At 71.3% G+C, this 55718-nt stretch carries 54 protein-coding genes, 1 tRNA gene and 1 pseudogene (1 of these 56 cut by a window edge); 19 read left to right on the forward strand and 37 right to left on the reverse strand.

Translation table 11 applies throughout. The annotated features are described in order from the left end of the window. The 6 genes and pseudogenes from ACZ60X_RS13810 to ACZ60X_RS13835 form a co-directional block, all read left to right on the forward strand. Positions 1 to 1350, forward strand: a pseudogene (locus ACZ60X_RS13810) (hypothetical protein); the annotation flags it as partial. 182 nt (positions 1351 to 1532) lie between these two features. Continuing rightward, positions 1533 to 2468: a cellulose-binding protein gene (locus ACZ60X_RS13815; protein WP_469597565.1), complete on the forward strand. Its 936-nt coding sequence runs from the start codon at positions 1533 to 1535 to the stop codon at positions 2466 to 2468. 72 nt (positions 2469 to 2540) lie between these two features. Then, a complete protein-coding gene (locus tag ACZ60X_RS13820; protein ID WP_469597567.1) occupies positions 2541 to 3494 on the forward strand; it encodes an ATP-binding cassette domain-containing protein in 954 nt (317 codons plus the stop codon). A 3-nt stretch (positions 3495 to 3497) separates the two neighbouring features. Further along, complete coding sequence (locus tag ACZ60X_RS13825) at positions 3498 to 4271, forward strand: ABC-2 transporter permease (protein ID WP_469597570.1); 774 nt, start codon at positions 3498 to 3500, stop codon at positions 4269 to 4271. Between the two features lie 131 nt (positions 4272 to 4402). After that, positions 4403 to 5752, forward strand: coding sequence for an ABC transporter ATP-binding protein (locus ACZ60X_RS13830; protein ID WP_469597572.1), 1350 nt, complete (start codon positions 4403 to 4405; stop codon positions 5750 to 5752). Next, positions 5749 to 6630, forward strand: a complete 882-nt coding sequence (locus ACZ60X_RS13835) for an ABC transporter permease (protein ID WP_469597575.1) — start codon at positions 5749 to 5751, stop codon at positions 6628 to 6630. The genes ACZ60X_RS13830 and ACZ60X_RS13835 overlap by 4 nt, the downstream gene beginning before the upstream one ends. A 28-nt stretch (positions 6631 to 6658) precedes the next feature. On the opposite strand, the gene ACZ60X_RS13840 is transcribed toward ACZ60X_RS13835, so the two are convergent. Next, positions 6659 to 6991, reverse strand: coding sequence for an ATP/GTP-binding protein (locus ACZ60X_RS13840; protein ID WP_469597577.1), 333 nt, complete (start codon positions 6989 to 6991; stop codon positions 6659 to 6661). 222 nt (positions 6992 to 7213) lie between these two features. Here ACZ60X_RS13840 and ACZ60X_RS13845 point away from each other — a divergent pair, with 222 nt between their 5' ends. Beyond that, complete coding sequence (locus tag ACZ60X_RS13845; protein ID WP_469597579.1) at positions 7214 to 8242, forward strand: LLM class flavin-dependent oxidoreductase; 1029 nt, start codon at positions 7214 to 7216, stop codon at positions 8240 to 8242. Positions 8243 to 8374: 132 nt separating this feature from the next. On the opposite strand, the gene ACZ60X_RS13850 is transcribed toward ACZ60X_RS13845, so the two are convergent. Next, positions 8375 to 8767, reverse strand: a complete 393-nt coding sequence (locus ACZ60X_RS13850; protein WP_469597581.1) for an SCO5389 family protein — start codon at positions 8765 to 8767, stop codon at positions 8375 to 8377. 277 nt (positions 8768 to 9044) lie between these two features. On the opposite strand from ACZ60X_RS13850, the gene nucS reads away from it, so the two are divergent. Next, a complete protein-coding gene (gene nucS, locus ACZ60X_RS13855; protein ID WP_469597583.1) occupies positions 9045 to 9716 on the forward strand; it encodes an endonuclease NucS in 672 nt (223 codons plus the stop codon). A 22-nt stretch (positions 9717 to 9738) separates the two neighbouring features. Here the strand turns inward: nucS and ACZ60X_RS13860 are convergent, their stop codons facing one another. The 3 genes from ACZ60X_RS13860 to ACZ60X_RS13870 all read right to left on the reverse strand — a co-directional run bounded on the left by ACZ60X_RS13860 (position 9739) and on the right by ACZ60X_RS13870 (position 13976). Beyond that, positions 9739 to 12375: an ATP-binding protein gene (locus ACZ60X_RS13860; RefSeq protein ID WP_469598404.1), complete on the reverse strand. Its 2637-nt coding sequence runs from the start codon at positions 12373 to 12375 to the stop codon at positions 9739 to 9741. 258 nt (positions 12376 to 12633) lie between these two features. Further along, positions 12634 to 12957: an STAS domain-containing protein gene (locus ACZ60X_RS13865; protein ID WP_469597587.1), complete on the reverse strand. Its 324-nt coding sequence runs from the start codon at positions 12955 to 12957 to the stop codon at positions 12634 to 12636. A 170-nt stretch (positions 12958 to 13127) separates the two neighbouring features. Next, complete coding sequence (locus tag ACZ60X_RS13870; protein WP_469597589.1) at positions 13128 to 13976, reverse strand: 3-hydroxyacyl-CoA dehydrogenase family protein; 849 nt, start codon at positions 13974 to 13976, stop codon at positions 13128 to 13130. Positions 13977 to 14499: 523 nt separating this feature from the next. Here ACZ60X_RS13870 and ACZ60X_RS13875 point away from each other — a divergent pair. Then, entirely contained in the window at positions 14500 to 14625 is a 126-nt protein-coding gene (locus tag ACZ60X_RS13875; protein WP_469597592.1) for a hypothetical protein, read from the forward strand. Between the two features lie 12 nt (positions 14626 to 14637). Here the strand turns inward: ACZ60X_RS13875 and ACZ60X_RS13880 are convergent, their stop codons facing one another. Further along, positions 14638 to 15276 (reverse strand): TetR/AcrR family transcriptional regulator, encoded by a 639-nt coding sequence (locus tag ACZ60X_RS13880; RefSeq protein WP_469597594.1) that lies wholly within the window; start codon positions 15274 to 15276, stop codon positions 14638 to 14640. A 98-nt stretch (positions 15277 to 15374) separates the two neighbouring features. On the opposite strand from ACZ60X_RS13880, the gene ACZ60X_RS13885 reads away from it, so the two are divergent. From ACZ60X_RS13885 to ACZ60X_RS13895, 3 genes are read left to right on the forward strand one after another with little or no spacing between them, the layout of a single operon-like run. Next, positions 15375 to 16160: an ABC transporter ATP-binding protein gene (locus ACZ60X_RS13885; protein ID WP_469597597.1), complete on the forward strand. Its 786-nt coding sequence runs from the start codon at positions 15375 to 15377 to the stop codon at positions 16158 to 16160. A gap of 23 nt (positions 16161 to 16183) precedes the next feature. Beyond that, a complete protein-coding gene (locus ACZ60X_RS13890; RefSeq protein WP_469597599.1) occupies positions 16184 to 16933 on the forward strand; it encodes an ABC transporter permease in 750 nt (249 codons plus the stop codon). Positions 16934 to 16946: 13 nt separating this feature from the next. After that, positions 16947 to 17519 carry a cob(I)yrinic acid a,c-diamide adenosyltransferase gene (locus tag ACZ60X_RS13895; RefSeq protein WP_469597602.1) on the forward strand — a complete coding sequence of 191 codons (573 nt, stop codon included), beginning with the start codon at positions 16947 to 16949 and terminating at the stop codon, positions 17517 to 17519. A 133-nt stretch (positions 17520 to 17652) separates the two neighbouring features. Here the strand turns inward: ACZ60X_RS13895 and ACZ60X_RS13900 are convergent, their stop codons facing one another. From ACZ60X_RS13900 to ACZ60X_RS13920, 5 genes are all read right to left on the reverse strand, one after another. Continuing rightward, positions 17653 to 17865, reverse strand: coding sequence for a hypothetical protein (locus ACZ60X_RS13900; RefSeq protein WP_469597604.1), 213 nt, complete (start codon positions 17863 to 17865; stop codon positions 17653 to 17655). Beyond that, positions 17865 to 18272, reverse strand: coding sequence for a hypothetical protein (locus tag ACZ60X_RS13905; protein ID WP_469597607.1), 408 nt, complete (start codon positions 18270 to 18272; stop codon positions 17865 to 17867). The genes ACZ60X_RS13900 and ACZ60X_RS13905 overlap by 1 nt, the downstream gene beginning before the upstream one ends. Before the next feature lie 65 nt (positions 18273 to 18337). Beyond that, positions 18338 to 19816, reverse strand: coding sequence for an ATP-binding protein (locus ACZ60X_RS13910; protein WP_469597609.1), 1479 nt, complete (start codon positions 19814 to 19816; stop codon positions 18338 to 18340). Beyond that, positions 19813 to 20508 carry a response regulator transcription factor gene (locus tag ACZ60X_RS13915; RefSeq protein WP_469597615.1) on the reverse strand — a complete coding sequence of 232 codons (696 nt, stop codon included), beginning with the start codon at positions 20506 to 20508 and terminating at the stop codon, positions 19813 to 19815. The genes ACZ60X_RS13910 and ACZ60X_RS13915 overlap by 4 nt, the downstream gene beginning before the upstream one ends. Before the next feature lie 22 nt (positions 20509 to 20530). Then, a complete protein-coding gene (locus ACZ60X_RS13920) occupies positions 20531 to 21112 on the reverse strand; it encodes a hypothetical protein (RefSeq protein WP_469597618.1) in 582 nt (193 codons plus the stop codon). Positions 21113 to 21263: 151 nt separating this feature from the next. On the opposite strand from ACZ60X_RS13920, the gene ACZ60X_RS13925 reads away from it, so the two are divergent. The 3 genes from ACZ60X_RS13925 (at position 21264) to ACZ60X_RS13935 (ending at position 25094) form a co-directional block, all read left to right on the forward strand. Then, the gene (locus ACZ60X_RS13925; RefSeq protein ID WP_469597621.1) at positions 21264 to 22469 is read left to right on the forward strand and encodes a sensor histidine kinase; all 1206 of its coding nucleotides are present in this window, start codon (positions 21264 to 21266) and stop codon (positions 22467 to 22469) included. Further along, positions 22466 to 23119 (forward strand): response regulator, encoded by a 654-nt coding sequence (locus ACZ60X_RS13930; protein ID WP_469597623.1) that lies wholly within the window; start codon positions 22466 to 22468, stop codon positions 23117 to 23119. Before ACZ60X_RS13925 ends, ACZ60X_RS13930 begins: the two co-directional genes overlap by 4 nt. A gap of 145 nt (positions 23120 to 23264) precedes the next feature. Continuing rightward, on the forward strand, positions 23265 to 25094 hold the full coding sequence (locus tag ACZ60X_RS13935; protein ID WP_469597625.1) for a glycosyl hydrolase family 18 protein: 1830 nt from the start codon (positions 23265 to 23267) through the stop codon (positions 25092 to 25094). A 72-nt stretch (positions 25095 to 25166) separates the two neighbouring features. Here ACZ60X_RS13935 and ACZ60X_RS13940 read toward each other — a convergent pair whose 3' ends face one another. The 25 genes from ACZ60X_RS13940 to ACZ60X_RS14060 all read right to left on the reverse strand — a co-directional run bounded on the left by ACZ60X_RS13940 (position 25167) and on the right by ACZ60X_RS14060 (position 51753). Continuing rightward, positions 25167 to 25613 (reverse strand): DUF2550 domain-containing protein, encoded by a 447-nt coding sequence (locus tag ACZ60X_RS13940; RefSeq protein ID WP_469597627.1) that lies wholly within the window; start codon positions 25611 to 25613, stop codon positions 25167 to 25169. Between the two features lie 130 nt (positions 25614 to 25743). Further along, complete coding sequence (locus ACZ60X_RS13945) at positions 25744 to 26118, reverse strand: F0F1 ATP synthase subunit epsilon (protein ID WP_053661428.1); 375 nt, start codon at positions 26116 to 26118, stop codon at positions 25744 to 25746. 133 nt (positions 26119 to 26251) lie between these two features. After that, on the reverse strand, positions 26252 to 27688 hold the full coding sequence (gene atpD, locus ACZ60X_RS13950; RefSeq protein ID WP_469597631.1) for a F0F1 ATP synthase subunit beta: 1437 nt from the start codon (positions 27686 to 27688) through the stop codon (positions 26252 to 26254). Beyond that, positions 27689 to 28606 carry a F0F1 ATP synthase subunit gamma gene (locus ACZ60X_RS13955; protein WP_469597633.1) on the reverse strand — a complete coding sequence of 306 codons (918 nt, stop codon included), beginning with the start codon at positions 28604 to 28606 and terminating at the stop codon, positions 27689 to 27691. 20 nt (positions 28607 to 28626) lie between these two features. After that, positions 28627 to 30219 carry a F0F1 ATP synthase subunit alpha gene (gene atpA, locus ACZ60X_RS13960; protein ID WP_469597635.1) on the reverse strand — a complete coding sequence of 531 codons (1593 nt, stop codon included), beginning with the start codon at positions 30217 to 30219 and terminating at the stop codon, positions 28627 to 28629. Positions 30220 to 30371: 152 nt separating this feature from the next. Continuing rightward, complete coding sequence (locus ACZ60X_RS13965) at positions 30372 to 31187, reverse strand: F0F1 ATP synthase subunit delta (RefSeq protein ID WP_469597637.1); 816 nt, start codon at positions 31185 to 31187, stop codon at positions 30372 to 30374. After that, positions 31184 to 31735, reverse strand: a complete 552-nt coding sequence (locus ACZ60X_RS13970) for a F0F1 ATP synthase subunit B (protein WP_469597639.1) — start codon at positions 31733 to 31735, stop codon at positions 31184 to 31186. The genes ACZ60X_RS13965 and ACZ60X_RS13970 overlap by 4 nt, the downstream gene beginning before the upstream one ends. Positions 31736 to 31774: 39 nt before the next feature. After that, the gene (gene atpE, locus ACZ60X_RS13975; RefSeq protein ID WP_023546735.1) at positions 31775 to 32023 is read right to left on the reverse strand and encodes an ATP synthase F0 subunit C; all 249 of its coding nucleotides are present in this window, start codon (positions 32021 to 32023) and stop codon (positions 31775 to 31777) included. 78 nt (positions 32024 to 32101) lie between these two features. Continuing rightward, positions 32102 to 32872 carry a F0F1 ATP synthase subunit A gene (atpB, locus tag ACZ60X_RS13980; RefSeq protein WP_469598406.1) on the reverse strand — a complete coding sequence of 257 codons (771 nt, stop codon included), beginning with the start codon at positions 32870 to 32872 and terminating at the stop codon, positions 32102 to 32104. Positions 32873 to 33145: 273 nt separating this feature from the next. Further along, entirely contained in the window at positions 33146 to 33583 is a 438-nt protein-coding gene (locus ACZ60X_RS13985; protein ID WP_469597643.1) for a hypothetical protein, read from the reverse strand. 304 nt (positions 33584 to 33887) lie between these two features. Further along, on the reverse strand, positions 33888 to 35210 hold the full coding sequence (locus ACZ60X_RS13990) for an MraY family glycosyltransferase (protein WP_469597647.1): 1323 nt from the start codon (positions 35208 to 35210) through the stop codon (positions 33888 to 33890). Positions 35211 to 35361: 151 nt separating this feature from the next. Beyond that, a complete protein-coding gene (locus tag ACZ60X_RS13995; protein WP_469597649.1) occupies positions 35362 to 36603 on the reverse strand; it encodes a serine hydroxymethyltransferase in 1242 nt (413 codons plus the stop codon). Positions 36604 to 36927: 324 nt separating this feature from the next. Then, on the reverse strand, positions 36928 to 37605 hold the full coding sequence (locus tag ACZ60X_RS14000; protein ID WP_469597651.1) for an arsenate reductase/protein-tyrosine-phosphatase family protein: 678 nt from the start codon (positions 37603 to 37605) through the stop codon (positions 36928 to 36930). Further along, on the reverse strand, positions 37602 to 38249 hold the full coding sequence (locus tag ACZ60X_RS14005) for an L-threonylcarbamoyladenylate synthase (protein ID WP_469597654.1): 648 nt from the start codon (positions 38247 to 38249) through the stop codon (positions 37602 to 37604). Before ACZ60X_RS14005 ends, ACZ60X_RS14000 begins: the two co-directional genes overlap by 4 nt. Before the next feature lie 52 nt (positions 38250 to 38301). Further along, the gene (prmC, locus tag ACZ60X_RS14010) at positions 38302 to 39147 is read right to left on the reverse strand and encodes a peptide chain release factor N(5)-glutamine methyltransferase (protein ID WP_344348623.1); all 846 of its coding nucleotides are present in this window, start codon (positions 39145 to 39147) and stop codon (positions 38302 to 38304) included. Positions 39148 to 39199: 52 nt separating this feature from the next. Beyond that, on the reverse strand, positions 39200 to 40273 hold the full coding sequence (gene prfA / locus ACZ60X_RS14015) for a peptide chain release factor 1 (protein ID WP_469597656.1): 1074 nt from the start codon (positions 40271 to 40273) through the stop codon (positions 39200 to 39202). 106 nt (positions 40274 to 40379) lie between these two features. After that, positions 40380 to 40604 carry a 50S ribosomal protein L31 gene (gene rpmE / locus ACZ60X_RS14020; protein ID WP_019326867.1) on the reverse strand — a complete coding sequence of 75 codons (225 nt, stop codon included), beginning with the start codon at positions 40602 to 40604 and terminating at the stop codon, positions 40380 to 40382. 175 nt (positions 40605 to 40779) lie between these two features. Next, positions 40780 to 41910: an LCP family protein gene (locus tag ACZ60X_RS14025; RefSeq protein ID WP_469597660.1), complete on the reverse strand. Its 1131-nt coding sequence runs from the start codon at positions 41908 to 41910 to the stop codon at positions 40780 to 40782. Between the two features lie 241 nt (positions 41911 to 42151). After that, positions 42152 to 44116 (reverse strand): transcription termination factor Rho, encoded by a 1965-nt coding sequence (rho, locus tag ACZ60X_RS14030; protein ID WP_469597663.1) that lies wholly within the window; start codon positions 44114 to 44116, stop codon positions 42152 to 42154. Positions 44117 to 44523: 407 nt separating this feature from the next. Continuing rightward, positions 44524 to 45453: a homoserine kinase gene (gene thrB / locus ACZ60X_RS14035; protein ID WP_469597665.1), complete on the reverse strand. Its 930-nt coding sequence runs from the start codon at positions 45451 to 45453 to the stop codon at positions 44524 to 44526. A 281-nt stretch (positions 45454 to 45734) separates the two neighbouring features. After that, the gene (gene thrC / locus ACZ60X_RS14040; protein WP_469597667.1) at positions 45735 to 46793 is read right to left on the reverse strand and encodes a threonine synthase; all 1059 of its coding nucleotides are present in this window, start codon (positions 46791 to 46793) and stop codon (positions 45735 to 45737) included. A 6-nt stretch (positions 46794 to 46799) separates the two neighbouring features. After that, positions 46800 to 48092, reverse strand: a complete 1293-nt coding sequence (locus ACZ60X_RS14045; protein WP_469597669.1) for a homoserine dehydrogenase — start codon at positions 48090 to 48092, stop codon at positions 46800 to 46802. A 154-nt stretch (positions 48093 to 48246) separates the two neighbouring features. Then, positions 48247 to 49638: a diaminopimelate decarboxylase gene (lysA, locus tag ACZ60X_RS14050; RefSeq protein WP_469597671.1), complete on the reverse strand. Its 1392-nt coding sequence runs from the start codon at positions 49636 to 49638 to the stop codon at positions 48247 to 48249. 53 nt (positions 49639 to 49691) lie between these two features. After that, a complete protein-coding gene (gene nrtL, locus ACZ60X_RS14055; RefSeq protein WP_469597673.1) occupies positions 49692 to 50909 on the reverse strand; it encodes an ArgS-related anticodon-binding protein NrtL in 1218 nt (405 codons plus the stop codon). 241 nt (positions 50910 to 51150) lie between these two features. Beyond that, entirely contained in the window at positions 51151 to 51753 is a 603-nt protein-coding gene (locus ACZ60X_RS14060) for a response regulator (RefSeq protein ID WP_469597676.1), read from the reverse strand. 130 nt (positions 51754 to 51883) lie between these two features. Here ACZ60X_RS14060 and ACZ60X_RS14065 point away from each other — a divergent pair. Then, a tRNA-Arg gene (locus tag ACZ60X_RS14065) sits at positions 51884 to 51955 on the forward strand. A gap of 356 nt (positions 51956 to 52311) precedes the next feature. Continuing rightward, positions 52312 to 52767 carry a GNAT family N-acetyltransferase gene (locus tag ACZ60X_RS14070; protein ID WP_469597679.1) on the forward strand — a complete coding sequence of 152 codons (456 nt, stop codon included), beginning with the start codon at positions 52312 to 52314 and terminating at the stop codon, positions 52765 to 52767. A 166-nt stretch (positions 52768 to 52933) separates the two neighbouring features. Here ACZ60X_RS14070 and ACZ60X_RS14075 read toward each other — a convergent pair whose 3' ends face one another. Beyond that, entirely contained in the window at positions 52934 to 53818 is an 885-nt protein-coding gene (locus ACZ60X_RS14075; protein WP_469597681.1) for an AfsR/SARP family transcriptional regulator, read from the reverse strand. A 262-nt stretch (positions 53819 to 54080) separates the two neighbouring features. On the opposite strand from ACZ60X_RS14075, the gene ACZ60X_RS14080 reads away from it, so the two are divergent. After that, the gene (locus ACZ60X_RS14080; protein ID WP_469597683.1) at positions 54081 to 54809 is read left to right on the forward strand and encodes a hypothetical protein; all 729 of its coding nucleotides are present in this window, start codon (positions 54081 to 54083) and stop codon (positions 54807 to 54809) included. Beyond that, a protein-coding gene (locus tag ACZ60X_RS14085) for an alkaline phosphatase family protein (protein WP_469597685.1) crosses the window boundary here: on the forward strand, positions 54809 to 55718 show its 5' portion. 521 nt of this gene lie beyond the right edge of the window; only the first 910 of its 1431 coding nucleotides appear in the window; the start codon lies at positions 54809 to 54811; its stop codon lies off the right edge, out of view. Before ACZ60X_RS14080 ends, ACZ60X_RS14085 begins: the two co-directional genes overlap by 1 nt.

A 55718-nucleotide genomic window follows, 5' to 3' on the forward strand; every position in this document is an offset into this window, starting at 1 on the left:
ACCCTCATCACCGAGGCCCGCAACGAGGCCGAACGGCTCACCACCGAGACCGTGACCGAGGCCGACCGCGTGCGCACCGAGGCCCTCGCCGAGGCCGAGCGGGTCCGCGCGGAGGCGGCGCAGACGCTCACCGAGGCCGGCGAGGCGGCGTCCCGGACCCGGGCGGACGCCCGCTCGGACGCCAACCGCATCCGCTCCGAGGCCGCCACCCAGGCCGACACCCTCATCACCGAGGCCCGCAACGAGGCCGAACGGCTCACCACCGAGACCGTGACCGAGGCCGACCGCGTGCGCACCGAGGCCCTCGCCGAGGCGGACCGGGTCCGCGCGGAGGCGGTGGCGAAGGCCGAGCAGCTCGTCGGGGAGGCCACCGGCGATGCCGAGCGGCTGCGCGCGGAGGCGGCGGAGACGGTCGGCTCGGCGCAGGCGCACGCCGAGCGGCTGCGCGCGGAGGCCGAGCGGCTGCGGGCGGACGCGCAGGCGGAGGCCGAACGGCTCGTCAACTCCGCGCGCCAGGAGGGCGAGCGGACCCTGGACGAGGCCCGCCAGGACGCCAACAAGCGGCGTTCGGAGGCGGCCGAGCAGGTCGACACGCTCATCACGGAGACGACGGCCGAGGTCGACAAGCTGCTCAGCGATGCGCAGGAGCAGGCGCTGCAGACGACGGCGGACGCCGAGTCGCAGGCCGACACGATGGTCGGCGCGGCCCGCGCGGAGGCCGAGCGGATCGTGTCGGAGGCGACGATCGAGGGCAACTCCCTGGTGGAGAAGGCCCGTACGGACGCCGACGAGCTGCTGGTCGGCGCGCGCCGGGACGCGACCGCGATCCGGGAGCGCGCGGAGGAGCTGCGCGACCGCATCACGGCCGAGATCGAGGAGCTGCACGAACGGGCCCGGCGCGAGGCCGCCGAGACCATGAAGTCCACCGGCGACCGCTGCGACGCGCTCATCAAGGCCGCCGAGGAGCAGCTGGCCAAGGCGGAGGCGAAGGCCAAGGAGATGGTCTCGGAGGCGAGCTCCGAGGCGGGCAAGGTGCGGATCGCCGCCGTCAAGAAGGCGGAGGGTCTGCTCAAGGAGGCCGAGCAGAAGAAGGCCAGGCTCGTCAAGGAGGCCGAGGAGCTGAAGGCCGAGGCGATCCGGGAGGCCCGGAGCACGGTCGAGGAGGGCAAGCGCGAGCTGGAGATCCTGATGCGCCGGCGGGAGGACATCAACGCCGAGATCTCCCGTGTCCAGGACGTGCTGGAGGCGTTGGAGTCCTTCGAGACGCCGGCGTCCGGGAAGGACGGCGGAGTCAAGGCGGGCGCCTCGGTCGGCGCCCCCCGATCGGGTGGCAAGTCGTCAGACGGCTAGCGCAGGGGTTGCGTTCCGGTAACGTCTGAGGGCTTTGCCCGTGTCTTGGCAAGGCTTCCAGCCGTCAGCCACCCAAAAGGGGTCTCATTCTCCAGATCAAACACGTATCCGCTCGATGACACACCGCTTCGGCCCCTAGGATTCCACCTATCACCTCACCGGTCTCATTCGACAGGAACCCCATGAGCGACACTTCCCCCTACGGCTTCGAGCTTGTGCGGCGTGGGTACGACCGCGCTCAGGTGGACGAACGTATCTCCAAGCTCGTCTCCGACCGTGACAGCGCTCTCGCCCGGATCACCGCCCTGGAGAAGCGCATCGAGGAGCTGCACCTCGAAACGCAGAACGCCCAGGCCCAGGTCAGCGACGCCGAGCCGTCGTACGCGGGTCTCGGCGCGCGGGTCGAGAAGATCCTGCGCCTGGCCGAGGAAGAGGCCAAGGAGCTGCGTGAGGAGGCCCGGCGGGCGGCCGAACAGCACCGCGACCTCGCCGAGTCGGCTGCCCAGCAGGTCCGCAACGACGCCGAGTCCTACGCCGCCGAGCGCAAGGCCAAGGCGGAGGACGAGGGCGTCCGGATCGTCGAGAAGGCGAAGGGCGACGCCGCCCAGCTGCGCTCGGAGGCGCAGAAGGACGCGCAGTCCAAGCGGGAGGAGGCGGACGCCCTCTTCGAGGAGACCCGCGCCAAGGCCGCGCAGGCCGCCGCCGACTTCGAGACCAACCTGGCCAAGCGCCGCGAGCAGTCCGAGCGCGACCTGGCCTCGCGTCAGCAGAAGGCCGAGAAGCGCCTGGCCGAGATCGAGCACCGCGCCGAGCAGCTGCGCCTGGAGGCCGAGAAGCTGCGCACGGACGCCGAGCGCCGCGCCCGCCAGACGGTGGAGACGGCCCAGCGCCAGGCCGAGGACATCGTGGCCGACGCCAACGCCAAGGCCGACCGCATCCGTTCGGAATCCGAGCGCGAGCTGGCGGCGCTGACCAACCGTCGCGACTCGATCAACGCCCAGCTGACGAACGTCCGGGAGATGCTGGCGACGCTGACCGGCGCGGCGGTCGCCGCCGCGGGCACGACGACCGACGACGAGCCCATTTCCCGTGGGGTGCCGGCGCAGCAGACGCGGTAACCGCGAAAGCGCGTGGCCGAAGCCCCCTGCCCTCAAGTGGCAGGGGGCTTGCCGTCGTCTTAGCGTGGCCGCATGATCGAGCTTGCGGGGCTGACCAAGCGGTACGGCGAGAAGCTGGCCGTGGACGGTCTCACCTGCGCGGTCCGGCCCGGTGTCGTGACCGGGTTCCTCGGGCCCAACGGGGCCGGGAAGTCCACCACCATGCGGATGATCCTCGGTCTCGACCACCCCACCGCCGGGGACGTCCGGATCGACGGCAGGCACTACGCCGAGCTGGCGGACCCGCTGACGTACATCGGGGCGCTGCTGGACGCCAAGGCCGTGCACGGCGGCCGCAGCGCGTACCACCACCTCCTCTGTCTCGCCCAGAGCAACGGCATCCCGAAGAGCCGGGTGGGCGAGGTGCTGGACACCGTCGGGCTCACCGCCGTGGCGCGGAAGAAGGCCAAGGCGTTCTCGTACGGCATGGGCCAGCGGCTGGGGATCGCGGCCGCGCTGCTCGGCGATCCCCGCATCCTGATGTTCGACGAGCCGGTCAACGGGCTCGACCCCGAGGGCATCCACTGGATCCGCACCCTGATGAAGTCGCTCGCGGCGGAGGGCCGTACGGTCTTCGTCTCCTCGCACCTGATGAGCGAGATGGCGCTGACCGCCGACCACCTCGTCGTCATCGGACAGGGGCGGCTGCTCGCGGACACCTCGATGGCCGACTTCATCCGGCAGAACGCGCGGACGTACGTGCGGATCCGCTCGCCGCAGCGGGAGCGGCTGCTCGACGCGCTGCACGAGGACGGCATCACGGTCGTCGAGGCGGGTGCGGGCGCGCTGGAGGTGGACGGCGGCAAGGCGGAGCGGATCGGTGAGCTGGCGGCACGGCACGGGATCGTGCTGCACGAGCTGAGCACCCAGCAGGCGTCGCTGGAGGAGGCGTTCATGCGGCTGACGGCGGAGTCGGTGGAGTACCACGCGCGGTCGGGGCGACCGGCGGCCCCGCAGGACTGGGGCGCCGGCTGGAAGGGGGCCTGACCCATGGCGGCCGGTCAGGTCATCCGGTCCGAGTGGACGAAGATCCGGTCCGTGGCGTCGACGGTGTGGACGCTGTCGGTGGCCGTGGTCGTCACGATCGCGCTCGGCATGCTCATCTCCGCGCTCACGCGCAGCCAGTTCGACTCGATGCCGATCAGGGACCGGCTGTCGTTCGATCCGACCTTCGTGTCCTTCACGGGCACGAGCCTCGGCCAGCTCGCCATGATCGTGTTCGGGGTGCTGGTCGTCTCGAACGAGTACAGCACCGGCATGATCCTCGTCTCGCTGGCCGCCGTGCCGCGCCGGGCCGCCTTCCTGTTCGGCAAGGTCGCCGTGGCCAGCGCGCTCGCGCTGGTCGTCGCCATGGCGACGAGCTTCGCCGCCTTCTTCCTGGGTCAGGCGGTCCTCGGGCCGTACCGGGCGCACATCGGGGATGAGGGAGTGCTGCGCGCGGTGATCGGCGGCGGGCTGTACATGACGCTGATCGCGGTGTTCTCCATGGGGGTGGCCGCGATGCTGCGCTCGCCGATGCTGTCGCTCGGCATCCTGATGCCGTTCTTCTTCCTGATCTCGAACATCCTCGGCAACGTCGACGCGACGAAGAAGATCGGCCGGTTCCTGCCGGACCAGGCGGGCAGCCGGATCATGCAGGTGGTGCCGAGGATCGGCGACGACCGGCCGTACGGGCCCTGGGGCGGGCTCGGGATCATGGTGCTCTGGGTGATCGCCGCGCTCGCGGGAGGCTACGTGCTGCTCCGGAGGCGGGACGCCCAGTGAGCCCGGCGCTCACGTTTCGTGATGCTCGGGCTTTACTTTCTTTTGGGCGGAACCGTCAGCGGCTCGATATCCTCCTAACCCTTACGGGGGCGTGTGCCCCGCTGTCCTGAACCTTTCGATGGGTGCGGAGCATGATCGAGGCTGTAGGCCTGACGAAGCACTACGGCGACAAGACCGCCGTGCACAACCTTTCCTTCCAGGTGCGACCGGGAGCCGTCACGGGCTTCCTCGGGCCGAACGGCTCGGGCAAGTCGACGACGATGCGGATGATCCTCGGGCTGGACAACCCCTCGTCCGGCACGGTGACGATCGGCGGCTACCCGTACGCCAAGCTGCCCAACGCCCCCCGTCAGGTCGGCGCGCTGCTGGACGCCAAGGCGGTGCACGGCGGGCGGACCGCGCGCAACCACCTGCTGAGCCTCGCCCAGCTGTCGGGCATCCCGGCGCGGCGCGTGGACGAGGTGCTCGGGGTCGTCGGCCTCCAGGACGTGGCCAAGAAGCGCTCCAAGGGCTTCTCGCTCGGCATGGGCCAGCGCCTGGGCATCGCCGCGGCGCTGCTCGGCGACCCGCAGGTGCTGCTGTTCGACGAGCCGGTCAACGGCCTCGACCCCGAGGGCATCCTCTGGGTCCGCAACCTGATGAAGGCGCTCGCGGCGGAGGGCCGTACGGTCTTCGTCTCCTCGCACCTGATGAGCGAGATGGCGCTGACCGCCGACCACCTCATCGTCATCGGGCGCGGCCAGCTGCTCGCCGACATGAGCGTGACGGACTTCATCTCGGCCAACTCCGCCGACTTCGCGCGTGTGCGCACCCCCGACACCGAGCCGCAGCTGCGCGAGAAGCTGACCTCGGCGCTCACCGAGGCGGGCGGCCACGTCCTGCCCGAGCAGGACGGCGCCCTGCGGGTGACGGGCCTGCCGCTGCCCCGGATCAGCGACCTCGCGCACGAGGCGGACGTCCGGCTGTGGGAGCTGTCGCCGCACCAGGCCTCGCTGGAGGAGGCGTACATGCGGATGACGCAGGGTGCCGTGGACTACCGCTCGACCATCGACCAGAAGGCGGGCCTGCAGCAGCCGCTGCCGCCGGGCGCGCAGCCGCCCCTGCCGGTGCCCGGCCAGGGCCAGCCCGGCTGGTACGCCCCGCCGCCGCCCTCGCAGGGCGGGCAGCCCTACCCGGGCCAGCCGGTTCCCACGGGCCCCTACGGCACCGCCCAGCCGGGCCCGTACGGCGCCCCCGCCAACCCGTACGCCCAGCAGACGGCCCCCCAGCCGCCGGCCCCGGCCGCCGCCCCGCAGCCCGCGCAGGCACCGCAGGGACAGGCGCCCGCCCCGCAGCCCGCGCAGACACCGCAGCAACAGGCGCCCGCCCCGCAGGCCCCGGCCGCACCGCAGGCTCAGGCTCCCGCCGCTCCCCCGGCGCCGGCCGCCGCGCCCGCCCCCGCCGACCCCAACCGGACCCAGCCCGAGGACGACGCCCGATGAGCACCCACCAGCCCCCGATGCCGCAGGCCCCCGCAGCCGCCGCACCCGACTGGCAGGCGGCGCCCGGCGGGGCGTACCCCGGTTACACCTCGCCGATCCCGGTCGTGCGCACCCACCTCGGGCACGCGCTCGCCTCCGAGTGGACGAAGATCAAGTCGGTGCGCTCGACGATCTGGACGCTCGGTGTGTTCGTGCTGCTCGTCATCGGCATCGGCCTGCTGGCCGGCGCGGTGGTCAGCCGCTCCACCTCGTCGATGAACGACCAGAGCCCGCTCCAGCTCGGCTTCTTCGGGCTGCTGCTCGGCAGCATGTGCATCATGACGCTCGGCGTGCTGACCACCGCGTCCGAGTACGGCACCGGCATGATCCGGACGACGATGACCGCGTGCCCGAGCCGCGGCCGGGTGCTCGCCGCGAAGGCGATCGTCTTCTTCGTCCTCGCCTTCGTGATCACGCTGGCCTCCAGCGCGTTCGTGGCGGTGGTGCAGACGGCCATGGTGCGGGACAACGGCGCGCGCACACCCACCGGCGCCGAGTGGTTCAAGGCCACCGTCGGCGTGAGCCTCTACATCGCGCTGCTCGGGCTGTTGTCGCTGCTCATCGGCTCGATCATCCGGCACTCCGCGGGCGCCATCACCATCATGATCGGGGTGCTGCTCGCGCCGCTGGTGATCGCGCTGTTCATGTTCGCCCAGTCGATGCACAAGGTCCGCGAGTGGCTGCTGGAGTACTCGATCCCGAACCAGATGAGCCTGTTCTACTCCAACTCCCTCAGCAGCTCCGGCCCTTCGGGCTGGGACCCGCTGTGGATCGTCCTGGGCGTGACGGTGGTCGCGTACGCCGGCGCCTACGCGCTGCTGCGGCAGCGGGACGTGTGAACCCGAACCTCCGGCCAGGAGCGCCGGACTAGAACTTCGGCGCGTTACGGGACCGCTGCACCCGCGTGGTGCGGCGGTCCTTCGCGTTCCAGCACGCCTTGTGCCAGTGCCGGCGGTCGTCCACGCCCGCGAACTCCGGCCAGGCCACCACGTGCGGGACGCCGGAGGGGATCAACTGGTCGCAGCCCGGGCAGCGGTACGTCTTGCCCTGCGCGCTCGCCCCGGCGACATGACGCACGCTCCAGTCCTCGCCCTGCCAGCTCTCGGTCGACTGCCAGCCGCCGTACCGGCCGACGCTGTCCTCCTCGGCGCTCCGGCCCGAGGATCCGGCTGCATTCGGTCGGTTGCGACGCGGGGACACGGGACACCTCTCGGGGCTATACAGGAAGCACGGGCTGCATCCAGCGTACGCGCCGCCGAGCGGGGTACGCGAAGGGAACCAACCCGCCCAAGTCCCCCTACAGGACCCGCGATTCTGCAGACAATCCGCAAATCTCTCCGCGAGGCCGTGTCCTGGGCACGTGTCGGACGGTTATGCCGGGTGGGGGAGCTCCGGGTCGGAGCCAAGGAAGCAGGAAATGCGATGTACGTAGGAAGCTTTGTGCTGGGCGCCCAGTTCCCGGGCCAGGGTCCGGGAGAAGCCCTGCACCGGGCGGTCCGCTCGGCGGAGGTCGCCGAGGAGGCCGGACTGGACGCGGTGTGGCTCGCCGAGCACCACTTCGTGCCGTACGGCACGTGCCCGTCCGCGGTCACGCTGGCCGCCCTTCTGCTCGGCCGCACCCGCCGCGTCCGGGTCGGTACGGCGGTCAGCGTACTGCCCACCGCCCACCCGGTGGCCCTCGGCGAGCAGGCCGCGCTGCTGCATCTGACGAGCGGCGGCAGGTTCACGCTGGGCGTGGGCCGCGGCGGTCCCTGGGTGGACCTGGAGGTGTTCGGCGCGGGCCTCGGGGCGTACGAACACGGGTTCCCGGAGTCGCTCGATCTGCTGCTGCGCTGGCTGCGCGAGCCGCGCGTGGCCGCCGACGGGGAGCGGTTCCGCTTCCGCGAGGTCGCCGTCGTACCCCGCCCCTCGGAGGCCCTGACCGAGGGGCCGGGCCCCGAGGTGGTCGTCGCCTGCACCTCTCCGGCGAGCGTCCGGCTGGCCGCCGAGCGCGGGCTGCCGATGCTGCTCGGCATGCACGTCGGGGACGAGGAGAAGGCCGAGATGGTCGCGATGTGGCGGCGCTGCGCCCGGGCGGCGGGCCTGAGCGGCGAGGAGATCGCGGCCGCGGCCCATGTCTCGGCCGGGGTGTGCCAGCTCGCCGACCGGCGCACGGACGCGGCGGAGACGCTGCTGAAGGCGATGCCGGGCTGGCTGAAACAGGGCCTGGAGGCGCATGTGACGGTCGACGGCCGGACGCGCCAGATGCGCGATCCGTACGCCTACACCGAGCTGCTGTGCGGCTTGCACCCGGTGGGCACCCCGCGCCTCGCCGCCGACCGGCTCGCGGCCACCTCCGAGCGCACCGGCATCTCCCGCTTCGCCCTCCTCGTGGAGGGCTCGGGCGATCTCGCCGCGACCGAGGAGAACCTGCGGCGCCTCGGCGCCGAGGTGCTGCCGCAGCTGCGCTGAGCCGACGGGCCGGTCACGGGGGCCCTGGGGGGCTTGCCGCCCCACGTGTGAACGCACCTCCCACGGGTGGAGCGGCAAGCGAACGGCCCACTGGGCCCGCATGGGTCTGCCGTACCGGGACCGGGCTGCCCGTCAGCAGTCGCGAAGCTCCGGCGACTGGTTCAGCAGCTGGCTGCGCACCGACGTGAAGCGGGCCAGCGTCTCGTCCGCCGCGGCGTCCAGCGGGAACACCGCCACCCGGTGGCAGTTCTGGAAGGCCAGACGCACACCGAAGTGCCGCTGCAACGCGCCGCGGATGGCGTCGCTCGCGAGCGCGCGCAACAGCTGACCGCGTGCCTGCTCGTCCGGCGGGGGCGTCAGGTTGTCGGCGAACGGACCGCCGTCGACCTGGAGCCGCGCCACCAGGGAGCTGATCATCTCCCATGCGTAAGGCAGGGAGGTCCGGACGCAGTCGACGAATGCTGCTTCGTCGACCTCGCCTCGCTCGGCCTGTTCGAGTAGGGCCGGTGAGACGTCGAGCGACATGGGTTCTCCTCTCGCACCCCCGCGGGAGCAGGGGTTGCCGGACAGATAAGGGAGTTCGCGATGTCGAACACGCTCCGTACATTCGCCGCGACCTCACGTTCTCTACGGTAGGCAACGGTCGGTGACCACACCAGCAGAATGCGTATATGGAACAGTCCCTTTACGAGCACAATCGGCCAGGGATGAACAAGAGTTTCCAGGGACAATTGGGGCGATCCACAGGGAGCGGGACGGGCGGATCGCGCGCACCTCGGGGTGTCGAGTAGCGTTGCCGACCATGCGTCTCGTCATTGCCCGCTGCTCGGTCGACTACGCCGGCCGGCTCACCGCCCATCTGCCCTCGGCGCCCCGACTGATCCTGGTCAAGGCGGACGGCAGCGTCTCCATCCACGCGGACGACCGGGCCTACAAGCCCCTCAACTGGATGTCGCCGCCGTGCACGCTGAAGGAGGGCGGCGGCGAGGAGGAGGGCGTCTGGACGGTCGTCAACAAGGCGGGCGAGAAACTGATCATCACGATGGAGGAGATCCTCCACGACTCCTCGCACGAACTCGGCGTGGACCCCGGTCTGATCAAGGACGGCGTGGAGGCGCACCTCCAGGAGCTGCTCGCCGACCGCATCGAGACGCTCGGCGAGGGCTACACCCTGATCCGCCGCGAGTACATGACGGCCATCGGCCCGGTGGACATCCTGTGCCGGGACGCCGACGGGCAGACGGTGGCGGTGGAGATCAAGCGCCGGGGCGAGATCGACGGCGTGGAGCAACTCACGCGCTATCTCGACCTGTTGAACCGCGACCCGCACCTGGCGCCGGTGCGCGGCGTCTTCGCCGCGCAGGAGATCAAGCCCCAGGCCCGCGTCCTCGCCACCGACCGCGGCATCGACTGCCACGTCCTGGACTACGACGCCCTGCGCGGCATCGAGGACGACAAGCTCCGCCTGTTCTGACGGCCCTCGCCCCCGCGGTCCGTCAGGTGGCCGAGCCCGACGGCTGCGGGGCGCTCTGGGAGGACGAGGCCCCGCCGGTCGTCGTGCCCGCGGTCGAGCCGGTGGTCGAGCCGCTCGGGCTGCCGCTGGAGCCGCTTGTCGAGCCGCTCGAGGAGCCGGTGGTGGTACCCCCGCCGCTGGAGGAGCCTCCGGAGGTGGTCGTCCCTCCCGAGTTGCCACCGCTCGCCGTCGTACCGCCGCTCGTCGGCGTACCGCCACTCGTCGTCGTACCACCGCCGGTCGTCGTGCCACCGCTCGTGGTGCTGCCGCCGCTGTTGGACGAGCCGCCGCTCGGGCTGCCGCTGGAGCCGCTCGTGGAGCCTGCCGAGCCGCCCGACGGCGACCCGGACGACTTCGACGGCTTGGGAGACGTGGACGACGAGGTCGGCGTCGTGCCCGAGCCGGAGGGGCTGATGCTCTCCGACGGGCGGGCCGGGTCGGTCGACGGCGCCGGGCCGCCGGTCGTGCCGTGTGCGCCGCCGGTGCCCCCGGTCGCCGGACCGCCTCTCGCCACGCCCGTCGTACCGCCGGTGCCCTGGTTCGGGTCCGCGCCCAGGGTGCCGTCGTCCGTGCCCTGGCTGATCGAGGGGTTCACGTCGACCTTGCCTGCCGGGTTCTTGTCGGCGTTCTCGTGGGACGTCATGCCGAGCGTGACGACCGTACCGAGGACCGCGGCGAGCAGGGCGCCGGAACCGGCCGCCACCAGGTTGCGGCGGGCCAGCCGGCGCAGGCCCCCCACGCCCCCGGCGCCGTCCCCGCCGCCCGCCGGGGCCACCGGGAGCCGCTGGGTGACCAGGGCGTCGCCGATCGGCGCGTACGGCGGCGGCGCCGACTCCTCGTGCCGTATCTCCGGCAGTTCCTCCCCCGCCATCGCCCTGACCCCGGGCAGCTCGCCCGAGCGGTCGGCGACCAGCGCGAGGGCCCGGCGCCCGGCGACGGCGCCCCGCTTGTCGGCGAGCGCGCCGCGCAGCCCGATGGACGCCTCCAGTTCGGCGCGGGCCCGGTCGAGCTGTCCGCAGCACAGCGCGAGGACGCCCAACTCGTGGTGGAAGTAGGCCTGTTCGTGCACCTCGCCGGTCAGCCGGGAGGCCTCCGCGCCGGAGCGCAGCGCACGCTCCCAGGCCCCCCACTGGAGCCCGGCGGCCAAGGCGGGCGCGGCCGCGCGGGCGAGCCGTACCGCGATGCTCTCCTCGCCGTCGGCGGGTGCGGAGGTCTGCGGGACGACGGCGGCGAGCGCGGCCAGCACCGCGTCCGCCTCCGCGCTCACCCGCTCGGGGGTGACCGAGGGGTGGCCGGACCACCAGGTGTAGTGCTCGGCGGCGGCGAGTGCCCGGTCCGCGGCGTCGTCGGCGTACCCGGCGGCCTCCAGCTGGGTCTGCACCCCGGCCGCGAGCCGGTAGCGGGAGCCGACCGGGGAGACCAGTCCGCACATGGCCAGCTCGCCGAGGGCGGCGTCGGCGTGGGTGTCGCCGACCAGGGCCGGCAGATGCGCCTGGTGCGGCACCTCGCCGCCGAGGGCGACGGCGAAGCGCAGGGTGGCGCGGGCGGAGGCGCTGAGCCGGGAGGCGAGCAGCGGCGCGGGCGCGGCGGCCTCGCCGAGAGAGGGCAGCGCAGGCTCGTCCGCCGGCTCCACGGACGGGACCGCCGGCGGGCGTACGTCCTGGAAGACGCCGTACTCGTCCACCGCCTCGGTACCGGCCCGCAGTTCGTCGCGCTGGCGCAGCAGGGCGCCGGCCTGGACGAAGCGCAGGGGCAGGCCCTCGGACTCGAACCACAGGTCGCCGGCCCAGTTGGCCTCGTCCTCGGTGAGCACGCGGCCGACGGCGCGCTCCAGGATCTCCACGCCGGCGGCGCGGTCGAGGCCGCCGAGGAAGACCTCCTCGACCCCGGAGGCGGCCGAGGGCGCGGGCACGTCGGGGGTGGCGCCGATCAGGAAGGCGCACTCCCGGGCGGTGTCGAGGAGTTCGTCCAGGGCGGCGCCGCCGAACTCGATGTCGTCCAGGACGACGACCGCGCCGATCTCGGCGACGAGCGCGTGCAGTTCGTCGCGTTCGGGGCGGTGGCGGGGGGCGTCGTAGACGGCGTGGAAGAGGTCGTGCAGCAGGTCGCCGGCCCCGCGGTGGAAGCCGCTGAGCCGGATCACGCCGTCGGGGGCGAGGTCCTGGCAGTCCTCGGCGACCAGGTCGAGCAGGGCGGTGCGGCCGGAGCCGCCGGGACCGGTGAGCCGCACGGAGCGGCCGCGGGCCAGCAGTCTGACCAGGCGCTCGCGTTGGTCCTGGCGCTCCACCAGCGGCAGGGGCGGCTGGGCGGGGCCCGCCGGCGCCGGCGGCCGGGCGGCCCGCTCGATGCCGGCCCGCTCGGCGACGGTGCGCTTGCGGGGCCGGCCGGGACGCTCCGCCGGCGGACATGGCTCGATCTCGCCGCCGTCGACGGGGTTGACGGTCAGCAGCAGGTCGGCGGAGACGAGCCGTGCCGTGCGGGCGGGGCCGGATGGGCCCGGCCCCGCGCCGAAGTCGGAGGTGTGGGACTCCCGGGCCGGGCGGCGGCCGTGCGCCTGCCCGTACTCCTCACGCCCGGCGTCGATCGGGTTGATCGAGTCGATCGGGTCGTTCGGGTCCATGGGTTCCATCGGTTCCATGGGTTTCCAGCCCCCCAAAAGCGTCGTGTGCCCGTGATCCGGCCCCTCCCGGCCTTGTCGCACACCGCGCTGTCGCTTCTGGTCCGGGCCCGCTCGGTCGAGGGTTGCGAGGCAGCGGGCGACCGAACCCTAAACCTTGGCTCAGTATCTCCGACAGGGCGGGGTGCCGTACGGCCCGAGACGTCACGGTCCGGTGAGGATTGCCCTCGACGTGCGCATCCGCCCCGGCCGCACGACGCGTCACACCCGGGGCAGCGACTCCACGCCGATGCCGCCCTCGATGGCGAGGATGCGGTGCAGCCGGGTGGCCACCAGCAGGCGCTGCATCTGCGGCGGTACACCGCGCAGCACCAGACGGCGACCGCAGCGGCCGGCCCGCCGGTGGGCGCCCATGATCACGCCGAGCCCGGTGGCGTCCCAGGAGTCCAGTTCCGACAGGTCGAGCACCAGGTCGCCGATGCCGTGATCGACGGCGAGGTGCAGGGCCGTACGGGCGTCCGCCGCGCTGCGGACGTCGAGGCGGCCCCCGACGACCAGCTCGGCGTGGTCGCCCCTGATGTGCATAAGCGCTCCCCGTTGAGTGCGGTTGGCGTACTCCGTGATGTTCGACGTTGCAACGTCTGACTGTGCGAGTGGCGGTGCGGTTGCTGGTTGTAAGCGAACCGATACCGAATTCACCCCGGGGAGTGATGCTCCCGGGGGTGACATCCGGCGGATGCCCGTACAGGCGGTGCTCAGTACGTGTAGAAGCCCTGCCCGCTCTTGCGGCCGATGTCACCGGCGTCCACCATCCGGCGCATCAGCTCCGGCGGGGCGAACTTCTCGTCCTGGGACTCGGTGTAGATGTTGCTCGTGGCGTGCAGCAGGATGTCGACGCCGGTGAGGTCGGCGGTGGCGAGCGGGCCCATGGCGTGGCCGAAGCCCAGCTTGCAGGCGAGGTCGATGTCCTCGGCGGTGGCGACCCCGGACTCGTAGAGCTTGGTGGCCTCCACGACGAGCGCGGAGATGAGCCGGGTCGTCACGAAGCCGGCGACGTCCCGGTTGACGACGATGCAGGTCTTGCCGACGGACTCGGCGAACTCCCGTGCGGTGGCGAGGGTTTCGTCGCTCGTCTTGTAGCCGCGGACCAGCTCGACGAGCTGCATCATCGGCACCGGCGAGAAGAAGTGGACGCCGACGACCCGCTCGGGGTGCTCGGTGGCCGCGGCGATCTTGGTGATCGGGATGGCGGAGGTGTTGGAGGCGAGCACGGCCTCCGGGCGCACGATCTTGTCGAGCGCGCGGAAGATCTCGTGCTTGACCTCCAGCTTCTCGAAGACGGCCTCCACGACGACGTCGGCGGCGGCGGCGGCGTCCAGGTCGGTGGTCGCGGTGATGCGGGCGAGGGCCGCGTCGGCGTCGGCCGCGGCCAGCTTCCCCTTGCTCACGAACTTGTCGTACGACGCCTTGATGCCGTCCGTGCCACGCTTCAGCGCCTCGTCCGTGACATCGCGCATGACGACGTCCCAGCCCGCCTGCGCGGCGACCTGAGCGATACCGGACCCCATGAGACCGGCCCCGATGACGGCGAGCTTCCGTGCCACTGACGACTCCCTTGAATCGCGCTCCAAGTCTGCTTCTCCGGCGGACCCTAGCGCTCTGGAGCCGCTGTGTGACCGGTAAGTAACGCGCGTCACGTCTCAATTGACGGACGTCACACCGGCAGCGGTACGAGACCCCGATCGTGCGGCCCCCTGCGCCGTGTGCGGGCAGAAGCGGCCTTTCCCCCTCAATAGGCTGAATCGCCGTCATTGTTCCGACGGTTCAGGGGTGGCGAGGGTAGCGCCGGGTGGCCCTCGGGGTCATTGTTCCGTAACTCCGTGATCACGTGGCGTTGCGGACGGCGGCCGGTCCATGACCGGCTGTCCCTCACCGAGGGCGCTTCAGCACCGCCCGCGCGAGGGGCAGTTGGCGTGAGAGCCTGCGGCTGCGCCATCGCGCGCGGCGAGGGGCACGCGGCGTCCTTCTGGTACGACCAGACCGGCATCGGCACCGGGGCCGTCCCCCAGGCCCCTCGGCCGACTCAGGCCCCTCGGGCACCGGCCGGCGCCCTCCGGCGCCGACGTCATGACCTCGTACGCCACCCGTGCCGTGACCCGTGGCTACGCCCGCCGGCCCGGCATGGAGGTCCCCGTGCCGGGCCCCTGCTTCGCGGAGCGGGTCAGCTCGCTGCTCAGCGAGGCGGCTCGGTGAGCATCGGTGCTCTCACCGCTCCCGTACCGCGTACCCGAGGACCCGCTCACCGAGCAGGTCCTCGACGTCGTCCAGGAGGTCGAGGACCTCCCTGGACACCTCGCGCGGATCGCGCCCCTTGACCATCTCGCGCCCGATGACCGCCATCACCGTGCTGTGTGCCCAGCCGATCTGACCGGCCATCAGGTGGGGCAGGTCGTCGTCGTCGGCCGCGCCGGTCTCCTCGCGCAGGGCCTGTTCCAGGTTGGCCTGGACCTCCTGGGCCAGGGCCCAGAGGCGGGAGCGCAGGGCGGGGGTCTCCTCGATGACCCGCTGGAATCTCTCGTACCCGGGGATGAGACCGACCCGGGGCGAGACGGCCTCGACCTCCTCGCGCAGCTCGCGCAGGACGGCGGCGGCGGCCGACTCGCCTTCCGGCCTGCCCCGCACCCAGCGGGCGAGGCGGTCGACCATGCCGGCGGACCGGTCGAAGAACAGGTCCTCCTTGGCCGGGAAGTAGTTGTAGACGGTGTTGACCGAGACGTTGGCGGCGTCCGCGATCTCGGCGACCGTGACCGCGTCGAAGCCGCGCTCCAGGAACAGTCCCGTGGCGACGTCCGAGATGTACTGCCTGGTCTGCCGCTTCTTCCGTTCCCTGAGCCCTTCTGCCATGCCGGCATCCTAGCTTCGCTGGATCCACTGGAAAGTTAGCGGCTCAGAAAACTTGGGGTCGTTGCAAATTTTCAATGACTCATGCTTTCCTGGTCGGCATGACAGCAGTCATCAGCGCTGCGGGCCTCGCCCGCACCTTCCAGACCAAGGCCGGCCCGGTGGAGGCCGTCCGGGGCATCGACCTGACCGTCCACGAGGGCGAGATCCTCGGATTCCTCGGCCCGAACGGCGCCGGCAAGACGACCACCCTGCGGATGCTCACCACCCTCCTGAAGCCCACCGGCGGCGCGGCCACCGTCGCCGGGCACGACCTCGCGACCGATCCGGCCGGGGTGCGCCGGGCGTCCGGGTACGTCGCCCAGTCCGGCGGGGTCGATCCGCAGATCACGGTCCGGGAGGAACTGCTCACCCAGGGCCGGATGTACCGGCTGTCACGGTCGGCGGCGGTCGCGCGGACCGGCGAACTGGCCCGCGAGCTGGACCTCGACGGGCTGCTCGACCGCAGGACCGGCGCCCTGTCCGGCGGGCAGCGCCGGCGCCTGGACATCGCGATGGCACTCACGCACCGCCCGAAGGTGCTCTTCCTGGACGAGCCGACGACCGGGCTGGACCCCGGCAGCCGCGCCGATCTGTGGGACCTGGTGCGCCGGCTGCGCGACGAGCACGGCACGACCGTGTTCCTGACCACCCACTACCTGGACGAGGCCGACGCCCTCGCCGACCGCCTGGTGGTCGTCGACCGGGGCGCGGTCGCCGCCGAGGGCACGCCGAGCGCGCTCAAGCTCCGGTACGGCGGCTCGCTCGACGCCACCCTGCAGGACACGTTCCTCGCCATCACCGGCCGCGGCCCCGCCCCGGCCGACACCGCCCCCGTAGCCGTCTAGGGACAGGGATCCAGGGAAGAAACATGCTGCTCCACGACACGGCCCTCATCTACGGCCGCTATCTGCGCCAGTCGCTGCGCTCGCGCTTCGCGCTGCTCTTCGGCGTGCTGACGCCCCTGCTCTACCTGCTCTTCTTCGGCCCGCTGCTCACCCGTCTGCCGCTCGGCGGCACGGGCAGTTCCTGGCAGGTGCTGGTCCCCGGCCTGCTGCTCCAACTCGGGCTGTTCGGCGCCCTGTTCGCGGGGTTCACGGTCATCCTCGAAAAGGGGCAGGGCGTGCTGGAGCGGATGCGCGTGACGCCGGTCAGCCGGCTCGCCCTCCTGCTCGGCCGGGTGCTGCGCGACGCGACGGTCTTCGTCTTCCAGGCGGTCCTGCTGGTGCTGGCCGCGCTGGTGATGGGGCTGCGCGCGCCGCTCGCCGGCGTCCTGATCGGCTTCGCGTTCGTCGCCCTGCTCTCGCTCTCGCTGGCCTCGCTGTCGTACGCGCTGGGGATGCTGGTGCGCACCCCGCAGGAGTTCGGGCCGCTGATCAACGCGGTCTCGATGCCGTCGATGCTGCTGTCCGGCCTGATGCTCCCGATGACGCTCGCCCCGGCCTGGCTGGACGTGCTCTCGCACTTCGTCCCGTTCCGCTACCTGGTGGACGCGGTACGCGACGCGTACGTCGGCCGGTACGCCACCGCGCACATGCTCTACGGCTCCCTCGTCGCCGTCGGCTTCGCGGTACTGGCGGTGACGGTGGGCACACGGGTGTTCCGGACGGCCGGGGCGTAACTACGCTGGCCACATGGTCAATCTGACTCGTATCTACACCCGCACCGGGGACCAGGGCACCACCAGCCTCGGCGACATGAGCCGGGTGCCCAAGACGGACCTCAGGATCTCCGCCTACGCGGACGCCAACGAGGCCAACGCCGTCATCGGCACCGCGATCGCGCTGGGCGGCCTTCAGGCGGAGGTCGTCAAGGTCCTCACCCGCGTGCAGAACGACCTGTTCGACGTGGGCGCGGACCTGTCGACGCCGGTGGTGGACAACCCCGGGTTCCCGCCGCTGCGGGTGGAGCAGTTCTACGTCGACCGGCTGGAGGCGGACTGCGACCGCTTCAACGAGCGGCTGGAGAAGCTGCGCTCCTTCATCCTGCCCGGCGGCACCCCCGGCGCGGCCCTGCTGCACCAGGCCTGCACGGTGGTACGGCGGGCGGAGCGCTCCACCTGGGCCGCCCTGGAGGCGCACGCCGACTCGATGAACCCGCTCACGGCCACCTACCTCAACCGCCTGTCCGACCTGCTGTTCATCCTGGCCCGGGTGACGAACAAGGACACCGGCGACGTGCTGTGGGTGCCGGGCGGGGAGCGCTGAACGCTCCGCAGGCAGTGCCGCGCCAGGCCGTCGGACGGCCACGGGTCCGCCGCGGCCGGTCGTGCGGTCGCCCGCGCCCTTCCGGGGCGCCGGCGAACCGCACCGGACGACGGCGGACCCGCTCAGCGCCGGCTCACCGGTCAGCGGTGCTCTTCGCGTCGCGGTCGGCGGCGGCCGCGGCGGACTCGGCCGCGTCGGCCTTCTTCCGCATGTCCGCGTAGCCCGAGGGCGTGGCGGAGGTGGCGGACGGCGCTGGTGCGGCCGCGTCGTGGTGGGCGCACCCCGCGGTGAGGGCGGCCAGCACGGTGACCACCGCCACCGCGAGCGCCGGCCGCCGGCCCCGCATCAGCCCGCCGCCTTCCCGTTGTCGTTCTTCTGGCACCACGTCTTGACGGCGGCCAGGTCCTTCTGGCGCTGCTCCAGGTTCGTCACCAGCGACTTGCGGAAGTCCAGCCGGTTCTGCAGGTAGGTGGCGATCTCCGTGTGACCCGCCTTCTTCGCGTTGTCGACGCGCTTTTCCAGCCGGGCCACCGAGCCGCGCGTGCCCGCTTTGGCGTCGAGTCGCTTCAGGGCCCGTGCGATACGCCGCTCGATCTTCGGCACCCGCTTGCACAGGCCCTGCGCGCCGTCATGGGCGGGCGCCGGCTTGGGGGTGCTGTCGGCCGCGGCCGCCGTGCCCGCCGTGCCGCCCGCCAGGACGGCCGTCACGGCGAGCCCCGCGAGCAGCGTGCGCGTGCGTCGTCGTCCGTACATGTGCCTCAACTGCCTCTCGGTTCACTTCCCGGGCGGCCTCGGGCGGCCGTCCGTCGCGCCGGACGCTAGGCGAGGTCTTTGGGGAAACTCTGTGACCGGTTTGCCCCGGCTGTACCGATCAGCCAGTCCCGCCGGCCGGGCAGGCCCCGGCGCGGTTCAGCGCCGTCCACGGGCAGCGTCACGGCGAAGCGCGCGCCGGTGCCGCCCGGGCCGTCCGTCACCGTCACGCGCCCCGCGTGCAGGGCCGCCTGCTGGGCGACGAGGGTGAGCCCGAGTCCGGAGCCGGCGCTGTCCGGGCCCCGCTGGAACCGTTCGAAGATCCGGCCGCGGGCCTCGGCGGGGACGCCGGGACCGTGGTCGTCCACGGTGATCAGCGCCGTGCCCGCCTCGCCGCGCCCCACCGTCACCCGCACCCGGGCCCGGCCCGCGGAGTCCCGGCCGTGGGCCAGCGCGTTGGCCAGCAGGTTGTCCAGCAGCAGCCGCAGCCCCGGCTCCCAGCCGTGCACCGTCAGCCCCGGCTCCGCGTCCAGGGTGAGCCCGGCGTCCGGATCCCGGCGGCGGGCCTCGGCCACGGCCGCGTCGGCGACGTCGGCGAGGTCGACGGGCCGGAACGCCTCCGCCTCCACCAGGTCGCCGCGCCCCAGTTCCCGCAGCATCACCAGCAGCCCGAGCAGCCTGCCGTGTTCGCGGCGCAGGTCGGCCAGCACCTCGGTGCGGTCCGCGGCCGGCAGGCCGGGATGGTCGGCGAGGATGTCGAGGTTGGTGCCCATGCTCATCAGCGGGGTGCGCAGTTCGTGCGCGGCGGCCGAGGAGAAGGAGCGGGCGGTGTCGAGGGCCTGGCCGGTGCGGGCGGCCTGCTCGTCGTAGCGGGCGAGGACGGTCCGCAGGGTCGCGGCCAGCTCGTCCACCTCCCGTACCCCGGTGCGCTCCTCGGGCAGCCGGGTGGTGCTGGTGCGCGGATCGAGCCCGGCGGTGCGGCGGGTGAGCCTGCGCAGCGGCGCGCTCGCGCCGGCGGCCAGGCCCCAGGCGAGCAGCCCCGACACGGGCACGGCGAGGAGCGCGGTGACGAGCACCCGGCGGCGCACGAGCGGGATCTGCACGCGGGCGGCGGTGTCCGGCGAGAACAGCCACAGCGTGCCGGCCGCCGTTCCTGTGCGCACCGGTCGGGCCAGGGCCCGCCAGGTGCGCCCGCCGGCCCGGAGGGTGACGAACCCGGAACCGCGCTCGGGCAGCGTGACGGCGGGTCCGGGCTGGGGGCCGCCGCTGAAGGTGGCGTCCGGACCGACCACGCGGACGCCGACGTCGAGGGCCGCGTCGAACAGCTGCCGCTCGCGGGTGTCGGCGGCCCCCGGCCGGCCGTCGGAGGCGGCCCGCAGCAGGGCGCGGGCATCCGGTGCCACGGCCGTCGCCCGCTGCCGCAGGTGCTGGTCCTCGGCCCGGTGCAGATCGCGGGCGACCAGGTGCAGCAGCAGCCAGCCGCCCGCCAGCACCAGCAGTGGGATGGTGCAGCCGACGGCGAGGCCGATGCGTGCGGAGAGTCTCACAGCGTGTCCCTGAGGACGAAGCCGACGCCCCGGACCGTGTGGATGAGCCGGGGGCGGCCCTGTGCCTCCAGTTTGCGCCGCAGATAGCTGACGAAGGTGTCGACGGCGTCGGTGCGCACCTCGAAGTCGTAGCCCCACACCCGTTCCAGGAGCTGGTCGCGGGTGAGGACCAGCCCGGCGTTGCGGGTGAGGACCTCCAGCAGCCCGAACTCCCGCCGGGTCAGCTCCAGCGGGACGCCGTCGCGCTCGGCGGTGCGGGCGGCGGGGTCGATGACGAGGCCGGCCGCGCGCAGCACCTCGTGCCCGGCGGGCGGGCGGCGGCGCAGCAGGGCGCCCAGCCGCAGCACCAGCTCCTGCAGGGCGAAGGGTTTGACCAGGTAGTCGTCGCCGCCCGCCTGGAGCCCGGCGATCCGGTCGGCGGTCTCGTCCAGCGCGGACAGCATGAGCACGGGCAGGTCGCGGCCCGCGGCGCGGAGCCGGGTGCACACCTCGATGCCGCTCATGCCGGGCATCGACACGTCGAGGACGAGCACGTCGGGCGGGGCGGTCTCGATCGCGGCCAGCGCCTCGGGGCCGTCGGCGGCGGTGCGCACCGTGAAGCCGCCCAGCCTCAGCCCGCGCTCCAGCGAGCGCCGGATCGCCGCGTCGTCGTCGACGACCAGCACCGCACCGGCACCCGTCCTGTCAGCCATCCGCCCTCCTCGTGCGCTCGCCTCATCGCCCGGTCAGCGTACGGTCCTCCCTCTCGCCCGCGGCAGTGCCGGCCGGGGGCTTCTTCGGCCACAGCAGATAGGTGAGGGCGATGACGCCGTGGATCGCGGCGATCCGCAGCGCCGCCCACTGCCAGGAGCGCAGCGGGCCGGTGGCGGCGCCGTCGCCGACGTACCAGACCGCCGCCTGGAGCAGGGCGAGGGCGAGGGCGGACGCGAGCAGCGTGCGCAGCCACAGGCGTCCCTCGTGCCGGGCCCGCGCGAGGCCGTACCTGGGCGGTTCGGGGGGCCGGGGCGCGCCCGTGAGGCGGTGGGCGGCATGGCCGTCCAGCCAGGTGATCGTGGCGTGGCCGTAGCCGGCGGTGAAGCCGATGTAGAGCGCGGCCAGCCCGTGTTCCCAGCTCGGCCGGGCGCCGCCGCGCAGGTCGATGGCCGTGACGACGAACAGCACCACCTCCAGCAGCGGCTCGCACAGCAGCAGCGCCACGCTGGTGCGGCGCCACTTCAGCAGATAGCGCACGGCCAGTCCGGCCGCCAGCAGCACCCAGAACGCCACCTCGCAGGCGATGACCAATCCGACGACCACGGCTCGCTCCTTCCTGTCGCCTTTCCAGACTCGCCGCCGGTACGTCCCGTTACGTCGTCGGCGCGGGCGAGGCCGCCGTAAGCGAAAGTCGCAGTCCGGGACCCTTCCCGGGGAGCAGGCGGGCGGGCGCCGGGCCGTGTTGGATGGGGGCATGGCACGAGCGCTCCCCCGCCCCCACCCCGACGACCTGCGCATCGCGCTGGGCGGGCTGCTCGGCGGGGTGGTGCTGTGGGCGCTCGGGATCCATCCGCGCGTGGTCTCGGACCCGGTGGTGCTGTGGCACGCGCCGTGGGGCCCGCTGGTGCCGCTGGCGGTGACGACCGCGTGCGAGCCGCTGCGCCGCACGTGGCCGCGGGTCGGGCTCGCCATCGGCACGCTCGCGCTGGTCCTGGACACGGTGACCCTCGGCAACGTGGTCACGCTCGTGCTGTACACCGATCTGATGTACGCGGCCGTCCTGTACGGCTCTCCCGCCTCGGCCCGCCGGATTCCCTGGGTGACCGGGATGCTGACGGTCCTCGGCGGGGTGGTGCCCGCCGCGATCTGGCGCGATCCGCACGGGCTGCTGATCGGGGTGGGGGTCGGCGTGATCGCGTTCGCGCCGGCGGCGACCGGCTGGGTGGTGCGCAACCACCGCGACGCCGCCGAGGCGGCCCGGCTGCGCGCCGAACAGACCGCGCTGCTGGCCGAGATGGACCGCACCCAGGCGGTCACCGCCGAACGGGTACGGATGGCCCGGGAGTTGCACGACATGATCGCCAACCACCTGTCCGCGATCGCCATTCACTCCACGGCCGCGCTGTCCCTGGACGATGAGCGGACCTCGCGGGAGGCGCTCACGGTGATCCGGGAGAACAGCGTCGAGGGGCTGGCCGAGATGCGCCGGCTGATCGGTATCCTCCGGGACAGCGGCGGGGACCTGGAACCCGCAGCGACGCCGACGCTCGACGGCCTGGCCACGCTCGTGCGGAACGCCCGTGCGGGCGGCCTGGACGTCCGGCTGGAGGACGGCCACGGCCCGGTGCCCGCGCCGGTCGAACTGGCCGCGTACCGGATCGTGCAGGAGTCGCTGACCAACGCGCTCAAGCACGCGGCCGACGGCCCCGTGGACATCGCGCTGCACCAGCGGGAGGACGCCTTGCACATCCGGGTGACCAGCGCCTACCGGCCCGGCGACACCCCGCGCGCCCCCGGCTCGGGCTCCGGCCTCGCCGGCATGCGCGAACGCACCGCGCTGCTCGGCGGCAGCTTCGAGGCCGGCCCGGAACCGGGTCCGGGCGGCCACCGGTGGACCGTACGCGCCGGTCTCCCACTCCACCAGGACACCCCCCGGCGACGCTCAGGAGATTCCGCATGACCACGCCCGCCATCCGGGTCCTCGTCGCCGAGGACCAGTCCGCCGTGCGCGCCGGGCTCGTGCTGATCCTGCGCAGCGCGCCCGACATCGAGGTGGCCGGCGAGGCGGCGGACGGCGAGCGGGCGGTGGAGCTGGCCCGTGAGCTGCGGCCGGATCTGGTGCTGATGGACGTGCAGATGCCGCGGCTCGACGGGGTGTCGGCCACCCGGGCGATCGTCGCGGAGGGGCTCGCGGACGTGCTCGTGCTGACCACCTTCGACCTGGACGAGTACGTCTTCGGGGCGCTCAGGGCGGGGGCGGCCGGGTTCCTGCTGAAGAACACCGAGGCGCGGGACCTGCTTCAGGCGGTGCGGACGGTGGCGCGCGGCGAGGGGATCGTTGCCCCGGCGGTCACCCGGCGGCTGATCGCCGAGTTCGCCGCCGCACCGGTGCGCGGGGCGACGTCCGACCCCGCCGTGCTGGAGGGCCTGACCCCGCGCGAGCGCGAGGTGCTGTCGGCCATCGGAGAGGGCCTGTCGAACGCGCAGATCGCCGAGCGGCTGCGGATGGCGGAGGGCACGGTGAAGACCCACGTCAGCAGGCTGCTGGGCAAGCTGGAACTGCGCAGCCGCGTCCAAGCCGCCGTACTGGCCCGGGAGTTGGGGATCTAGCGAGGACGACCGGCGCCATCCCGGTCAAGTGGTCCAGACCTATTGACCTGTGGTCCAGACCTTTCTACTCTCGCAGCACCATGGGCGTGAAGGCTCAGTCATGCCCACGGCATCCCTTTCCTTCCCCCTACCGAGGAGGCGCACCATGCGCTTCAGACACAGAGCCGCGGCAGGCCTCGCGACCCTGCTGCTCCCCCTGGCCGGCCTCGTCGGGCTCGCGGACCCCGCCCACGCCGCCGCGGCCACCGCGACGGCGAGCTACGCCAAGACCACCGACTGGGGAACCGGCTTCGGCGGCCAGTGGACCGTCAAGAACACCGGCACCAGCACCATCAGTTCCTGGACCGTCGGGTGGGACTTCCCCTCCGGCACCTCCGTCACCTCCGCCTGGGACGCGGACGTCACCAACTCCGGCAACCACTGGACCGCGAAGAACAAGTCCTACACCGGCACGCTCGCCCCGGGCGCCTCGGTCTCCTTCGGCTTCAACGGCTCCGGCTCCGGATCCCCGTCCAACTGCACGCTGAACGGCGGCAGTTGCGACGGCGGTACGACGCCCCCCGGTGACAACCCGCCGTCCGCGCCCGGCACCCCGACCGCCTCCGGCGTCACCGACACCTCGGTCACGCTCAACTGGAGCGCGGCCACGGACGACAACGGCGTCAAGAACTACGACGTCCTGCGCGACGGGAAGGTCGTCGCCACCGTGACGACCACCTCGTACACGGACACCGGCCTGACCGCCGGCAGCGACTACTCCTACAGCGTCCAGGCCCGCGACACCGCCGGCCAGACCGGACCGGTCAGCGGCGCGGTCGCCGTGCACACCACCGGCGGGGGAGGTACCACTCCCCCGCCCACCGGCGACAAGGTCAAGCTCGGCTACTTCACCGAGTGGGGCATCTACGGCCGGGGCTACAACGTCAAGAACCTGGTGACGTCCGGCTCGGCCGCGAAGATCACGCACATCAACTACGCCTTCGGCAACGTCACGAACGGCCAGTGCGCGATCGGCGACTCCTACGCCGACTACGACAAGGCGTTCACCGCCGACCAGTCCGTCAGCGGCGTCGCCGACACCTGGGACCAGCCGCTGCGCGGCAACTTCAACCAGCTGCGCGAGCTGAAGGCCAAGTACCCGAACCTCAAGGTGCTGTGGTCCTTCGGCGGCTGGACCTGGTCCGGCGGCTTCGCGCAGGCGGCGGCCAACCCCACCGCGTTCGCGGACTCCTGCTACAACCTGGTCAACGACCCGCGCTGGGCCGATGTGTTCGACGGCATCGACATCGACTGGGAGTACCCGAACGCCTGCGGCCTGTCCTGTGACACCAGCGGTGCGGCCGCCTTCAAGAACGTGATGGCCGCGCTGCGCGCCAAGTTCGGCAGCGGCAAGCTGGTCACGGCCGCGGTGACCGCCGACGGCTCAGCGGGCGGCAAGATCCACGCCGCCGACTACGCGGGCGCCGCCCAGTACGTCAACTGGTACAACGTGATGACGTACGACTTCTTCGGCGCCTGGGACGCCAAGGGCCCCACCGCCCCGCACTCCCCGCTCACCTCGTACCCCGGCATCCCGAAGGACGGCTTCACCACCGCCGACGCGATCGCCACGTACAAGTCCATCGGCGTCCCCGCGAACAAGCTGCTCATCGGCATCGGTCTCTACGGCCGCGGCTGGACCGGCGTCACCCAGGACGCCCCCGGCGGCACCGCCACGGGACCGGCGGCCGGCACCTACGAGCAGGGCATCGAGGACTACAAGGTCCTCAAGACGTCCTGCCCGGTCACCGGCACCGTCGCGGGCACGGCGTACGCGCACTGCGGCAGCAACTGGTGGTCCTACGACACCCCGTCGACCATCGCCGGGAAGATGAGCTGGGCCAGGTCCCAGGGGCTCGGTGGCGCGTTCTTCTGGGAGTTCAGCGGCGACACGAGCGACGGCGAGCTGGTGAACGCGATCAGCAGCAACCTGTAACAGGGCCGCTAAGCGACGTTGACGCTCCCCCAGACTTCGTCCGGGGGACCCCCACCCAGCGGGTGAATGTGGCTACGCCACATTCACCCGCTGTCCGGGCGGGGCTGCCTCAAGCCACGCGAGGAATCCGGTCAGCGCGTCTTCGCTCATGGCGAGTTCGAGGCGCGTGCCCCGGTGCGTACAGGCGAGGACCACCGCGTCGGACAGCAGCGCCAGTTCCTCCTCGCCCTCGGGCAGCCGGCGCCCGGCCACCTCGATGGCGGCGCGCTCCAGGGTGCGGCGGGGACGGAAGCCGTAGGAGAAGACGCGGTACCACTCGATGCGGTCGCCGTTGTAGCGGGCGACGCCGTAGGACCAGCCCTTGCCGCTGGTGTCCGGTTTCTCGGGCACGTCCCAGCGCAGGGAACAGTCGAAGGTGCCGCCGGAACGCTGGATCAGTCTGCGGCGCAATCCGAACAGGAACAGTCCCACCACCACGAGCGCGACCACGACCGCCACCACAGTCAGAGCGAGGACCATCGGCACCGACCTCCTCGTCTCCTAGGTAATGGAACGGAAAAAACACCCGGATTCACCTCAGCCGCGGCTGGGTCCGGATCCCTCCGGTCCCAGCCGCGGCTGAGTCACGCTCACGCACGGCGCGGGGCGGCTAGCTCGCCGCCGCCGCACGAAGACGGACATCCGCGCGGCGCTCGGCGGCGGCGTCGCCCTCCGCCTTCGCGCGCTCCAGCTCCCGCTCCGTGCGCTGGACATCGATCTCGTCCGACAGCTCGGCGATCTCGGCCAGCAGGGACAGCTTGTTGTCCGCGAACGAGACGAAACCGCCGTGCACCGCGGCGACGACCGTTCCACCGTCACTCGTACGGATGGTCACCGGGCCCGACTCCAGCACACCGAGCAGCGGCTGGTGACCGGGCATGACGCCGATGTCGCCGGACGTGGTGCGCGCGACGACCAGGGTGGCCTCGCCGGACCAGACCTGGCGGTCGGCGGCGACCAGCTCGACGTGCAGCTCAGCAGCCAAGGGTGGCTCCTCGGGTCACCACCCGGCAGGGGCGCCGGGTGTTGGGGTCAATTCTAGTAGGCGTGGCGAGAGGGGCCGGACCGCACCCCGGAAGGGTGCGCCCGCGCCCCTCTCACCGGAACTCGGGCCGAGTTCAGGAGACGCCCAGCTCCTTGGCGTTGGCCTTGAGGTCCTCCAGGCCACCGCACATGAAGAACGCCTGCTCCGGGAAGTGGTCGTACTCGCCGTCGCAGATCGCGTTGAACGCCGCGATCGTCTCGTCCAGCGGGACGTCCGAACCGTCCACGCCGGTGAACTGCTTGGCGACGTGGGTGTTCTGGGACAGGAAGCGCTCCACGCGACGGGCACGGTGGACGACGAGCTTGTCCTCCTCGCCCAGTTCGTCGATACCGAGGATCGCGATGATGTCCTGGAGGTCCTTGTACTTCTGCAGGATGTTCTTGACGCGCATGGCGGCGTCGTAGTGGTCCTGCGCGATGTACCGCGGGTCCAGGATGCGGGACGTGGAGTCCAGCGGGTCCACGGCCGGGTAGATGCCCTTCTCGGAGATCGGACGGGACAGAACCGTCGTCGCGTCGAGGTGGGCGAAGGTGGTGGCCGGGGCCGGGTCGGTCAGGTCGTCGGCGGGGACGTAGATCGCCTGCATCGAGGTGATCGAGTGACCGCGGGTCGAGGTGATGCGCTCCTGGAGGAGACCCATCTCGTCGGCCAGGTTCGGCTGGTAGCCCACCGCGGACGGCATGCGGCCGAGCAGCGTGGAGACCTCGGAACCGGCCTGCGTGAAGCGGAAGATGTTGTCGATGAAGAACAGCACGTCCTGCTTCTGGACGTCACGGAAGTACTCGGCCATGGTCAGGCCGGCCAGCGCGACGCGCAGACGGGTGCCCGGGGGCTCGTCCATCTGACCGAAGACCAGGGCGGTCTTGTCGATGACGCCCGAGTCGGTCATCTCCTCGATGAGGTCGTTGCCCTCACGGGTGCGCTCACCGACACCGGCGAACACGGAGACACCGTCGTGGTTGTTGGCGACACGGTAGATCATCTCCTGGATGAGCACCGTCTTGCCGACGCCGGCGCCGCCGAACAGGCCGATCTTGCCGCCCTTGACGTACGGGGTGAGCAGGTCGATGACCTTGACGCCCGTCTCGAACATCTCGGTCTTGGACTCGAGCTCGTCGAAGTTCGGGGCCTTGCGGTGGATCGGCCAGCGCTCGCCGTCGTAGGACTCGTCGACGTTCAGCACCTCACCGAGGGTGTTGAACACCTTGCCCTTGGTGAAGTCGCCGACCGGGACGGAGATGGCGGCGCCCGTGTCGGTCACCGGGGCCTGGCGGACCAGGCCGTCGGTGGGCTGCATGGAGATGGTGCGGACCAGGCCGTCACCCAGGTGCTGGGCGACCTCCAGGGTCAGCGTCTTCTTCGCGCCCTCGTTCGCCGGGTCGGCGACCTCGACGTGCAGGGCGTTGTAGATGTCCGGCATCGCGTCGACGGGGAACTCCACGTCGACGACCGGGCCGATGACCCGGGCGACGCGGCCCGTAGCCGTCGCGGTCTCAACAGTGGTGGTCATTTATCGGTCACTCCCCGCGGTCGCGTCGGCCAGGGCGCTCGCGCCACCGACGATCTCGCTGATTTCCTGGGTGATTTCGGCCTGGCGGGCCGCGTTGGCAAGACGGGAGAGCGTGTTGATCAGCTCGCCCGCGTTGTCGGTGGCCGACTTCATCGCGCGCCGCGTGGCGGCGTGCTTCGAAGCGGCCGACTGGAGCAGCGCGTTGTAGATGCGGCTCTCCACGTAGCGCGGCAGCAGGGCGTCGAGGACGTCCTCCGCCGAGGGCTCGAAGTCGTACAGCGGCAGGATCTCGCCCTTCGGCGCCGCCTCCTGCGCGACCTCTTCGAGACGCAGCGGAAGGAGCCGGGTGTCCAGCGCCGTCTGCGTCATCATCGAGACGAACTCGGTGAAGACGATGTGGAGCTCGTCCACGCCGCCGACGGCCGTGTCCTTCTCGATGGCCTCGATCAGGGGCGCCGCGACCTTCTTGGCGTCCGCGTACGTCGGCTCGTCCGTGAAGCCCGTCCACGACTCCGCGATGGTGCGCTCACGGAAGTTGTAGTGGGCGACACCACGCCGGCCGACGATGTACGTGTCGACCTGCTTGCCCTCGCGCTCCAGGCGCTCGGTCAGCTGCTCCGCCGCCTTGATGGCGTTGGAGTTGAAGGCGCCGGCCAGACCGCGGTCGCTCGTGAGGAGCAGGACCGCGGCACGGGTCGGGTTCTCCGTCTCCGTGGTGAGCGGGTGCTTGGTGTTCGAACCCGTACCGACCGCCGTGACCGCGCGGGTCAGTTCCTGCGCGTACGGCGTGGAGGCCGCCACCTTGCGCTGCGCCTTGACGACGCGCGAGGCGGCGATCATCTCCATCGCCTTGGTGATCTTCTTGGTCGCGGTGACGGATCGGATGCGACGCTTGTAGACCCGGAGCTGGGCTCCCATGAGTCAGGTCCTTCCTTACGTCACTTGGCGGCAGCGGCCGGAGTGTCCTCGCCGAGCAGCTTGCCGTCCGAGGTCTCGAACTGCTTCTTGAACTCCGCCACGGCGTCGTCGATCGCCTGGATCGTGTCGTCCGACATCTTGGCGCCCTCCTTGATGGAGGTCATCAGGCCCTGGTGCTTCCGGTGCAGGAAGTCGATCAGTTCCTTCTCGAAGCGGCGGATGTCCGAGACGGGGACCTCGTCCATCCGGCCGTTGGTGCCGGCCCAGACGGAGACGACCTGGTCCTCGGTGGCCATCGGCTGGTACTGGTCCTGCTTCAGCAGCTCGACCATGCGCTGACCGCGCTCCAGCTGCGCCTTCGAGGCCGCGTCCAGGTCGGAACCGAAGGCGGCGAACGCCTCCAGCTCACGGAACTGGGCGAGGTCCACGCGGAGGCGGCCGGAGACCTGGCGCATCGCCTTGTGCTGCGCGGAACCACCGACTCGGGAGACGGAGATACCGACGTTCAGCGCGGGGCGCTGACCGGCGTTGAACAGGTCCGACTCCAGGAAGCACTGGCCGTCGGTGATGGAGATGACGTTGGTCGGGATGAACGCCGAGACGTCGTTGGCCTTGGTCTCGACGATCGGCAGACCGGTCATCGAGCCGGCGCCCATGTCGTCGGAGAGCTTGGCGCAGCGCTCCAGCAGACGGGAGTGCAGGTAGAAGACGTCACCCGGGTAGGCCTCACGGCCCGGCGGGCGGCGCAGCAGCAGCGACACGGCGCGGTAGGCGTCGGCCTGCTTCGACAGGTCGTCGAAGATGATCAGGACGTGCTTGCCCTCGTACATCCACTGCTGGCCGATGGCCGAACCGGTGTACGGCGCCAGGTACTTGAAGCCGGCCGGGTCGGACGCCGGGGCGGCGACGATGGTCGTGTACTCCAGGGCGCCGTTCTCCTCCAGCGCGCGGCGCACGCCGGCGATGGTGGAGCCCTTCTGGCCGATGGCGACGTAGATGCAGCGGACCTGCTTCTTCGGGTCGCCGGTGCGCCAGTTGTCGCGCTGGTTGATGATCGTGTCGACGGCCAGGGCGGTCTTGCCGGTCTGGCGGTCACCGATGATCAGCTGACGCTGACCGCGGCCGATCGGGGTCATCGCGTCGACGGCCTTGTAGCCGGTCTCCATCGGCTCGTGCACCGACTTGCGCTGCATGACCGTGGGGGCCTGCAGCTCGAGGGCGCGGCGGCCGGACGTCTCGATCTCGCCGAGGCCGTCGATCGGGTTGCCGAGCGGGTCGACGACGCGGCCGAGGTAGCCCTCGCCGACCGCGACGGAGAGGACCTCACCGGTGCGCGTGACCGGCTGACCCTCCTCGATGCCGCTGAACTCACCGAGGACGATGGCACCGATCTCGCGCTCCTCGAGGTTGAGGGCGAGGCCGAGGGTGCCGTCCTCGAACTTCAGCAGTTCGTTGGCCATGGCCGAGGGAAGACCCTCGATCTTCGCGATGCCGTCGCCGGCAAGGGTGACCGTACCGACCTCCTCGCGCGAGGCCGCGTCCGGCTTGTACGACTGGACGAAATTCTCCAGCGCGTCCCGGATCTCCTCCGGCCGGATCGTGAGCTCCGCCATCTGGGTTCCCTGCTCTCCTTGTTGGGCCCGAAGTTTCACTTGGGGGGGATGGGGACTCCCCCCTGTAAGAGGTGAATCCTCTGCACGGCCCAACCAGGGCCGTAAGTACGTACTGCTCTTCTCGAAATATCGAGTTGGTACCGAGTTGCTCGCTAGCTCGCCATGCGGCGGGCGGCGTCGTCCAGCCGGTCCGCGAGGGAGCCGTTGATGACCTCGTCACCGACCTGCACCCGGATGCCGCCGACGACCTCGGGGTCCACGTCCAGGTTGAGGTGCATCGGACGGCCGTAGAGCTTGGCGAGGGCGGCGCCGAGGCGCTGCTTCTGGCCGTCGCTCAGCGGAACCGCCGAGGTGACGACGGCGACCATGCGGTCCCGGCGCTCGGCGGCCAGCTTGGACAGGGACTCCAGTCCCGCTTCCAGGCTACGTCCCCGCGGCGCGGTCACGAGGCGGGCGACCAGACGCTCGGTGGCGGGCTTGGCCCGTCCGCCCAGCAGCCGGTGGACCAGCTCGGTCTTGGCCTGGCGGCCGGCGGTGCGGTTGGTCAGCGCGGCGCGCAGCTCGGTGCTGGAGGAGACGATCCGGCCGAACCGGAACAGCTCGTCCTCGACCTCGTCCAGCGTGCCCCGCTTCTCCGCGGCGGTGAGGTCGGCGATGTCCGCCAGTTCCTCCAGCGCGTCCACCAGGTCGCGGGACTGCGACCAGCGGGCGCGGGCCATCCCGGACACCAGGTCGGCGGTGGGACCGCTGACCTGGCCGCCGATCAGGCGCTGGACCAGCTCCGCCTTGGCCTCCGCCTGCTGCGCCGGGTCGGTGAGGACCCGGCGCAGGCCGGCCTCGCGGTCGAGCAGCGCGGTGACGGCCGCCAGCTCGTCGGCGAGCGATGCGGCGTCCACGGACGTGGAGTCCGTCAGCGCGTCGAGACGCTCACGGGCGGCAGCCAGTGCCTCGCGGCTCGCTCCGTTCATCGCGTGGCCTCGGCCTTCTCCTCGAGCTCGTCGAGGAAGCGGTCGATCACACGGCTCTGGCGGGCGTGGTCCTCGAGGGACTCGCCGACGAGCTTGCCGGCCAGGTCGGTGGCGAGCTTGCCGACATCCTGACGCAGCGTCTGCGCGGCGGCCTTGCGGTCGGCCTCGATCTGGGCGTGACCGGCGGCGACGATCTCCTCGCGCTGCCGCTGGCCCTCGGCCCGCATCTCGGCGATGAGCGCGGCACCCTGCTCCTGCGCCTCCTGGCGCAGGCGCGCGGCCTCGTGCCGGGCCTCGGCGAGCTGTGCCTTGTACTGCTCAAGGACGCTCTGGGCCTCGACCTTCATGGCGTCGGCCTCTTCGATACCGCCTTCGATCGCCGCGCGGCGCTCCTCCAGAACCTTGTTGATGTTCGGAAGCAGCTTCTTCCAGAAGAAGAAGAACACGATGGCGAAGGCGATGGTGCCGACGAGCAGCTCGGGGCCCGGGGGGACGAGCGGGTTCTGCTCGGTCTCCGAGGCCGCCAGCTGTACCAGGTTGGCGATCACATCAGTGCCTTTCGTCGATTCGTGTCAGGTAAGGGGTGATTACTTACCGAACACGAACGGCATAACGATGCCGATGAGGGCGAGCGCCTCACAGAAGGCGAAGCCCAGGATCTGGTTGGCACGGATCAGGCCGGCGGCCTCGGGCTGGCGAGCGAGGGCCTGGGTGCCGTTGCCGAAGATGATGCCGACGCCGATGCCGGGGCCGATCGCAGCGAGGCCGTAGCCGATCGAGCCGACGGAGCCGTGGACACCAGCGGTGGCGGCGAGGGTCTCAAGAGCAGCGGACATGCCGGTTCTTCCTTCTCTTTCATGGACCGGTGGGGGTTGGCCACCGGACGTCTGGGGGTTTGGCGGAGGTGGTTCGGCTCAGTGGTGCTCGGCGAGAGCGCCCTGAACGTAGGAGCAGGCCAGCAGCACGAAGACGTACGCCTGGACGGCCTGGACGAACAGCTCGAAGACGATCAGACCCATCGTCATCACGAACGAGACGCCGGCGCCCACGACCATGTAGCTGTTCAGCAGGTACCAGGAGGCGACGGTGAACATCGCGAGCATCAGGTGACCGGCGAACATGTTGGCGAAGAGCCGGACCGCGTGGGTGAAGGGCCGGACGAGCAGGTTCGAGAAGAACTCGATGACCATGACGAGCGGCAGCACCGCGCCGAGCGACTTGTCGTAGCCCGTGACGTTCTTGAAGAAGCCGACGAAACCGTGCTTCTTGAAGGTCAGCACGACCCAGGTGATGTAGACGACCGCGGCGAGCACGATCGGGTACGCGATGATCGACGACACCGGGAACTGGGCGAGCGGGACGACCTCCCACACGTTCATGATCCAGATGAAGAAGAACAGCGAGACCATGAGGGGGACGTACTTCTCGCCCTCGCGCTTGCCGAGCGTCTCGTACACGATGCCGCGGCGCACGAAGTCGTAGCCGGCCTCACCGATCATCTGGAGCTTGCCCGGGACGACCTTGGCCTTGCCGAAGGCGGCCCAGAAGAAGCCGACGACCAGCACGGTGGTGACGAGCGCCAGCAGGATGACCTTGTTGAACTCGAAGCCGCCGACCGTGAAGAGCGGCTTGAAGAGGAAGGACTGCAGGCCCGGGGCCGGGAAGCCGCACCCGTTGTCGGACATGATCCGACAACTCCAGTCAAAGGCGAGCTGGGTCTGGTCAGCACTCACCGCGGGCTCCTTCGGCGTGACGCATGGGTACGGCAACCTCGTTGTGTCGGCGCGGCGCGCGGCCGCGGATCGGCACCGGACTGGTGTTACGGATGTGGGGGCGGCTGAAGGGCTTCGAGCCTCGCGAATGATCAGGCGTCAGCTCGGATGCCCGCGCCCGCGATGCCGCAGTTGGCACCGGACGATAGCAGGAGATCTCACTAGCCTTTATCCCGCCCCTACCTCTCACGACGACGGCCCTGTCTTCTCGGGCTTCTCGCTCTTCTGGGAGTCCGGGTCGACGTAGAAGATCTTGGCCTTCATGTGTGCGCGAGCCTGCGCGGCCATCCACACGACGGTCGCGACGACGAGCGACACGGCGAACGTCTTCGCGTTGAAGAGGGAGGTGTCCTTGAAGACAGCGACGAAGATCAGGAGGAGGAGCAGCTGGGCCACATAGAGCAACAGGCCCATCATCTGGAACAGCTGCGGGAGCGTTTTTGCCGTCCACTGCAGCACGTAGAGGCCGATTCCCATGAACAGGATGGCCAGCAGAGTGCCGACCGCAGCGCCCAGCGCACCCTTGCCCCCCGCGACCGCGGCGCTCACGGCGACGGCGATCACGCCTGCGACCGCTGTGGGCACAGCGATCCGCAGAAGGTTCCGGGCGTCATTGGACGGCATGGCGGCAACTCCGCTTTCACAAGGGGGCAGGGTGTCGTCATGGACGAGCGTAGTCCCGGGCTGAGTGATCGAGACCTCACACCAATGGACCGTCGCACTACGGTCCTTCGGCTCTATCCGGGGTTCTCGTGAACCGTATCACAAACTATTTGATGCGGTCTTTACCTGGAAGGTGTGCTTGCTGTCACACATGAGAGTGACAGTGCGCGTCTGGGCAAAAACCCCGCCCAGTTGTCTGGTATTAGGGGGCTTTGTTCCCCCATGAGTTGGCAATGCTCTCGTCTGATTCTTACCTTGACCGTCCTCAGCCGCGGTCGGCGAAACGCGAACGGGGGCCGATCGCGGTCGCCCCGTTGACGCCCGAGATCCCGGCCGCGACCGGCGCCCGGCCCGCCGGCTCCTCCGCCTCGCAGGCGCCCTGCGCCACGGCGGCCTCCGCCGCCGCCTCGGCCGCCCGGCGCCGGCGCCGGTAGCGCGGCGGTACGAAGGCCTGCGCCCACACCGGCACGCGCGGGGTGAAGCGCGGGAGCAGCAGCAGGACCAGGCCGACCGCGCTGAGGAAGACGATGCCGAGCACGATCCACATGGACGCCGAGTTGACCGAGTACCCCAGTGCTCCGAAGGCGATCAGGGCCGACCAGAAGTACATGATCAGCACGGCCCGGCTGTGCGAGTGGCCGATCTCCAGCAGCCGGTGGTGCAGGTGCCCGCGGTCGGCGGCGAACGGCGACTGGCCGCGCCAGGTGCGGCGCACGATCGCGAGGACCAGGTCCGCGGCCGGTACGGCGATGATCGTCAGCGGGAGCAGCAGCGGGATGTAGACCGGCACCGTCTGGTGCACGGCGGCCTTCTCCGAACCCGTGAACAGGGCCAGGGCGTCGGGGTCCACCTGACCCGTGATCGAGATGGCGCCGGCCGCCAGCACCAGGCCGATCAGCATCGAGCCGGAGTCGCCCATGAAGATCCGCGCGGGGTGCATGTTGTGCGGCAGGAAGCCGAGGCACATGCCCATCAGGATCGCCGCGAACAGGGTGCCGGGAGCGGCGGCCTCGATGCCGTACGAGTACCAGATCCGGTACGAGTAGAGGAAGAACGCCGCCGCCGCGATGCAGACCATGCCGGCCGCGAGGCCGTCGAGGCCGTCGACGAAGTTCACGGCGTTGATCGTGATGACGACGAGCGCGACGGTCAGCAGGGTGCCCTGCCACTGGGTCAGCGCCACGTTGCCGACGCCCGGGATGGGCAGCCACAGGATCGTCAGACCCTGCATGACCATGACCCCGGCGGCGATCATCTGGCCGCCCAGCTTGATCAGCGCGTCGATCTCGAACTTGTCGTCCAGGACGCCGATCAGCCAGATCAGCGCGGCCCCGGAGAGCAGGGCCCGCGGCTCGTTCGACTTCGCGAAGACCTCGTTGAGGTTGGTCAGGTGGTCCGCGACGAGCAGCCCCGCGCACAGGCCGAAGAACATGGCGATACCGCCGAGGCGCGGAGTCGGTTCCCGGTGCACGTCACGGGCCCTGATCTCCGGCATCGCCCCGGCCACGATCGCGAACTTCCGTACCGGCCCTGTCAGCAGGTACGTCACCGCGGCCGTGATGCAGAGCGTCAGCAGGTATTCACGCACGGGCTTCCCCACAGGTCTCGCTGGCCATCACAGCCCCACACCCTAGCGATGGACGTATATGGATGGGGACTTCCGGGTAGCGACGATGGTTGCACGTGTGGCTGTGGGCCACGCCGCACTCCAGGGTGTACGGGGCAGCGCCTGCCCCCGTTCAGCCCGGATACGGCGGAAAATCACCCGTGAGTTCGCGCACGTCCTCCCGCGTCCGGGCGGGGTCGGCCTCGCCCCGCAGCACGGCCGCCATCGAGGCGGCGATCCGGCGCATCTCCGGCTCGCCCATGCCCTGGCTGGTCACCGCGGCCGTGCCCAGGCGCAGGCCCCGGCCGTCGCCGTGGGGCAGCACACAGCAGTCGAGGACGATCCCGGCGGCGGCGAGCCGGCCGCGGGCGGCGCGGCCGTCGACGCCGAGCGGGGCGGGGTCGACGGTGATCAGATGGGTGTCGGTGCCGCCGGTGGTGACCGCGAACCCCTCCGCCGCCAGCAGACCGGCCAGCGCGCGGGCGTTGGCGACCACCTGATGGGCGTACGCGGCGAATGCCGGTGTCGCCGCCTCGCCGAACGCGACGGCCTTGGCGGCGATGGTGTGCATCTGGGCGCCGCCCTGGGTGAAGGGGAACACGGCCCGGTCGATGCGCTCGGCCAGCTCCGGGGTGCCGCACAGGATCATGCCGCCGCGCGGCCCGCGCAGCACCTTGTGGGTCGTCGCGCACACGACATCGGCGTACGGCACCGGGTTCGGCGCCGCTCCCCCGGCCACGAGCCCGATCGGATGCGCGGCGTCGGCGATCAGGTAGGCCCCGACCTCGTCGGCGACCTCGCGGAAGAAGGCGTAGTCGATGTGGCGGGGGTACGCGATCGATCCGCACACGATGGCTTTCGGCCGGTGGTTGCGCGCCAGGTGGCGGACCTGGTCGTGATCCATGAGCCCGGTCTCCGCGTCGACCCCGTACCCCACGAAGTCGAACCAGCGCCCGGAGAAGTTCGCGGGCGAGCCGTGGGTGAGGTGGCCGCCGTAGTGCAGGCCGAGGGCGAGGACGGTGTCGCCGGGGCGCAGCAGGGCGGCGTAGGCGGCCAGCACGGCCGAGGAGCCCGAGTGGGCCTGGACGTTGGCGTGGGCGGCCCCGAACAGCGCCATGGCCCGCTCCACGGCGAGCCGCTCGGCGACGTCGACCAGTTCGCAGCCGCCGTGGTGCCGGGCGCCGGGATAGCCCTCGGCGTACTTGTTGGAGAGCGCCGAGCCGAGTGCCGCCAGCACGGCGGGCGAGGCGAAGTTCTCGGCGGCGATCAGCTGCAGCGAGGTCGACTGCCGGCGCAGTTCACCGAGGAGGATCTCCGCCAGCTCGGGGTCCTGTTGCCGCAGGACATCGGTCGGGAGGGCAGGGGTGACCGACATGGCGGGCTCCCGGAGCGGTCGACGGTGACGTAGGTCCAATGTAGGCCCGGCCCCCGCCACCCGCGCGACCTCACACCCGCTCACGCGCCCTGCACCCGCACCGGCACCGGCACCCGGACAGCGGCCTCCGGCAGCGGCACGGCACCGGGCTCGAGCGAGCGGAAGAACGTCAGCGGCGCCCCGTCCGGACGGCGGCTCTGCGGGACACCGTCCTGAGGCGGCGGCAGGGTGGCGGGGACCCGTTCTCGGCGCGCCTCTCGCGCTCGCTCGCTCGATCCCGGGGTGCCTCCCGGCGGCCTGCGACCGCCGGCCCAGCCACGCGGCTCACGCCCGCGCCGGCACCCCCGTCAGTGCCGTCACCACCGGGTCCAGCGCCTGGTGTATCTCACCGCCGACAGAGCGGAAGAACGTCAGCGGCGCGCCGTACGGGTCGTACACCTCGTCCGCCTCCACCGTGGGCGCCAGCAGCCACCCCCGCAGAGCCGCCGCCGCCCGGACCAGAGCACGCGCCCGCATCACCACACCGTCCTCCAGCGGCGGCAGAGTGGCGGGATCTATCGCGCGGACCAGGCGGGTGAACTCCTTCAGGGTGAAGGTGCGCAGCCCCGCCGAATGGCCCATGGAGATGACCTGGGCGCGGTGGTCCCGGGTGGCGGTCAGGACGAGGTCGGCGCGGATGACGTGCTCGTCGAGCAGTTCCCGGCCGACGAAGCCGGAGGCGTCCGCGCCGAACTCCGCCAGGACCGCCTCCGCGTTGGCCTCCATCGGCGCGCCCTCGTGGCCCCAGGTCCCCGCGCTCTCCACGATCAGCCCGCCGCCGAGCACACCGAGGCGCTCGGCGACGAAATGGCGGGTCAGCCGCTCGGTGATCGGCGAGCGGCACACATTGCCGGTGCTGACGTGGAGGATGCGGAAGGTGTCGCGCGGAAAGCCGAACGTCGTCGTCTGCTCCGCCTCACGTTCTCCGATGCCTATGCCACGCCCCGTCTCAGGGGCCGTCAATTCGCCACCTCGAGGTCGGGTACCACCTTGCGCAGCTCCTCGGCGGACAGGGCGCCCTCGCGCAGCAGCACGGGCACGGCACGGCTGACGTCCACGATGGAGGACGGCACGTTGGCCGGGGTCGGGCCGCCGTCGAGGTAGACGGAGACGGAGTCGCCGAGCATGTCCTGGGCGGCGTCGCAGTTCTCCGGCGCCGGGTGCCCGGTGAGGTTCGCCGACGACACCGCCATCGGGCCGACCTCGGTGAGCAGTTCGATCGCGACGGGGTGCAGCGGCATGCGGACGGCGACCGTGCCCCGGGTGTCGCCCAGGTCCCACTGGAGCGAGGGCTGGTGCTTGGCGACCAGCGTCAGGGCGCCCGGCCAGAAGGCGTCGACCAGTTCCCAGGCCAGCTCGGAGAAGTCCGTGACGAGGCCGTGCAGGGTGTTCGGGGAGCCGATGAGGACAGGGGTGGGCATGGTCCGGCCCCGGCCCTTGGCGGCGAGCAGATCGGCGACGGCCTCCGAGGAGAACGCGTCGGCGCCGATGCCGTACACCGTGTCGGTCGGCAGCACCACCAGCTCGCCCCGGCGGACGGCGGACGCGGCTTCGCGCAGACCCGTCGCGCGGTCGGTCGCGTCGTTGGTGTCGTATCGCCGTGCCATCTTTAGCGGGCCTCCTCGTACACGTACTGCGGGCTGGAAGTCAGGGGGACGCTCACGGCAGCGCCTTGCGGGCGGTCGCGAAGCGGGGGCGGTTGTTGAGGTCGGGGTGATCGGCCGCGTCGGCCCAGCCCCGCTCCTCGGTGAAGATCCACGGCACCTGGCCGCCCTGGGTGTCGGCGTGCTCGATCACGACGACCCCGCCGGGGCGCAGCAGCCGGTGCGCGGTGCGTTCGATGCCGCGGATCAGGTCGAGACCGTCCTCGCCGGAGAACAGCGCCAGCTCCGGGTCGTAGTCGCGGGCCTCGGGGGCGACGTACTCCCACTCGGTGAGCGGGATGTACGGCGGGTTGGAGATGACGAGGTCGACCTGGCCGTCGAGATCGGGGAAGGCCGTCAGCGCGTCGCCCTGGCGCAGGTCGACCCTGGAGCCCGCCATGTTCTTGCGGGTCCACACCAGGGCGTCCTCGGACAGCTCCACCGCGTGCACGCGCGAGCGCGGCACCTCCTGGGCGAGCGCGAGCGCGATGGCGCCCGAGCCGGTGCACAGGTCGACGATGCAGGGCTCGACGACGTCCATGGCGCGCACGGCGTCTATGGCCCACCCGACCACGGACTCGGTCTCCGGCCGGGGCACGAACACGCCCGGTCCGACCTGGAGTTCCAGGTACCGGAAGTAGGCCCGCCCGGTGATGTGCTGGAGCGGCTCGCGCTGCTCGCGCCGGGCGATGACCTCCCAGTACCGGGCGTCGAAGTCGGCGTCCTTCACGGAGTGCAGTTGGCCGCGCTTCACCCCGTGCACGAACGCGGCCAGCTCCTCCGCGTCGTTGCGCGGCGAGGGCACGCCGGCGTCGGCCAGCCGCTGGGTGGCCTGGGCCACCTCCGCGAGCAGCAGGTTCACGCGAGTCCTCCGTGTCGTGCGGGTGCTTTACGTCCGTCGCTGCGAACGTGTCTTACGCGGCTGCCAGCTTCGCCGCCGAGTCGGCGTCGACGCAGGCCTGGATCACCGCGTCGAGGTCGCCGTCCAGGACCTGGTCCAGGTTGTACGCCTTGAAGCCGACGCGGTGGTCGGAGATGCGGTTCTCCGGGAAGTTGTAGGTGCGGATCTTCTCGGAGCGGTCGACGGTGCGGACCTGGCTGCGGCGGGCGTCCGCGGCCTCCCGCTCGGCCTCCTCCTGCGCCATGGCGAGCAGCCTGGAGCGCAGGATCCGCAGGGCCTGCTCCTTGTTCTGGAGCTGGCTCTTCTCGTTCTGGCAGGAGGCGACGACGCCGGTGGGCAGGTGGGTGATGCGCACGGCGGAGTCGGTGGTGTTGACGGACTGGCCGCCGGGGCCGGAGGACCGGTAGACGTCGATGCGCAGGTCGCCCGGGTTGATCTCCACGTCCACCTCCTCGGCCTCGGGGGTGACGAGGACGCCGGCGGCGGAGGTGTGGATACGGCCCTGGGACTCGGTGGCCGGCACGCGCTGCACGCGGTGCACGCCGCCCTCGTACTTCAGCCGGGCCCACACGCCCTGGCCGGGCTCCGGGGCCTGGCCGCCCTTGGTCTTCACCGCGACCTGGACGTCCTTGTAACCGCCCAGCTCGGACTCGGTGGCGTCGATGATCTCGGTCTTCCAGCCGACGCGCTCGGCGTAGCGCAGGTACATGCGCAGCAGGTCGCCGGCGAACAGGGCCGACTCGTCCCCGCCCGCGCCCGCCTTGATCTCCAGGATGACGTCCTTGTCGTCGCTGGGGTCGCGCGGGATCAGCAGGAAGCGGAGCCTCTCGGTCAGCTCCTCGCGCTGCTTCTCCAGCTCCTTGACCTCGGCGGCGAAGTCGGGGTCGTCGGCCGCCAGCTCGCGCGCGGTCTCCATGTCGTCCCCGGACTGCTTCCAGGAGCGGTACGTGGCGACGATCGGGGTCAGCTCGGCGTAGCGCTTGTTCAGCTTGCGCGCGTGTCCCTGGTCGGCGTGGACCGACGGGTCGGCGAGCTTCTTCTCCAGGTCGGCGTGCTCGGCGACGAGCTCCTCGACGGCCTCGAACATCTTTCGGCTCCTGTACTGCGGTGAAGGGAAGGGCGGGCGACCAAAAACGCCGGTCCCGGGCACACCCTCGCGAGGGTGTGGCCGTGGACCGGCGAATGGGGGCTCGCTACTTCTTGGAGCCGGCGGCAGCCTTGCCGAAGCGGGCCTCGAAGCGGGCCACACGGCCACCGGTGTCGAGGATCTTCTGCTTGCCCGTGTAGAACGGGTGGCACTCGGAGCAGACCTCGGCCCGGATGGTGCCGGACTCGATGGTGCTGCGGGTGGTGAACGACGCGCCGCAGGTGCAGCTGACCTGCGTCTCGACGTACTCGGGGTGGATGTCGCGCTTCAAGGGTTTCTCCTAGGTTCCGGGAGGGCGCCGGGTCGCAGCCGCGGGATGCGGGCGCGTGAACCGGAGCCGACGTACCAGTCTGCCAGGACTGGGGCCATCCCCCAAAACCGGGACCCGTCGCCGTCTATTCCCGGGGGTGCTGCGGCCGTTTCCCCGGGGGTGCCGGGGCCGCTCGTCAGCCGCTCACCACGCCCTTGGCCTCACCCGTGGCCGTGCCCTGCGTCGCCGCCCTGGGGATCGGCCGGTCGTTCTTCAGGGCGGTCCAGACGAGCCGGGCCTTGGACCGCTCGACCAGGACGCGGTTGGGGTTCGCCGGGTCGTACTGGACCGGCATGGTGATCATGCTCATGTTCTTCGCGCCGATGCCCTTGAGACCGTTGGCGAAGTCGATCAGGGAGTTGACCGAGCCCAGGTCGGAGTCGGTGGTGACGGACTTGGTGGCGGTGTCGGCGAGGTCGTACAGCTTCTTGGGGTTGCTGAACACGCCGACGTTCCTGACCTGGTCGATCAGGGCCTTGACGAAGGCCTGCTGGAGCTGGATGCGGCCGAGGTCGGAGCCGTCGCCGACGCCGTGCCGGGTGCGCACCAGCCCGAGGGCCTGCCGGCCGTCGAGGGTGTGGGTGCCGGCCTGGAGGGTCAGGTGGCTCCGCGGGTCGTCGATGTTCCTCGTCGTCGTGACCGGGACGCCGCCGAGGTCGTCGATGAGCTTCTGGAAGCCCTGGAAGTCGACCTCCAGGTAGTGGTCCATGCGGATGCCCGTCATCGACTCGACGGTCTTCACGGCACAGGCCGCGCCGCCGGTGGAGTACGCCTCGTTGAACATCGAGCCGTACGCGGCGGGGTGGCTGTGCCCGCCGGTGTCGGTGCACTGGGGGCGGTCGACGAGGGTGTCGCGGGGGATGGAGACCACCCCGGCCTTCTTGTGGCCCTCGTAGACGTGGACGATCATCGCCGTGTCGGAGCGGGCGCTGCCGTCGTCGGTGCCGCCGCCGAGGTTCTTGTTGGAGCCGGAGCGGCTGTCCGAGCCGAGGACCAGGATGTTCTCGGAGCCGTTGTCGATCTTCGTGGGCCGGTCACCGCCGAGGGCCTGGTTGATGTCGACGCTGTGGATGTTGCCGTTGAGCTTGAAGTACACGTACCCGGCTCCGGCACCGCCGAGGACGACCACACCCGCGGCGGTCCAGCCCATGACCCGCAGGGCCTTGCGGCCGTTGCCGGGGGCCTTGCGGCGGCGGCCCTTGCCCCGGCGGGGCGCTGCCCCGTCCGGCTCGGGTATGACGGGCTCCGGCGTGCTCTGGGCGGACACATCGCTCCTCGGTCTCGTCGGTCGGTTACCCCCTGCTTTCAGGGTCGGGCGGTCGTCACCGCTCCATCGTCGCTCCGTAGGGTCAGACGGAGAAACTCGGGAAAGAGTTGCACAACGCAGAGTGCCCATCGCGTGGCGCGATGGGCACTCTGCGTAGTCATTCCTGGTGATCGACCACCAGGAGCGTTGTGGCACAGATCTCGGTTGTGACGTTTCCGACGCTTCTGTACCGGATCCGTTCCTAGTCGCCGTTGCCGGGCGTCGGCGTCGTCTTCTGGATCTGCATCAGGAACTCGACGTTCGACTTGGTCTGCTTCATCTTGTCGAGGAGCAGCTCGATCGCCTGCTGCTGGTCCAGCGCGTGCAGGACGCGGCGCAGCTTCCAGACGATGCCCAGCTCCTCGGCACCGAGCAGGATCTCCTCCTTGCGGGTACCGGAGGCGTCCACGTCCACGGCCGGGAAGATGCGCTTGTCGGCGAGCTTCCGGTCGAGCTTCAGCTCCATGTTGCCGGTGCCCTTGAACTCCTCGAAGATCACCTCGTCCATGCGGGACCCGGTGTCCACCAGGGCGGTGGCGAGGATGGTCAGCGAGCCGCCGTCCTCGATGTTGCGGGCCGCACCGAAGAACCGCTTCGGCGGGTAGAGGGCCGTGGAGTCGACACCACCGGACAGGATGCGGCCGGAGGCCGGCGCCGCCAGGTTGTAGGCGCGGCCCAGACGCGTGATGGAGTCCAGCAGGACGACCACGTCGTGACCCAGCTCGACCAGGCGCTTGGCACGCTCGATGGCCAGCTCGGCGACCGTCGTGTGGTCCTCGGCCGGGCGGTCGAAGGTCGAGGAGATGACCTCGCCCTTGACCGACCGCTGCATGTCGGTGACCTCTTCCGGACGCTCGTCGACGAGGACGACCATCAGGTGGCACTCGGGGTTGTTGTGCGTGATCGCGTTGGCGATCGCCTGCATGATCATGGTCTTGCCGGTCTTCGGCGGGGCCACGATCAGACCGCGCTGGCCCTTACCGATCGGCGACACCAGGTCGATGATGCGGGTGGTGAGCACGCCCGGGTCCGTCTCCAGGCGGAGGCGGTCCTGCGGGTAGAGCGGGGTCAGCTTGTTGAACTCCGGTCGGCCGCGGCCGTGTTCGGGCGCCATGCCGTTGACGGAGTCGAGGCGGACCAGCGCGTTGAACTTCTCGCGGCGCTCGCCCTCCTTCGGCTGGCGGACCGCACCGGTGACGTGGTCGCCCTTGCGCAGGCCGTTCTTGCGGACCTGGGCGAGGGAGACGTACACGTCGTTCGGACCGGGGAGGTAGCCGGAGGTCCGGATGAAGGCGTAGTTGTCGAGGATGTCCAGGATGCCCGCGACCGGGATCAGGACGTCGTCCTCGGCGAGCTGCGGCTCGGCGATCTCGTCGCGGCCGCGACGGCCACGGCGGTCGCGGTAGCGGCCGCGACGGCCGCGACGGCCGCCCTCGAAGTCGTCGTCGTCCTGCTGCCGGTCCTGGCGGCCGCCCTGCTGCTGGCCCTGCTGCTGACGCTGCTGGCCGCCCTGCTGGTCGTCGCCCTTGTTGCGGCGGTCACGGTCACGGCCGCGCTCGCGACGGTCACGGCGGCCACGGCCCTCGCCGTCACCGGCGTCGCCCTTCGCGCCCTCGCCCTGCGGCTGCTGGGCGGTGCTCACCGGGGTCTCGGCCTTGGGCTCGGCCTTCGCCTCGGCTGCGGCGGTCTCCGCGCCGCTCGCGGTGGGGCTGCCGGCCTCGGCGGTGGCCCGGCGGCGCCGGCGCTCGGTGGGGGCGTCGTCGGACGCCGGCTGGCCGGGGATCTCGATCTGCTGCTGGGCCACGGCCTTCTCCGCCGGGGCCGCGGCCTTCTTCTCGCCGTCGGCGGCGACCTCACCCGTACGGGCCTTGGAGGTGGCGCGGCGCTTGGGCTTGGTCTCGGCGGCGGCCTCGGCCTTGGGGGTGGCTCCCCCGGCGGCCTGCGCCTCCTTGATGACCTCGATCAGCTGGCTCTTGCGCATCCGCGCGGTGCCCCTGATGCCGAGGCCCGAGGCGACCTGTTGCAGCTCGGCCAGCACCATGCCCTCGAGGCCGGTACCGCGGCGCCGCCGGGAGCCGGCACCGGTGGCAGGCGCGGAGGCGTCCGTGGCGGGCGCGGCAGCGGTCTCGTCGACACGTGCGCCCATCAGATCGGTGGTGTCGCTCACGAAGGGTCCTTCCCTGGAGCGGACGTCGGCCTGTCTGGCTCGGCGACCGGTTGTGCTGTCCGGCTACGGTTCTGTCTTCTGTGAACCGCGCCGGGGCGGTGGTCCGCCAAAGCGGCGGAAGAGATGTGCGGTGATTGGCGCTTCCGCGAGCCGTGGCACCCAGTGTCACGTGGCGTGGTAGCACCGATTCCGGAGCGTGCCCGGCGGCCCGCTCAGTGCTCGCATACGTCGTACTGCCCAGGTACGGCGCAAGGAACACGGAGTGGCGTGGGAGGCTCCCGGAAGAATGTCTGTCCCGGACGGGGACACGAGGCACCTCGCCATGGTGGGGTCGGGTGCAGACTTGAGGTTAACACTACCGGATCCAACAAACATTCCCCCTCTCCAAATCCGGCAACCGGGTGCGGTCAATCCGCGGCGGAGGTCGCGAGCGGCAGCACGCTCGCTCCCTGTACGTCCAGGTCCAGCCGGTTCGCGGCCCAGCCGACGCCCGCGAGGTGGGCGACCTTGTCGGCGCTGTCGGCGTCGGCCAGGGCCATGACGGTGGGCCCGGCGCCCGAGATGACCGCCGGAACGCCGTCGGCGCGCAGCCGCTCCACCAGCGCGGCGCTCTCGGGCATGGCCGGGGCGCGGTACTCCTGGTGGAGGCGGTCCTCGGTGGCGGGCAGCAGCAGCTCGGGGCGCCGGGTGAGGGCCTCGACGAGCAGGGCGGCACGGCCCGCGTTGGCGGCGGCGTCCACGTGCGGCACGGTGCGCGGCAGCAGGCCGCGCGCGGTCTCGGTGAGGACCGGCTTCCCAGGCACGAAAACCACCGGAACGATGGAATCGCTGGGCTCCATCCTGATGGCCCGGGCGGCGCCCGCCTCCATCCAGGACAGGGTGAAGCCGCCGAGCAGGCAGGCGGCCACGTTGTCGGGGTGGCCCTCGATCTCGGTGGCCAGTTCCAGCAGGGCGGTGTCGTCGAGCCTGGCCTCCCCGCCTATCGCCACGGCGCGGGCGGCGACGATGCCGGCGCAGATGGCGGCGGAGGAGGAGCCGAGGCCCCGGCCGTGGGGAATGCGGTTGGCGCAGACGATCTCCAGGCCGCGCGGCTGGCCGCCCAGCAGATCGAAGGCGGTACGCATCGAGCGCACGAGGAGGTGGCTCTCGTCACGCGGGAGGGTCTCGCTGCCCTCGCCCGCGATGTCGATGTGCAGCCCGGAGTCGGCCACCCGGACGACCACGTCGTCGTAGAGCCCCAGCGCGAGGCCGAGGGCGTCGAAGCCCGGCCCGAGATTGGCGCTGGTGGCGGGAACGCGCACCCGGACGGCGGCGGCGCGGAACGCTGGACCGGCCATCGCTCGTTGACTCTCCTTGAGCTGCGTGACGGTCGAATGACATTCGATGGACTCGACGGACATGCGACCGATGTTCGGTGGACTGCCGATGACGTACGAAGACCCGTCGGGCCGCGGAGACGGCGCGGCGCCGTGCCACACGCCAGGGCATGTGCGGTGGGCGGGTTCAGTACAGCCTATCGAAGGAAGGTTCTGTGGCGACATAGGGCGCACAGGAGGCGCACGATGCGTGTCGTAAGCCCCCTGTGCACCCTGTCTGGGGTTTTCCCGGGGCCGGGCGCTCAGGCGAGGCCGAGGCGCTCGGCGGCGGTGGCCGCGTCGACCGGCACGGTGACCGGCTGCGGGGCACCGGCGACGGCCCAGTCGGGGTCCTTCAGACCGTTGCCGGTGACGGTGCACACGATCGTCTGGCCGGGGTCGACCTTGCCCTGCTCGGCGGCCTTGAGCAGGCCGGCCACGGAGGCGGCGGAAGCGGGCTCCACGAAGACGCCCTCCTGTGCGGCCAACAGCCGGTAGGCGCGCAGGATCTCACGGTCCGTCACCTCGTCGATGGCGCCGCCGGACTCGTCGCGTGCGGCCAGCGCGTGACTCCAGGAGGCCGGGTTGCCGATGCGGATCGCGGTGGCGATGGTCGAGGGGTCCTTGACCACTTCTCCGCGCACGATCGGAGCGCTTCCCGAGGCCTGGAAGCCCCACATCCGGGGCGTCCTCCTGGAGACGCCGTCGGCGGCGTACTCCTTGTAGCCCTTCCAGTAGGCGGTGATGTTGCCCGCGTTGCCGACCGGCAGGACGTGGATGTCCGGTGCGTCGCCGAGCATGTCCACGATCTCGAACGACGCGGTCTTCTGACCCTCGATACGTACCGGGTTGACCGAATTGACCAGCGCCACCGGGTAGTTGTCGCTGAGCGAGCGGGCGAGGGTGAGGCAGTCGTCGAAGTTGCCGTCGACCTGGAGGATCTTCGCGCCGTGCACGAGGGCCTGGCCCATCTTGCCGAGCGCGATCTTGCCCTGCGGCACGAGGACGGCCGAGACCATGCCGGCGCGCACGGCGTACGCGGCGGCGGATGCCGACGTGTTGCCGGTGGAGGCGCAGATGACGGCCTTGGCGCCCTCCTCCTTGGCCTTGCTGATGGCCATGGTCATGCCGCGGTCCTTGAAGGAGCCGGTGGGGTTGGCCCCCTCGACCTTCAGGTGCACCGCACAGCCTGTGCGCTCGGAGAGCACCTGCGCGGGCACGAGGGGCGTGCCGCCCTCGCGGAGCGTCACGACCGGCGTGGTGTCGGACACCGGCAGCCTGTCCCGGTACTCCTCGATGATTCCGCGCCACTGGTGGGTCATTGCTGGTTACTCTCCTTCAACCCGCATGATGCTGGCGACACCCCGCACGGTGTCGAGCTTGCGCAGCGCCTCGACGGTCCCGGTGAGGGAGGCGTCGGACGCCCGGTGGGTGACGACGACGAGGGAGGCCTCGCCGTCCTTGCCCTGCTGGCGCACCGTGTCGATCGACACGCCGTGCTCGGCGAAGACGGTGGCGACCTGGGCGAGCACGCCCGGCTTGTCCGCCACGTCGAGGCTGATGTGGTAGCGCGTGACGACCTCGCCCATCGGCGAGACCGGCAGGGCGGCGTACGCCGACTCACCGGGCCCCGTTGCGCCGTTGAGTCGGTTGCGGCACACGGCGACCAGGTCGCCGAGCACGGCGGAGGCGGTCGGCGCGCCACCGGCGCCGGGTCCGTAGAACATCAGCTGCCCGGCGGCGTCGCTCTCCACGAAGACGGCGTTGTACGCGCCGCGCACGGAGGCGAGCGGGTGGCTCAGCGGAATCATGGCGGGGTGCACGCGCGCGGTGACGGAGCCGCCGTCCGCCGCCCGCTCACAGATGGCGAGCAGCTTGATGGTGCAGCCCATCTCCTTCGCCGAGCGGAAGTCGGCGGCGGTGACCTCGGTCATGCCCTCGCGGTAGACGTCGTCGAGGCGCACGCGCGTGTGGAACGCGATGCCCGCGAGGATGGCGGCCTTGGCGGCGGCGTCGAAGCCCTCGACGTCGGCGGTCGGGTCGGCCTCGGCGTACCCGAGCGCGGTGGCCTCGTCGAGCGCCTCCTGGTACCCGGCGCCCGTGGAATCCATCTTGTCGAGGATGAAGTTGGTGGTGCCGTTGACGATGCCCAGCACCCGGTTGACCTTGTCACCGGCCAGCGACTCGCGCAGCGGCCGGATCAGCGGGATGGCACCGGCGACGGCCGCCTCGTAGTACAGGTCCCGGCCGTGCTCCTCGGCGGCGGCGTGCAGGGCGGCGCCGTCCTGGGCGAGCAGGGCCTTGTTGGCGGAGACGACGGAGGCGCCGTGCTCGAAGGCGGCGGTGATGAGGGCGCGCGCGGGCTCGATCCCGCCGATCACCTCGACCACCACGTCGATGTCGCCGCGTTTGACGAGGGCGGTGGCGTCAGTGGTGACCAGGCCCGGATCGATGCCCTCGCGGACCTTGCTCGGACGGCGTACGGCCACCCCCGCCAGCTCCACCGGGGCGCCGATCCGCTGGGCGAGGTCGTCGGCGTGCGTCGTCATGATGCGCGCCACCTCTGAGCCGACAACCCCACAGCCCAGCAGCGCCACCTTCAGCGGACGCGTACGCATCATCCGACCTCGTTTCCTTCAAACCGTCTACGGTTGGACCAGTCTCACTCACCGGACGGGAGTTTCTACCCTTGGTCCGGATCGTGAGACATGAATTTCATTTGTACGGGACCGGAAAACAGGAGATCTTCCAGCCGGTTTTCTCTTGCTTTCGCGCTCAGCCGACGTCGAGACGCAGGAGGTCCTCCTCGGTCTCGCGCCGGACGATCACCCGGGCCTCGCCGTCCCGCACCGCGACGACGGGCGGCCGGAGCACATGGTTGTAGTTGCTGGCCATGGACCGGCAGTACGCGCCCGTGGCCGGTACGGCGATCAGGTCCCCCGGCGCGAGGTCGGCGGGCAGGAACGCGTCCTTGACCACGATGTCCCCGCTCTCGCAGTGCTTGCCCACCACGCGCGCGAGCATGGGCTCGGCGTCGGAGGTGCGCGAGACGAGGGCGACGCTGTACTCGGCGTCGTACAGGGCGGTGCGGATGTTGTCGGACATCCCCCCGTCGACCGACACATAGGTCCGCAGCCCGTCGAGCGGCTTGACCGTGCCGACCTCGTACAGCGTGAACGCGGTGGGCCCGACGATCGCCCGCCCGGGCTCGACGGAGATCCGGGGAGTGCGCAGCCGGGCGGCCTCGCACTCACGCGTGACGATCTCGGTGAGCGCCTTGGCGATCTCGTGCGGCTCACGCGGGTCGTCGTCGCTGGTGTAGGCGATCCCGAGCCCGCCGCCGAGATCGATCTCGGGCAGCTCGACGCCGTGCTCGTCACGGACGTCCTTGAGCAGCCCGACCACCCGGTGCGCGGCGACCTCGAAGCCGGACATGTCGAAGATCTGCGAACCGATGTGGGAGTGGATCCCGATCAGCTCCAGCCCGTCGAGCCGCAGGGCCCGCCGCACGGCTTCCGCCGCCTGCCCCCCGGCCAGCGGGATCCCGAACTTCTGGTCCTCGTGGGCGGTGGCGATGAACTCGTGCGTGTGCGCCTCGACGCCGACGGTGATCCGGATCTGGACCTTCTGCCGCTTGCCGAGGGACTGCGCGATGTGCGCGACCCGCACGATCTCCTGGAACGAGTCGAGCACGATCCGCCCGACACCGGCCTCGACGGCGCGCCGGATCTCGTCCTCGGACTTGTTGTTGCCGTGGAAGGCGATGCGCTCGGCGGGCATGCCGGCGGACAGCGCGGTGGCCAGCTCCCCGCCGGAGCACACGTCGAGGTTGAGCCCTTCCTCGTGCAGCCAGCGCACGACGGCACGGGACAGGAACGCCTTCCCGGCGTAGAACACGTCGGCGTCGGCCCCGAAGGCGGTGCGCCACGCACGCGCCCTGGCCCGGAAGTCGGCCTCGTCGAGGACGTAGGCGGGGGTGCCGAACTCCTCGGCGAGCCGGTTGACGTCGACCCCGCCGACGGTGACGACCCCGTCGGCGTCCCGAACGACGGTCTGGGCCCACACCTTGGGGTCGAGGACGTTGAGGTCGGTGGGCGGCGCGGAGTAGTGCCCCTCGGGCAGGACATCGGCGTGACGGGGCCCGGCGGGGTGGGCGGAACGACTCATGACGGTGGCTCTCAGACTCTCTGTCTTGCTCCGGGGCGTCTTCCGGGACGGCCTCAGAGATGTTCGGGTGCGTCGATGCCGAGCAGGGACAGGCCGCCGGCCAGCACCGTCCCGGCGGCTTCGGCGAGCGCGAGCCGGGCGCGGTGGGCGGCCGAGGGTTTCTCCTCACCGCGCGGCAGCACGGTGGGCAGAAAGGGCAGCACGGCATCGGCGACGGTGACGAGATGCCGGGCAAGCCGGTCCGGGGCCCGGTGGGTGGCGGCCGCGGCGAGGACACGGGGGTGGTCGGCGAGGGCCGCGAGGAGAGCTCGGACACCGGGGGCGGCCTCGTCGGTGACGGCGGTGGGGGCGATGCGCGTACCGGGGCGGGGAGCGGGAGCTTGGTCGGTGGTACGGCCCGGGCGGGCGGCGTGGCCGACATACGCACCGGAGACGAGGGCGCCGGACTCGGCGCTCGCGCCGACGCCGGAGTCGAGGGGGCCGGAGCCGGCGACGTGGCCGACATGCGCACCGGAGACGAGGGCGCCGGACTCGGCGCTCGCGCCGACGCCGGGGTCGAGGGGGCCGGAGCCGGCGGTGAAGCCCAGGCGGGCGGCGTTGCGGCTGACGGACCGGACGCGGGCGTGGGCGTACCGCACCCGGAACAGCGGATTGGCCTCCCGCTGGACGAGGTGGTCGGCGGTGATCCGGGGCCGGTCGTGCGGGGCGGGGTGGAGCAGGGCCCACCGGGCGGCGTCGGCGCCGAGCGGGGCGGGGTCCTCCGGCGCGGGAACGGGCCGCAGATTGACGGGCTCGGCGTGCTCGACGGTGGCCCGCCCGCCCTGCGCGGCGACCAGCCGTACGACGGCGTCGGCGACGACCTCGGCACGGACCTCGTACGGCACGCGCAGCGCGACGACCTGTCCGGCCAGGGCGTCCCCGTGGCCGTACGCGGCACCGCGGTCGCGGATCTCCCGGACGACGGCGGTGACGAGGTCGGACTGCGCCTGCTCGGCGAGGCTGATGTTGAGGAACCCGGGCCCGGTGACGACGACCTCTCGGATGCCGGCGGCGGCAGCGAGCCGGGGCACCAGGATCTCGGCCACCCGCCGCGGCGGCTGCCCGGCCGGGCGTGCGAGCTGCAGGGCGATGGCGGTGGCGTAGTCCCCGCACCCCCCGGGCCCAGGCTCACTCACCACGGCCCGCTCGGGCACGCTCACGTTCAGCTCCCCGTCGTCCACAGCACGACGCACCGCGTGCAGCACGGTGCGGGACAACTCGACGGGGGTCACGAGACAAGCCTAGGGGAGGGCGGGGGTGGGTAGGCGAGGTGGTTCTCACTGTGGGACGGGGGTGGGTGACAGGTATGGGGTGACAGAGGGCGGGGCCTGGTGCTCCCGACCACGTCTGGCCGCCGCAGGCCGCAGGCGGAGCGGCGGACGTGCCCTGGGCACCGGGAGGGGAGAACGGCCGCGCCTCAGCCTCCGGAGAAGAACGGCCGCGCCTCAGCCTCCGGAGAAGAACGGCCGCGCCTCAGCCGCCGCCGTAGGAGATCCGGCCGGGAACGCCGTCGGCGAAGCCGTCACCGGCCCCGCCGTCGTCGTCTTCCCGGCTCCCTTCCCCTTCCTCGCCGCCCTCGCCCTCGCCACGCCCACCGCCGCCACCGTCACGGTGCCCCCCGTCTCCCCCCTGCCCCCGCCCCTCACGGCCGTCCCCGCGCTGGATCAACTGCTTGACCAGCCGCACCAGTTCGGCGGGCTCGAAGGGCTTGGCGAGGAAGGCGTCGACGCCGACGTCGAGGCCGCTCTCGACCTCGTACTGCGTGCACGCGCTGATGATGGCGAGAGGGAGATGGTGCGTACGGGGATCGGCACGGAGGCGGGCGGCGGTGCGCAGGCCGTCCAGCCGGGGCATGACGACGTCGAGCGTGACGACATCGGGCCGCACCTGGTGCACCACGTCCAGACACTCGGCACCATCGGCCGCGGTCACGACCTCAAGCCCTTCCAGCTCGAGATTGACCCTGATCAACTGCCGGATGACCTTGTTGTCGTCCACAACAAGCACCCGACCCGAGGCGCCTGGCACACGTCGAGAGTAGGTCCGGACCGGCCGCCGCGTCCGGGTTTTCCCCACTTCCGCCCCCTACAGGGGACCCGTTCCGCCACCCCGCACCCCCCACCCCGGGAAACGGGTTCCTGATCACCCCGCCGGACCTGCTAGTGTTCTATCCGTCGCCGCGAGCGAAGAGCTCCGCAGCCGACACGCCCCCGTAGCTCAGGGGATAGAGCAACGGCCTCCGGAGCCGTGTGCGCAGGTTCGAATCCTGCCGGGGGCACCCAGCATGAGGTGCCCAAAGACCCCGTCACCAGCGGAAACGCTGAGGCCGGGGTCTTCGCGTTTGTGCAGGCGTATGTGGCCCGGAGCGGCTGTACGTCGGGGTCTGTGGACTGTTCGTGGGCCGGATCAGAGCGCGTCTGCCCAGGTCACAGCAGCGGCTTCCTCGGAGCAGACAGAGCCCGGCGTGCCGGTGCCGCTCCTTGTGCGCGGTGCCGAATACGCTGCGAAGCGTCCAATCTGACGTCCTTGACAGTGCGTGCACACAACTGGCTGTCGCAGGGCGGCGGCTCCTCACGTCGGCCCGGACGGCACAGCCGCCGCCACAGGAAGGGGTGCGGTGTGAGGCCTCCAGGCGTGCACCTGCGGGAGATCACCGACGACAACCGGGATGCCGTTCGTGCCCTCCGCGTCCGACGCGACCAGAAGCAGTTCGTCGCCTCGGTGTCCAGGTCGCTCAAGCAGGCGGCACAGCAGCCGGAGGCCAATCCCTGGTACCGCGGGGTGTACGTTGGTGACGAGCCGGTCGGCTTCGTGATGCTGTCGTGGAAGCCGCCGGCTGGTCCTTACAAAGGGCGGCACTTCATCTGGCGCCTCCTCGTCGACAAGCGGCACCAGGGGCGAGGGATCGGCCGAGAGACTCTCACGCAGATCGTCGCCCTGGTTCGCGCGGACGGCGCCACCGAACTGCTGACCAGCTACGATCCCGGTGACGGCGAACCGTGGCCCTTCTACCGGAAATTCGGGTTCGAACCCACCGGGGAGATCGACGACGGCGAGATCGTTCTGCGGCTCGTCCTCCCCGCTCGGTGAGCTCGTACGGGAAGCCGCAGACGGTTTGCGTGCGGACCACGGGCTGATTGGTCAGCCACACGCGGTGTAGGTGGAGGCCACCTCGGGCTTCTTCCAGCGGATGGCCGCAGGATCAGCAGGGATCAGGCGCTGACCAGGCCGCATGCCCGGAGGACGAGGGCGGGAGTCAGTGCAGCCGGCTCCCGCCGCCTCTTGTCGTGCTGTCGCCGGTCTCGGGGCGCAGCTGCCAGAGGCTCGTCCGGAGCCTGACGGCGCCGAGGCCGGCCACGAGGTTGCGCAGGCGCCTGGTCGGGGACAGCCCCAGCTCGGCGTCGAGGCGGCGCGCGTAGCGTTCGAAGTCCCGCATCGCCTCCGACGGGTTTCCTTCGGCCAGGTGCGCCCGGATGAGGCAGGACTGGCTGCTCTCGCGCAGGGCGTCGGCACGGATCGCGGCATGGGCGGCGGCGACCGCGTCGGCGTGTCTGCCGGCCGCCGTGAAGGCCTCCGCGAGCCTTTCCAGAGCGTGGACGCGCAGTTGCCGCCAGTCCTCGGCCCACAGCACGGCCCAGTCGTCGTACCAGCCGGGCAGCAGGTCCAGCGAGAGTTCCTCGATCGCGTCGGCCGGCGCCTGCCGGACCGCCTCCGCCGAGCCCTGGAGGATCCGGTGGGCCAGTTGCTTGCCCTGGTGGAGGTCCACGCTCACGTCACGGGCCAGGCCGACCTCGCCCGGTCCCACGTCGAGTGCGAGTCTGCCCACGTCGTGGAGCCGGGACAGGGCGGATCTGAGGCTGGCGTGGGCACGGCACTCGGAAGCGTCCGGCCAGAGCGTCCCTGCTATCAGACTCCGGGGTACGGCGGCCCGGCAGCACAGGGCGACGAACGCCAGCAGCCGTTCCGAGCCGGACGGAAGCTGCACCGGCTGGTCGTGGACCATGAAGGCGAAGCCGCCCAGCACGACGAGATGCGCCGGCTCGGTCTCCACACCGGCCTGGCCGCAGGTAGAAGGCGGTAGCTGGCCCGCCGGGGCGGCAGCCCCGGCCGCGCCTCGGCCGTCCACCTTCTGTATCGCCATCGCCGCGCTCGAACTCCTCGGCGGTACACGTCTACGTCTCCATCTTGCGGCGCCGAGCGCGGCCTGTCGAAATATGCCGCCGTCATCCGGGCTCCTCCGCCGCGCGTGCCGTCGCGTCGCCGTCACGCCGGTGTCACGCCCGCCCACTCATCGTTAACGGCGTGGCCTGTGGTCTTTCACGTTCCCTTCGTTGCCCTTCGTTCCCTTCGTGGCCTTCATTGCCTTCGTTGCCTTTGTGCCTCTCCGTGTATTTGGAGGAGAAATGCCGAACGTCAGAATCCAAGTGACCAACGAGAGCACGGCCTTGAGGGACGGCGACGTCGCGGCCGTGGTGCCGGCGCTGCAGAAGCAGGTCAGCGAGCACTTCGCCCCAGTGTGGGGAGTCGACGCCGAACTGTCGTACGTCGCCGGTGACAAGCTCTCGGAGGACTCCTGGTGGCTGGTGGTGCTGGACAACTCCGACCAGGCCGGCGCCCTGGGCTACCACGACCTGACCTCGAACTTCATGCCGCTGGGCAAGGTGTTCGCGGGCACCGACCTGCAGATCGGCGACCAGTGGACCGTGACGGCCAGTCACGAACTGCTCGAAATGCTCGCCGATCCGGACATCAACCGCGTGGTCTTCGACCAGCCGACCGCCACCACCGGCAAGCTGTACGCCATGGAGGTGGCCGACGCCTGCGAGGCCGACGCCAACGGCTACACCATCGACGGCACACTGGTCAGCGACTTCGTGTTCCCCGCCTGGTTCGAGCCGAACCGCCCAGCGAACGGGACCCAGTTCGACTACGGCAATGTCATAAAGAATCCCCTGGAACTGCTGCCAGGCGGTTACATCGGCGTCTTCGACGTCACCAAGGGCACCGGATGGCACCAGCTGACCGCCGACGCGATCGCCGGCCGCTACGCCAACCGGCCGCGCGTCGGCAGCCGGCGTGAGCGCCGTACGACTCCGCGGGACCAGTGGCTGCCGAGCCGAGGGAGGCCGTGATGGCAGGCGGAAACCGGCTGTCGGCCATGGAGCACCTCGTGGTGCTGATGCTGGAGAATCGCTCGTTCGACCATCTGCTCGGGTTTCTCTACACCGACCAGGACAACGTCTCCCCCGCCGGTCAGCACTACGAAGGGCTGACCGGCACGGAGTCCAACTCCGACCGGCAGGGCCAGTCCGTCAAGGTCGCCCGGATCCAGCCGACGGACCCGCACGCCTACTTCACGCCGGGCGCGAATCCGGGCGAGGGCTACCGGCCGACGAACGCGCAGCTCTTCGGCTCGCTCACCGCGCCATCACCCCCGACGGCGACCATGGACGGCTTCGTCACCAACTTCGCCGACACCCTGGCCCTGCGGACCCAGCAGGCACAGCACAATCCGCCCGGCCACCGGCCGACGATCATCCCGGGCACGGACGACGGCGACATCATGCGCTGTCACACCCCCGAGAGCCTTCCGGTCCTGTCGGGCCTGGCCCGCGGCTACGCCGTCTGCGACCACTGGTTCAGTCCGGCGCCGACCGAGACGATGCCGAACCGCGCGTTCGCCTGCGCCGGCACCAGCCAGGGGCACATGGACGACCACACCCACACCTTCACCTGCCCGAGCATCTTCGGCCTGCTCAGCCGGCAGCAGCTCGACTGGAAGGTGTACGGCTACGTCAATGACCCTCTGACCAGGGGGAACTTCCCTGACATCCACAGTGCCACCGACGACCACTTCGGCCGGTTCCCGGACTTCCAGGCCGCTGCCGGGGCGGGAGAACTGCCCGCCTTCACCTTCCTCGAACCCAGCTGGGAGGCCACCGGCAACAGCGAGCACCCGGTCAACGACGTGGCCGCCGGCGAGGCGCTCCTTCTGCAGGTGTACCGCGCCCTGCACGACAGCCCGGCCTGGGACGAGACGC

This window comes from Streptomyces sp. NPDC104106, assembly GCF_055584345.1.

What these genes read in the sequence shown, in the direction of transcription:
- ACZ60X_RS13885 (WP_469597597.1), top strand. Translation starts at nt 15,375, where the DNA reads ATGACAGCAGTCATCAGCGCTGCGGGCCTCGCCCGCACCTTCCAGACC.
- ACZ60X_RS13860 (WP_469598404.1), bottom strand. Translation starts at nt 12,375, where the DNA reads ATGGACCCGAACGACCCGATCGACTCGATCAACCCGATCGACGCCGGG.
- ACZ60X_RS13900 (WP_469597604.1), bottom strand. Translation starts at nt 17,865, where the DNA reads ATGCGGGGCCGGCGGCCGGCGCTCGCGGTGGCGGTGGTCACCGTGCTG.
- ACZ60X_RS13865 (WP_469597587.1), bottom strand. Translation starts at nt 12,957, where the DNA reads ATGCACATCAGGGGCGACCACGCCGAGCTGGTCGTCGGGGGCCGCCTC.
- prfA (WP_469597656.1), bottom strand. Translation starts at nt 40,273, where the DNA reads ATGTTCGAGGCCGTCGAGGAGCTCGTCGCCGAGCACGCCGACCTGGAG.
- ACZ60X_RS13895 (WP_469597602.1), top strand. Translation starts at nt 16,947, where the DNA reads ATGGTCAATCTGACTCGTATCTACACCCGCACCGGGGACCAGGGCACC.
- ACZ60X_RS13935 (WP_469597625.1), top strand. Translation starts at nt 23,265, where the DNA reads ATGCGCTTCAGACACAGAGCCGCGGCAGGCCTCGCGACCCTGCTGCTC.
- ACZ60X_RS13965 (WP_469597637.1), bottom strand. Translation starts at nt 31,187, where the DNA reads ATGAACGGAGCGAGCCGCGAGGCACTGGCTGCCGCCCGTGAGCGTCTC.
- ACZ60X_RS13890 (WP_469597599.1), top strand. Translation starts at nt 16,184, where the DNA reads ATGCTGCTCCACGACACGGCCCTCATCTACGGCCGCTATCTGCGCCAG.
- ACZ60X_RS13820 (WP_469597567.1), top strand. Translation starts at nt 2,541, where the DNA reads ATGATCGAGCTTGCGGGGCTGACCAAGCGGTACGGCGAGAAGCTGGCC.
- ACZ60X_RS13925 (WP_469597621.1), top strand. Translation starts at nt 21,264, where the DNA reads ATGGCACGAGCGCTCCCCCGCCCCCACCCCGACGACCTGCGCATCGCG.
- ACZ60X_RS13940 (WP_469597627.1), bottom strand. Translation starts at nt 25,613, where the DNA reads ATGGTCCTCGCTCTGACTGTGGTGGCGGTCGTGGTCGCGCTCGTGGTG.
- ACZ60X_RS14045 (WP_469597669.1), bottom strand. Translation starts at nt 48,092, where the DNA reads ATGATGCGTACGCGTCCGCTGAAGGTGGCGCTGCTGGGCTGTGGGGTT.
- ACZ60X_RS13915 (WP_469597615.1), bottom strand. Translation starts at nt 20,508, where the DNA reads ATGGCTGACAGGACGGGTGCCGGTGCGGTGCTGGTCGTCGACGACGAC.
- ACZ60X_RS13850 (WP_469597581.1), bottom strand. Translation starts at nt 8,767, where the DNA reads ATGTCGCTCGACGTCTCACCGGCCCTACTCGAACAGGCCGAGCGAGGC.
- atpA (WP_469597635.1), bottom strand. Translation starts at nt 30,219, where the DNA reads ATGGCGGAGCTCACGATCCGGCCGGAGGAGATCCGGGACGCGCTGGAG.
- atpD (WP_469597631.1), bottom strand. Translation starts at nt 27,688, where the DNA reads ATGACCACCACTGTTGAGACCGCGACGGCTACGGGCCGCGTCGCCCGG.
- ACZ60X_RS13905 (WP_469597607.1), bottom strand. Translation starts at nt 18,272, where the DNA reads ATGTACGGACGACGACGCACGCGCACGCTGCTCGCGGGGCTCGCCGTG.
- ACZ60X_RS13845 (WP_469597579.1), top strand. Translation starts at nt 7,214, where the DNA reads ATGTACGTAGGAAGCTTTGTGCTGGGCGCCCAGTTCCCGGGCCAGGGT.
- ACZ60X_RS13930 (WP_469597623.1), top strand. Translation starts at nt 22,466, where the DNA reads ATGACCACGCCCGCCATCCGGGTCCTCGTCGCCGAGGACCAGTCCGCC.
- nucS (WP_469597583.1), top strand. Translation starts at nt 9,045, where the DNA reads ATGCGTCTCGTCATTGCCCGCTGCTCGGTCGACTACGCCGGCCGGCTC.
- ACZ60X_RS13830 (WP_469597572.1), top strand. Translation starts at nt 4,403, where the DNA reads ATGATCGAGGCTGTAGGCCTGACGAAGCACTACGGCGACAAGACCGCC.
- thrC (WP_469597667.1), bottom strand. Translation starts at nt 46,793, where the DNA reads ATGACCCACCAGTGGCGCGGAATCATCGAGGAGTACCGGGACAGGCTG.
- ACZ60X_RS13825 (WP_469597570.1), top strand. Translation starts at nt 3,498, where the DNA reads ATGGCGGCCGGTCAGGTCATCCGGTCCGAGTGGACGAAGATCCGGTCC.
- ACZ60X_RS13880 (WP_469597594.1), bottom strand. Translation starts at nt 15,276, where the DNA reads ATGGCAGAAGGGCTCAGGGAACGGAAGAAGCGGCAGACCAGGCAGTAC.
- thrB (WP_469597665.1), bottom strand. Translation starts at nt 45,453, where the DNA reads ATGGCCGGTCCAGCGTTCCGCGCCGCCGCCGTCCGGGTGCGCGTTCCC.
- ACZ60X_RS13985 (WP_469597643.1), bottom strand. Translation starts at nt 33,583, where the DNA reads ATGCCGTCCAATGACGCCCGGAACCTTCTGCGGATCGCTGTGCCCACA.
- ACZ60X_RS14075 (WP_469597681.1), bottom strand. Translation starts at nt 53,818, where the DNA reads ATGGCGATACAGAAGGTGGACGGCCGAGGCGCGGCCGGGGCTGCCGCC.
- ACZ60X_RS13875 (WP_469597592.1), top strand. Translation starts at nt 14,500, where the DNA reads ATGACCTCGTACGCCACCCGTGCCGTGACCCGTGGCTACGCCCGCCGG.
- atpB (WP_469598406.1), bottom strand. Translation starts at nt 32,872, where the DNA reads ATGTCCGACAACGGGTGCGGCTTCCCGGCCCCGGGCCTGCAGTCCTTC.
- atpE (WP_023546735.1), bottom strand. Translation starts at nt 32,023, where the DNA reads ATGTCCGCTGCTCTTGAGACCCTCGCCGCCACCGCTGGTGTCCACGGC.
- lysA (WP_469597671.1), bottom strand. Translation starts at nt 49,638, where the DNA reads ATGAGTCGTTCCGCCCACCCCGCCGGGCCCCGTCACGCCGATGTCCTG.
- ACZ60X_RS14080 (WP_469597683.1), top strand. Translation starts at nt 54,081, where the DNA reads ATGCCGAACGTCAGAATCCAAGTGACCAACGAGAGCACGGCCTTGAGG.
- ACZ60X_RS13955 (WP_469597633.1), bottom strand. Translation starts at nt 28,606, where the DNA reads ATGGGAGCCCAGCTCCGGGTCTACAAGCGTCGCATCCGATCCGTCACC.
- ACZ60X_RS14005 (WP_469597654.1), bottom strand. Translation starts at nt 38,249, where the DNA reads ATGGCACGGCGATACGACACCAACGACGCGACCGACCGCGCGACGGGT.
- ACZ60X_RS13835 (WP_469597575.1), top strand. Translation starts at nt 5,749, where the DNA reads ATGAGCACCCACCAGCCCCCGATGCCGCAGGCCCCCGCAGCCGCCGCA.
- ACZ60X_RS13995 (WP_469597649.1), bottom strand. Translation starts at nt 36,603, where the DNA reads ATGTCGGTCACCCCTGCCCTCCCGACCGATGTCCTGCGGCAACAGGAC.
- ACZ60X_RS13815 (WP_469597565.1), top strand. Translation starts at nt 1,533, where the DNA reads ATGAGCGACACTTCCCCCTACGGCTTCGAGCTTGTGCGGCGTGGGTAC.